General features: G+C 68.8%; 43 protein-coding genes, 2 pseudogenes and 1 riboswitch (1 of these 46 running past the window's edge). Of the genes and pseudogenes, 21 read left to right on the top strand and 24 right to left on the bottom strand.

All coding sequences use genetic code 11. The features are described from left to right. Positions 1-585 precede the first annotated feature (585 nt). Positions 586-1,152, bottom strand: a complete 567-nt coding sequence (locus KIP79_RS26265; protein ID WP_214107592.1) for a hypothetical protein — start codon at positions 1,150-1,152, stop codon at positions 586-588. 214 nt (positions 1,153-1,366) lie between these two features. Here KIP79_RS26265 and KIP79_RS26260 point away from each other — a divergent pair. Continuing rightward, positions 1,367-2,205: pseudogene (locus KIP79_RS26260) on the top strand (transposase family protein). Between the two features lie 365 nt (positions 2,206-2,570). Here KIP79_RS26260 and KIP79_RS26255 read toward each other — a convergent pair. Both KIP79_RS26255 and KIP79_RS26250 read right to left on the bottom strand, forming a co-directional pair. Continuing rightward, the gene (locus KIP79_RS26255; protein ID WP_214107591.1) at positions 2,571-3,530 is read right to left on the bottom strand and encodes a hypothetical protein; all 960 of its coding nucleotides are present in this window, start codon (positions 3,528-3,530) and stop codon (positions 2,571-2,573) included. A gap of 32 nt (positions 3,531-3,562) precedes the next feature. Beyond that, a complete protein-coding gene (locus KIP79_RS26250) occupies positions 3,563-4,651 on the bottom strand; it encodes a polymorphic toxin-type HINT domain-containing protein (protein ID WP_214107590.1) in 1,089 nt (362 codons plus the stop codon). Positions 4,652-4,667: 16 nt separating this feature from the next. Between KIP79_RS26250 and KIP79_RS26245 the strand changes: the two genes are divergently transcribed. Next, a complete protein-coding gene (locus tag KIP79_RS26245; protein ID WP_214107589.1) occupies positions 4,668-4,874 on the top strand; it encodes a hypothetical protein in 207 nt (68 codons plus the stop codon). Positions 4,875-5,062: 188 nt separating this feature from the next. On the opposite strand, the pseudogene KIP79_RS50170 reads toward KIP79_RS26245, so the two are convergent. Continuing rightward, positions 5,063-5,143, bottom strand: a pseudogene (locus KIP79_RS50170) (hypothetical protein); the annotation flags it as partial. A gap of 53 nt (positions 5,144-5,196) precedes the next feature. On the opposite strand from KIP79_RS50170, the gene KIP79_RS26235 reads away from it, so the two are divergent. Beyond that, positions 5,197-5,616, top strand: a complete 420-nt coding sequence (locus KIP79_RS26235) for a hypothetical protein (protein ID WP_214107588.1) — start codon at positions 5,197-5,199, stop codon at positions 5,614-5,616. A gap of 4 nt (positions 5,617-5,620) precedes the next feature. Here the strand turns inward: KIP79_RS26235 and KIP79_RS26230 are convergent, their stop codons facing one another. Further along, on the bottom strand, positions 5,621-6,475 hold the full coding sequence (locus tag KIP79_RS26230) for a DUF72 domain-containing protein (protein ID WP_250213844.1): 855 nt from the start codon (positions 6,473-6,475) through the stop codon (positions 5,621-5,623). A 73-nt stretch (positions 6,476-6,548) separates the two neighbouring features. On the opposite strand from KIP79_RS26230, the gene KIP79_RS26225 reads away from it, so the two are divergent. Beyond that, entirely contained in the window at positions 6,549-7,064 is a 516-nt protein-coding gene (locus KIP79_RS26225; protein ID WP_214107587.1) for a DUF6624 domain-containing protein, read from the top strand. 74 nt (positions 7,065-7,138) lie between these two features. Here the strand turns inward: KIP79_RS26225 and KIP79_RS26220 are convergent, their stop codons facing one another. The 4 genes from KIP79_RS26220 to KIP79_RS26205 all read right to left on the bottom strand — a co-directional run bounded on the left by KIP79_RS26220 (position 7,139) and on the right by KIP79_RS26205 (position 9,993). Beyond that, positions 7,139-7,621, bottom strand: coding sequence for a hypothetical protein (locus KIP79_RS26220; protein WP_214107586.1), 483 nt, complete (start codon positions 7,619-7,621; stop codon positions 7,139-7,141). A gap of 184 nt (positions 7,622-7,805) precedes the next feature. Beyond that, complete coding sequence (locus KIP79_RS26215; RefSeq protein ID WP_214107585.1) at positions 7,806-9,254, bottom strand: ATP-binding protein; 1,449 nt, start codon at positions 9,252-9,254, stop codon at positions 7,806-7,808. Between the two features lie 38 nt (positions 9,255-9,292). Then, positions 9,293-9,511, bottom strand: coding sequence for a hypothetical protein (locus KIP79_RS26210; RefSeq protein WP_214107584.1), 219 nt, complete (start codon positions 9,509-9,511; stop codon positions 9,293-9,295). Further along, on the bottom strand, positions 9,508-9,993 hold the full coding sequence (locus KIP79_RS26205; RefSeq protein ID WP_214107583.1) for a hypothetical protein: 486 nt from the start codon (positions 9,991-9,993) through the stop codon (positions 9,508-9,510). Before KIP79_RS26205 ends, KIP79_RS26210 begins: the two co-directional genes overlap by 4 nt. A 211-nt stretch (positions 9,994-10,204) precedes the next feature. Between KIP79_RS26205 and KIP79_RS26200 the strand changes: the two genes are divergently transcribed. Next, a complete protein-coding gene (locus tag KIP79_RS26200) occupies positions 10,205-10,822 on the top strand; it encodes a hypothetical protein (RefSeq protein ID WP_214107582.1) in 618 nt (205 codons plus the stop codon). A gap of 39 nt (positions 10,823-10,861) precedes the next feature. Here KIP79_RS26200 and KIP79_RS26195 read toward each other — a convergent pair whose 3' ends face one another. Continuing rightward, on the bottom strand, positions 10,862-11,908 hold the full coding sequence (locus KIP79_RS26195) for a hypothetical protein (protein WP_214107581.1): 1,047 nt from the start codon (positions 11,906-11,908) through the stop codon (positions 10,862-10,864). Next, the gene (locus KIP79_RS26190) at positions 11,905-12,420 is read right to left on the bottom strand and encodes an RNA polymerase sigma factor (protein ID WP_214107580.1); all 516 of its coding nucleotides are present in this window, start codon (positions 12,418-12,420) and stop codon (positions 11,905-11,907) included. Before KIP79_RS26190 ends, KIP79_RS26195 begins: the two co-directional genes overlap by 4 nt. 169 nt (positions 12,421-12,589) lie before the next feature. Continuing rightward, positions 12,590-12,697: riboswitch (guanidine-I (ykkC/yxkD leader) on the top strand. Between the two features lie 52 nt (positions 12,698-12,749). Here KIP79_RS26190 and KIP79_RS26185 point away from each other — a divergent pair. The 5 genes from KIP79_RS26185 (at position 12,750) to KIP79_RS26165 (ending at position 16,989) form a co-directional block, all read left to right on the top strand. Then, the gene (locus KIP79_RS26185; protein ID WP_214107579.1) at positions 12,750-13,871 is read left to right on the top strand and encodes an agmatinase family protein; all 1,122 of its coding nucleotides are present in this window, start codon (positions 12,750-12,752) and stop codon (positions 13,869-13,871) included. Continuing rightward, positions 13,871-14,872: an ABC transporter substrate-binding protein gene (locus tag KIP79_RS26180; protein WP_214107578.1), complete on the top strand. Its 1,002-nt coding sequence runs from the start codon at positions 13,871-13,873 to the stop codon at positions 14,870-14,872. Before KIP79_RS26185 ends, KIP79_RS26180 begins: the two co-directional genes overlap by 1 nt. Then, positions 14,869-15,693 carry an ABC transporter permease gene (locus KIP79_RS26175; RefSeq protein WP_214107577.1) on the top strand — a complete coding sequence of 275 codons (825 nt, stop codon included), beginning with the start codon at positions 14,869-14,871 and terminating at the stop codon, positions 15,691-15,693. Before KIP79_RS26180 ends, KIP79_RS26175 begins: the two co-directional genes overlap by 4 nt. Further along, on the top strand, positions 15,690-16,460 hold the full coding sequence (locus KIP79_RS26170) for an ABC transporter ATP-binding protein (RefSeq protein WP_214107576.1): 771 nt from the start codon (positions 15,690-15,692) through the stop codon (positions 16,458-16,460). The genes KIP79_RS26175 and KIP79_RS26170 overlap by 4 nt, the downstream gene beginning before the upstream one ends. A gap of 100 nt (positions 16,461-16,560) precedes the next feature. Continuing rightward, a complete protein-coding gene (locus tag KIP79_RS26165) occupies positions 16,561-16,989 on the top strand; it encodes an OsmC family protein (RefSeq protein WP_214107575.1) in 429 nt (142 codons plus the stop codon). Between the two features lie 102 nt (positions 16,990-17,091). Here the strand turns inward: KIP79_RS26165 and KIP79_RS26160 are convergent, their stop codons facing one another. After that, positions 17,092-17,991 (bottom strand): serine hydrolase, encoded by a 900-nt coding sequence (locus KIP79_RS26160; protein WP_214107574.1) that lies wholly within the window; start codon positions 17,989-17,991, stop codon positions 17,092-17,094. Next, complete coding sequence (locus KIP79_RS26155) at positions 17,988-18,869, bottom strand: LysR family transcriptional regulator (RefSeq protein WP_214107573.1); 882 nt, start codon at positions 18,867-18,869, stop codon at positions 17,988-17,990. The genes KIP79_RS26160 and KIP79_RS26155 overlap by 4 nt, the downstream gene beginning before the upstream one ends. 115 nt (positions 18,870-18,984) lie before the next feature. Here KIP79_RS26155 and bla point away from each other — a divergent pair, with 115 nt between their 5' ends. Together bla and KIP79_RS26145 are read left to right on the top strand one after the other, a co-directional pair. Further along, entirely contained in the window at positions 18,985-19,893 is a 909-nt protein-coding gene (gene bla, locus KIP79_RS26150; RefSeq protein WP_214107572.1) for a class A beta-lactamase, read from the top strand. Next, entirely contained in the window at positions 19,893-22,025 is a 2,133-nt protein-coding gene (locus KIP79_RS26145; protein WP_214107571.1) for a transglycosylase domain-containing protein, read from the top strand. The genes bla and KIP79_RS26145 overlap by 1 nt, the downstream gene beginning before the upstream one ends. Before the next feature lie 3 nt (positions 22,026-22,028). Here the strand turns inward: KIP79_RS26145 and KIP79_RS26140 are convergent, their stop codons facing one another. Further along, complete coding sequence (locus tag KIP79_RS26140; RefSeq protein WP_214107570.1) at positions 22,029-23,117, bottom strand: ATP-dependent DNA ligase; 1,089 nt, start codon at positions 23,115-23,117, stop codon at positions 22,029-22,031. Continuing rightward, complete coding sequence (locus KIP79_RS26135; protein ID WP_214107569.1) at positions 23,117-23,839, bottom strand: pyrimidine reductase family protein; 723 nt, start codon at positions 23,837-23,839, stop codon at positions 23,117-23,119. Before KIP79_RS26135 ends, KIP79_RS26140 begins: the two co-directional genes overlap by 1 nt. A gap of 133 nt (positions 23,840-23,972) precedes the next feature. Between KIP79_RS26135 and KIP79_RS26130 the strand changes: the two genes are divergently transcribed. Beyond that, a complete protein-coding gene (locus KIP79_RS26130; RefSeq protein WP_214107568.1) occupies positions 23,973-24,377 on the top strand; it encodes a hypothetical protein in 405 nt (134 codons plus the stop codon). A 1-nt stretch (position 24,378) separates the two neighbouring features. Here the strand turns inward: KIP79_RS26130 and glgX are convergent, their stop codons facing one another. After that, positions 24,379-26,493 (bottom strand): glycogen debranching protein GlgX, encoded by a 2,115-nt coding sequence (gene glgX, locus KIP79_RS26125; protein ID WP_214107567.1) that lies wholly within the window; start codon positions 26,491-26,493, stop codon positions 24,379-24,381. Between the two features lie 101 nt (positions 26,494-26,594). Here glgX and KIP79_RS26120 point away from each other — a divergent pair, with 101 nt between their 5' ends. After that, entirely contained in the window at positions 26,595-27,125 is a 531-nt protein-coding gene (locus tag KIP79_RS26120) for a DUF333 domain-containing protein (RefSeq protein WP_214107566.1), read from the top strand. On the opposite strand, the gene KIP79_RS26115 is transcribed toward KIP79_RS26120, so the two are convergent. Beyond that, the gene (locus tag KIP79_RS26115; RefSeq protein WP_214107565.1) at positions 27,122-27,586 is read right to left on the bottom strand and encodes a GntR family transcriptional regulator; all 465 of its coding nucleotides are present in this window, start codon (positions 27,584-27,586) and stop codon (positions 27,122-27,124) included. The genes KIP79_RS26120 and KIP79_RS26115 overlap by 4 nt on opposite strands. Positions 27,587-27,588: 2 nt before the next feature. Continuing rightward, positions 27,589-28,584, bottom strand: coding sequence for a non-homologous end-joining DNA ligase (gene ligD / locus KIP79_RS26110; RefSeq protein WP_214107564.1), 996 nt, complete (start codon positions 28,582-28,584; stop codon positions 27,589-27,591). A gap of 103 nt (positions 28,585-28,687) precedes the next feature. Between ligD and msrB the strand changes: the two genes are divergently transcribed. After that, on the top strand, positions 28,688-29,089 hold the full coding sequence (gene msrB, locus KIP79_RS26105; RefSeq protein ID WP_214107563.1) for a peptide-methionine (R)-S-oxide reductase MsrB: 402 nt from the start codon (positions 28,688-28,690) through the stop codon (positions 29,087-29,089). Between the two features lie 92 nt (positions 29,090-29,181). On the opposite strand, the gene KIP79_RS26100 is transcribed toward msrB, so the two are convergent. The 3 genes from KIP79_RS26100 to hemG form a co-directional block, all read right to left on the bottom strand. Then, positions 29,182-29,751 (bottom strand): hypothetical protein, encoded by a 570-nt coding sequence (locus KIP79_RS26100; RefSeq protein WP_214107562.1) that lies wholly within the window; start codon positions 29,749-29,751, stop codon positions 29,182-29,184. A gap of 146 nt (positions 29,752-29,897) precedes the next feature. Beyond that, on the bottom strand, positions 29,898-30,596 hold the full coding sequence (gene hemQ, locus KIP79_RS26095) for a hydrogen peroxide-dependent heme synthase (protein WP_214107561.1): 699 nt from the start codon (positions 30,594-30,596) through the stop codon (positions 29,898-29,900). Next, a complete protein-coding gene (gene hemG / locus KIP79_RS26090; RefSeq protein ID WP_214107560.1) occupies positions 30,565-32,004 on the bottom strand; it encodes a protoporphyrinogen oxidase in 1,440 nt (479 codons plus the stop codon). Before hemG ends, hemQ begins: the two co-directional genes overlap by 32 nt. An 87-nt stretch (positions 32,005-32,091) precedes the next feature. On the opposite strand from hemG, the gene KIP79_RS26085 reads away from it, so the two are divergent. Then, on the top strand, positions 32,092-33,099 hold the full coding sequence (locus KIP79_RS26085) for a DUF4349 domain-containing protein (protein WP_214107559.1): 1,008 nt from the start codon (positions 32,092-32,094) through the stop codon (positions 33,097-33,099). Here the strand turns inward: KIP79_RS26085 and hemE are convergent. Beyond that, a complete protein-coding gene (gene hemE, locus KIP79_RS26080; RefSeq protein ID WP_214107558.1) occupies positions 33,093-34,121 on the bottom strand; it encodes a uroporphyrinogen decarboxylase in 1,029 nt (342 codons plus the stop codon). The two genes, KIP79_RS26085 and hemE, sit on opposite strands and share 7 nt — an antisense overlap. Positions 34,122-34,496: 375 nt before the next feature. Between hemE and KIP79_RS26075 the strand changes: the two genes are divergently transcribed. Together KIP79_RS26075 and KIP79_RS26070 are read left to right on the top strand one after the other, a co-directional pair. Continuing rightward, positions 34,497-35,081 (top strand): DUF3000 domain-containing protein, encoded by a 585-nt coding sequence (locus tag KIP79_RS26075; protein WP_214107557.1) that lies wholly within the window; start codon positions 34,497-34,499, stop codon positions 35,079-35,081. A 119-nt stretch (positions 35,082-35,200) separates the two neighbouring features. Continuing rightward, positions 35,201-36,427, top strand: coding sequence for a ribonuclease D (locus KIP79_RS26070; RefSeq protein WP_214107556.1), 1,227 nt, complete (start codon positions 35,201-35,203; stop codon positions 36,425-36,427). Positions 36,428-36,430: 3 nt separating this feature from the next. On the opposite strand, the gene KIP79_RS26065 is transcribed toward KIP79_RS26070, so the two are convergent. Then, complete coding sequence (locus tag KIP79_RS26065; RefSeq protein ID WP_214107555.1) at positions 36,431-37,987, bottom strand: alpha-amylase family glycosyl hydrolase; 1,557 nt, start codon at positions 37,985-37,987, stop codon at positions 36,431-36,433. Positions 37,988-38,111: 124 nt separating this feature from the next. Here KIP79_RS26065 and KIP79_RS26060 point away from each other — a divergent pair, with 124 nt between their 5' ends. From KIP79_RS26060 to KIP79_RS26050, 3 genes are read left to right on the top strand one after another with little or no spacing between them, the layout of a single operon-like run. After that, complete coding sequence (locus tag KIP79_RS26060; RefSeq protein WP_214107554.1) at positions 38,112-39,251, top strand: Gfo/Idh/MocA family protein; 1,140 nt, start codon at positions 38,112-38,114, stop codon at positions 39,249-39,251. A 14-nt stretch (positions 39,252-39,265) separates the two neighbouring features. Continuing rightward, the gene (locus KIP79_RS26055; protein WP_250213859.1) at positions 39,266-40,420 is read left to right on the top strand and encodes a dihydrodipicolinate synthase family protein; all 1,155 of its coding nucleotides are present in this window, start codon (positions 39,266-39,268) and stop codon (positions 40,418-40,420) included. Then, positions 40,417-41,259: a sugar phosphate isomerase/epimerase family protein gene (locus KIP79_RS26050; RefSeq protein WP_214107553.1), complete on the top strand. Its 843-nt coding sequence runs from the start codon at positions 40,417-40,419 to the stop codon at positions 41,257-41,259. The genes KIP79_RS26055 and KIP79_RS26050 overlap by 4 nt, the downstream gene beginning before the upstream one ends. 46 nt (positions 41,260-41,305) lie before the next feature. Here the strand turns inward: KIP79_RS26050 and fusA are convergent, their stop codons facing one another. Next, positions 41,306-42,658, bottom strand: partial view of an elongation factor G gene (gene fusA / locus KIP79_RS26045; RefSeq protein ID WP_214107552.1) — the 3' portion only. 681 nt of this gene lie beyond the right edge of the window; the window shows 1,353 of its 2,034 coding nt (coding positions 682-2,034); the start codon falls outside the window, past its right edge — the gene reads right to left on this strand; it ends in the stop codon at positions 41,306-41,308.

Here is a 42,658-nt window from a genome sequence, read left to right as displayed (position 1 = left end):
CGGAATCGGGCGAGAAGTCCGTGCTCCCGACTCTGATTCATTGGAGCGTCACCGCTGATCTGGCCTACCCCGGGCACGCTGATCAGCGATGATGGAGCGACGGGCACGGTTTCCCCCGAGGATCGAAGGCGTCAGACACCGCTGATCTTCAGGAACCGTGCCCTTCCTCGTTGGGCGCTTGGCCAGTCGTTACCCCGCTCTTCACTCCGTACGCAGCCCGCGCCCCAGGCTCAGCGGTACCGGAGAAACCAAACCCGGACGAAACCTCGATACGCCGGGGCCCTGACATCAGCCCCAGTAACTAACTCAGTTAAGAAGCCCCCGGCTACAAGCCCTGTTTTCTCACCATAGTGGCCCTGATCTAGTTCACCTATCAGGTAAAGCGTTTTCCAATCCGTTCTCCCCACTCGGCAAACTTGCCTGCAGGCACGCGAAATTCCAACACCGCCATGTTCGACGGACATGCCGCCGAACTCCGCAAGGAACCTCTTGGCCGCTCCATGCATTACGAAACCGGCCCCCTCCAGGCGACTACGCCAGGCCGCCGGCCAGAAAGGCGCGATGGGTCCGACTTTTCGTTAGGGCTCAGGGGAACACCGAATTCAGCGCTTCTACTCGATTTCGCCCTATCGTGCGGGAACGATCCCTGATGAGATCTACATCGATGCGCCCGGCAGAGTTTGCTAGGATTTCAATATCAGCCAACTGGGCCATGGTCTCAGCAGCATAGTGACGAGAATCACTTACGGCCACGTCATCAACAAAGCTAGCAGAATTCAGTGTCCTGCTGGAACAGTAGATGATGTGGGCAGAGTCGCCAGACGTCAAGTAGGCATAGGAGTAATACATTGCACTAATGGCATCATACGCAAATGCCTGAACACCAGACGGCTCCTCTCCTCCTTGCAGTTCCGGAAATGCCAGTACTCTTTCTCGGCGCGCCGATCTTTCAGCTGAAGAGAGACTCACCCCTCGCCACAAATCCTCAAGAAGATTGAGGAAGGTGTCTTCATCCCCAGCATTCCTGTCATCTAGGGTCCGTGCGAGGAAGAACATACCTGCAGTCCGCTCCACACAACTGGCTGCGAAGATGCTCGACAGGCCCTCTCCAGCCTCCCGGAGGAAACTGGAAAGCGCTTCTTCGACTGTCACCACTCAAAAGTCCTAATCTTCGTTCCGTTCTCCCGCGAATAGACCTGACCAGTGAGGTGATCTCGAAGAATTCGATCCGGACAGAAGGCGTTTCAGTGGCCTAAACAACACCGGCAAGGTAGACACGCGGACGGAACGACCGGGCGTGGGAATGAGTGTGGGGCCCTCGGTAGAACGGTTCTCACCACAAGAAGTCCCTGCCGGAAGGCCCCACGTGATCCCCTATCGTGCCACGCTCGACGTCCCACGTGAACTCGCCCGCCACCTAGCCCGGCTGCTGCACGCCGAACGCCACCGCCGGCACACCCCCAAGGCAGCAGAGCCCTCACCTGCTTCCACCAGGCCATATTCACATTGCGATAGTTCCGTGACGGCGGAGACATCACCGCCCTCGGCCGAGACCACGGCATCTCCCGCGCCACCGCCTACCGCTACCTCCACGAAGCCGTCGACGTACTCGCCGATCAAGCCCCCGGCCTCCACCAAGCCCTGAACCGCGCCCGCGCCGACCACCTGCCCCACCTGATCCTGGACGGCAAACTCATCCCCTCCGACCGATGCGCCGAGCAGACGATCAGCGTCAAGGGAAAGAGCATCGACCTGTGGTACTCCGGGAAAGCCCACGCCCACGGCGGAAACATCCAGGCACTGTTCGCCCCCGACGGATTCCCCCTGTGGATCTCCCACGTCGCGCCGGGATCCGTTCACGACCTGACGGCAGCCCGCCAGGAGGTTCTCGGGGCCCTCTACCACCTCGCCGCCCACGACGGCATCCCCACACTCGCCGACGGCGCCTACGAAGGCGCAGGCCACGGCGTTCACACCCCGATCCCGCAACCCGAGGACGGCCGTGACCTGTCCCCGGACAACCGCACCCACAACCGGCTTCTACACGGCCTGCGCTGCCTCGGCGAACGCGGCTTCGCCCTGCTCACCCAGCGCTGGCGCACCCTCCAGCACATCACCGCCAGCCCCAGCAGAATCGGCGACATCGCCAAAGCGGCACTCGCCCTCACCCACTTCGAACACGGCTATTCCACGGGAATACGCTGAGATCACCTCAATGCACTGGAATCTCTCACCGCGAGTCCCGGTCTCGGCGATTTCACTATAGATCGGCAGCCCCAGTTCAATCTCTCGCCGCACGTCGGACGCCCAGCCCGGATCTGGCAGATCGACGGCTCCACCTGCGATCTGGAAGAGAATATAGAGAATGTCCACTCTCGGCGTCGGGCTCGCCGTGAGCAAGGCACTTCATCGAAGCTGCCATCGGACTTGAATCTGCGAAGATCACCAACCCGAGCGTTCGGCCCGGGAGCCGACTCTACCTCCTGTTCGCCAAAGATCCACCCGGAGAAGGCCAGCATCTCAGCAGGACAATTGCGAACAGGGACCTGTGTTGGGAAACCAGGAGAGCGTCAAGGGCTTCTCTGGGGCGCAGCGGCGTCCAGGAACTGTCTCCTGACATCCGCTTTTACACAAGCCGAATGGACTGCGCTGGCACACTCAATCGCCGTCTGGGCCATAGCGACCAACATATCCGGACTCTCGTCTCGCAAACGACCGATGTCCGTCCACCAAGCTCGATCTTCCTGCTTGGCTAGTTCACTTCCCTCCGGCAATCCATAGTAGGTATCACATAGATAAAGCACGTCCAGGATTTCTTCCGCGCATCTGGCAATAGCATCGGTTGCCTGGGTCTCGATGGCACGGCCGAGCAGTTCGCCCACCGAAGAAACGAGCAATCCCAAATCGCTCTTGATCGGCGGAGCAGCGATTCTTCGCTTCACCCACGGCTTAGATATATCTGCAATGCCAGACGAAAGGATTGAAATGTCTCGAAACACGTCTTCTTCAAATACTCCTCCTTCAAGGCCCGACACCATTCTGCGAAATCGACTTGGCCTGCCAGCCACAATAGCCATAAGTGGCTCGGCGCGAGCCAGGGACGCGGCTAGCCACAGCAACCGCCTGGCAGACGGCAGAAGGTCAAGAAGTTCACGCCGCTGCGTCCCGAAATAGGGATAGTGCGCCCGTAGGCTGGATCCAATCATCCACAGCCTGGCAACCGACTCATCTAGGGACCGCCAGATAGTTGAGGCCGCGCCGAGACGCATCGGCTCCGGTATGGAACTGTCATACTCACAGACCATTGTCAGGTTACCTGGTGAGGTGACCTCAAATCTTGTGGCCAATATAGGTCCGACAGGGGCCACAGCCAGGCGTTCCAGCCCGCGCTTCAGCTCCTCGGTCGAAATTTCTTCGAGAGTCTTGATCTCCCAGCGGGCTCTTTCGCGCCCTACTCCGAGAACTTCACCAGATGGCCAGGACACGATATTGATCCGTAGGAATTTTTCATCCATCCAATCAAAGGCCATCCCTACTCCTGCCCGCTCCGCATTCCTGCTCCCTACAACGAGAAGTGGGTCAAGACTCGCAAGAAGGGAAGTGCCCCAGGTCTGAATATAGTCTCTGCAGGCATTCCTTCACCAGTGACTCTGCTGGTGATGTGCCCCTCCGATACCAGTCGGTTGTAGGTACACTTACACATTTGAGTGATCACAACCGACGCACCATCCCGCGACCCACCGTTCCTGGTCACTCCCCACTGGGCCGCTACGCTGAGGTTGGTGTCAGCAGGGCCCGCGACGCTATAGGTAAAGAAGTTACCAGGCTGTCCGACACTACCGCCACTAGATGCCTCTTTGGCAGCAGGGGAGCTCAAGCCCTTTGCCGCAATGTTTTGCGCATGCTTCGTAGTTGTCCCATGAGCGAAGTCAAGCTGCTCGCCACAATTATGAACGAGAATTTCCTGACTACCTGCGAGAACGTAGTACGTATGGAAGTCGGCGATAGTGAGGTTGTGGACTGTCTGATGAGGGCTGGTCCAACGGGTGATGGCGGCGATCTGGACGTGTGTTCCAGCACTGGTCTGGAGCCAAGTTCCGGGCTGGAGTTGCTCTGCCGGGATCCAATCGCCCAGGTCGGAAACCCAGATGGGATGGCCCTCGGTGGCGGTAACGGAGTCTGTGAGGGCTGGCCCGTTACCGCGTACCCCGTTGAGGATGAGGAAAGCTGACGCATCTCTGGTCTTGTTGTAGGCACCAAGGAACCCACTGTGCTGGTCAGAGCTTGCGGCCTTGGTGAAGCGGACGAGGTTCTTGGTGCCATTGCCGTTGATGACGGCAGTGACGGACTTCGCAGCGGTCTTCCCATTTTCGGGGTCGGTGGCCAGGACCGTGTCGCCGATCTGGACATGTTCGATGGGTTTGGTGGTGCCATCGGCCATCAGGACGCGGGTGCCAGGGATAAAGCTGTTGGGACAGCCGGTGCTGGGTCTGGTTTTGCCGATGGCTCGGCCGATGAGGCCGGCGGTTTTGTTGACCAGGACGCCGCCGACGACGCTGGTGACCGCGCCGACGGTCATGGCGCCGAGGGCGTCCAGGAGGTTTTGTTGTTCGGCGGGGGTGTCCATGGCGTAGCCGACGTAGCCGGCCACGGCGCCGCCTAAGGCCATGCAGCCCAAGCTGCCGGCTCCGGCGGTTAAGGCCAGGCAGCCCGCGGTGACGGCGACTCCGGCGACGGTGGAGACGATGGTGCTGGCGTTGTCTTCGATCCAGCCGCCGATGGCGCCCCAGAAGCTGTCGTCTTCTTTCTCTTCTTCCTTGGGCTTGGGTGGGGTGATCTTGCGGTTCTGCTCGTCCTTGCGGCGCTTTTCCTGACGGTCGTTGTAGGCCTTGTTGTCGGCTTTGCGCTTGGCGCGGACCTTCTTGTTGGTGATCTTCTTGCCGCTGCCGTCGTAGTCCTCGCTCAGGGTGCGGTTGGCGGCGGCGTTTCCGGCGTCGATGCCCAGGCCGGTGACGTCCGACAGGCCGATGGGGTTGTTGCCGGCGTAGGAGAAGGGGTTGGCCCATTGGGGTTTGCGGTAGTCCAGCAGGGGGTCGGTGGAGATGAACTTGGCGATGGTGGGGTCGTAGTAACGGGCGCCGATGTGGGTCAGACCGGTGGACTCGTCCTCGATCTTGCCAGCGCATCGGCGACTTCGTGGGCGGGAACGGGCTGGCCTGGAACCAGGGCGTCGGCAAGACCGGGTATGTGTTCGGGTATCCGCACCACGGGCACCTGGACGGCGACAAGCCGTACAGCGGGTGGACCATGAAGTGGTGCTACGGCACCATCGGCCAGTTCGCTCCCTACCAGGGCGCCGACGCGCATGTCGGCTGGGGGCCCCCGATCAACAACCAGGTCTGCTCGTTCACCCCAGGTGCTGACGGGTCGCCATTCCTGTGGGGATACAACACCACTGGCGACGATCCGATGTCCCGCGTAGGCAACCTCAACTCGGTCATCAGCCGGGTCCGCGACACCGACGGCAACAACCGGTACGACACCTGGACCGGGCCCTACTTCGACGGCTACACCAAGCAGCTCTACGACCTGGCCAACGCCCGCTGGAGTCCATGACCGGTCAGAACAGGGTCAGCGGCTCCACCGGCATGGGCTCGGGCAACGGCTCGACGTCTGGGACCCGGGCCCGTACGTCGTCGTGGAAGCGGCGGGCGAGCGGCAGTACCTCCGCGTTGTCGGGGGTGTGGATGAACACGGTCGGCGAGCGGCCTTCCCGTAGCCAGCCGGCGACCTGTTCCACCCAGGGCTGCCAGCCGTCGGCCGTACGTTCTGCGTCGTCCCGGCCGATGTAGCGGACGATCGGGTGGTCGGTGAGGGCGGTCATCCGGCGTGGCATTCGCGGCTTTCTGCCCCATGCCTCGCGTTCGGCGTCGGTGGCGGGCGGCTTTTCGAAGAGGACCGTCGTGTCGAAAGGCACCCACTCGGCCCGGACACCCGCCAGTACCTTCTCCAGGTAGCTCTCAGCGCGCGCGTCCTCGAAGAACGCCCGGTGTCGTACCTCCACGGCGTACTGGTATGTCCTCGGCAGCCGACGTAGGAACGCGGCCAGGCCGCCCAGATCGTTCGGGCCGAACGTGCCCGGCAGTTGCACCCACAGCGTGTCCGCCCGAGCCCCCAGCGGTTCGATCGCCTCCAGGAACGCCCGCAGCTCCTCATCCGCCCCGGTCAGCCGCCGCTCATGTGTGACGATCTTGGGCAACTTCGCCAGGAACCGGAAGCCCGGGCTGAGCTGACGCGCCCATGACTCGACGGTGCTCCTGGACGGCGTCGCGTAGAACGTGGTGTTCCCCTCCACCGCGTTGCACCACCCCGCATACGCGCGCAGCCGCTCCCTGGGACCCAGCGGGTGCGGCAGATACCGCCCTTGCCATGGCGCATGCGTCCACATCGCGCATCCCACATGAAGAAGCCGCATGGCCAAGACGCTATCCCAGGCCCGGAATGCGATACGCCAGATGCGCGGTCCGTCACGCCGTACGGTTGCCGGCATGACCGACGATGAACTGGTTGCCGAACTGCTGAGGCGGATGAAAGTAGATCAGGAAATCCGTCAGCCGATCGAGAACCCGCCCAGTCGGGAGCACATGAGCCGCTGGGTGGAGATCGACCGGGACAACACGGCGTGGCTCCTGTCGGTGGTACGCGACCGTGGCTGGCCGCTCCTGTCGCAGGTCGGAGAGCGGGGAGAACTGGCGGCCTGGTTGCTCGCCCAGCATGCCGACGCCTCGCCCGAGGTCCAGCGCGAATTCCACGCGCTTCTTACGGAGGCGGTCGCCAACGGGGAGGCGAAGCCCTCCCATCTCGCCTACCTTGAGGATCGGGTCCGCGTGAATTCCGGGCGTCCCCAGCTCTACGGAACCCAGTTCATCGAGGATGGCGATGGCTTGAGGCCAAGGCCGATAGAGGACCCGGATCAATTGGATGAGCGACGTGCCGCCGTAGGTCTGGAGCCGTTCGAGGAGTACGCCGCGCGAATGCGGCAGTTAGCGGAAGGCGATACCTGACGCCATGCGATGGCGCGCTTTACCCACCCGCGTGGGGCGGTGCGCCACCCGTCCATGCCCTCACGATCAACAGATCAGCCCGCCTCGACCACCTTCTTAACGCTCAACTGCCGACGCACCTGCGGTGTGAACGGCAGCAAGGTGAGCGCGATGCCCACGCCCCCGTAGAGCGCATGGAGCCAGGACTGCCCAGGCATGTAGATCAGTTCGAGGCCGATCCAGATGACCTGCCCAATTCCCAGGAGGAATGTCGCGGCCCAGGACCAGTGGTGCCCCGTCCAGCGCTCCACGGGGCGAAGCATGCTCCATCGCAGGCGGGCGAACATGCCGCATGCGGTGACCAGCGACCCCAGGCCGAACCCGATCCCTAACACCAAGCCGGGGATCAGCCAACTGTCGATGAGTGGGAACAGATCGAGCCAGTCGGACGGGAACAGGTCATCGGCCCACGGACCGAGCAGCAGGATGCCCCCTGCCACCGCACTGAGCCCGAGAAATCCGAGTACCGCGATTGTGGTGATCATCGCCGGAGGGCGGCGCTCCATCATGGTCGTCATACACCGAGCATCAGCCGAATCGAGAGTCACCTGCCAGGGAAGGAGGACCGCCCTCCGAGTGCCGTTCGTCCCGCCCTTCGGCGTCTTTCAGTTCTTCAGGCACCGGGACGCACACCGGCGGGTGCGGCCAGGTCGCTCGTGAGACCGGAAGCAAGGGTGCCGATATATGTCCGGTCTTGTCTGGCTACTGCTGCCAGGCGGCGACGACGTCTGCGGGGGTCCATACGAGATCTACGTGTTTGGGATTGATGTCGGGGTGCAGACCGTTGAGGGTGGCGGCGACCAGGCCGGTGATGCCTGGCTCGAAGCCGGGGACCTTGGCTGCCGAGCGGTGGGACGTGGCCAGGTCATGAGGGTCGAAGGGCGTGTTGAGCCATTTGATCGAGCCTGTGAAGTGGATGCGGTTTGCGATGGGGGCGCGGTCGGCGCCGATCAGGTCGACTTCGGGGTCGAACTGGCGGTTCCACCAGCTGCCTACGGTTTCCACTTCGGGCCAGGGCAGGTTTTCCGTCAGGGCGGCGAGTTCGAGGGACTGGCGGATGAGTGGTTCCACCGCACGGCCCCGCCATGCGGTCCAGCGCCGTTCGATCAGGCGGAACCCGGCGTCCGGACGTCCTCGTTGAACCTGTTCGTAGACCGGGCGGAGGATACCCAGGTACAGGCGAAGGTTGCTGTCAGCGACATGGTAGAGCGCGGGCTTTCCTGGTCGGGTGGACAGCGGCTCGGCAAGGGCCAGGATGTGCTTTTCCTCGGTCAGGCGCCGGAGTAGCGGGGACAGGGTGCCCGACGGCAGGGCGCCCTCCCGGCTGCCCGCTTTGGCGGCGATGGTGGCGTGGGTACGGTCCCCCGCCCCCACCGCCTGCAGCACCCGGCGTGCGGTGTCCGGGTTGGGGAACTCTGCCAGAAGCGCCGCCTCCGGCACACCGAAGACCGGGGCGGCCGGGTCGGCGGATTCCTGGCGAAGGAAGTCCAGGGCGGGCATGGCGTGCGGCCAGCTACGCAGGATGCCGGGCAGGCCCCCGGAGACCAGGTGGGCGTCGATGGCGTCGGCCGGGCCGAGACCCAGCGCCGCGCCGACGTCAGCCGGATTGAGCGGGCCCAGGATCAAGTTGTCGGCCCTGCCGTAGAAGGGCCGGTCGTAGGCGGTCAGGCGCTCCATCATGTGCAGGTCGCTGCCAAGAAGCAGGAGCAGGACCGGCCGGGGCGACAGCAGGCGGTCCCAGGCCGTCTGCAGGGCGCCGTCGAACAAGCTGTCCTGCTCGGAGAGCCAGGGCAGTTCGTCCAGCACGACGACGCAAGGGGTGGAAGGCAGGACCGAAGCCAGGACCCGGAACGCGTCCGGCCAGTTTCCGCTGTCGAGCACCGGAACCATTTCGGGGTCGGACGGCAGCGCCGACTCGCGCAGGTCGGTGAGGAACGAGGCTACCGCCTCAACCGGTGAAGCACCTTTGGTCGCCGTTGAGAACAGGTAGGGAACGCCTACGCGGTCGCAGAATTCCTGGACCAAACGTGACTTCCCGACCTGCCGTCGGCCGCGCAACGCCAGGGCGACTCCGGAGCCAGTGGTTTCCACCCGCTTCAGGCGCTTGTCCAGCAGCGTCAGTTCGCTCGTCCTGCCGATGAAGTCTGCCATCCCGCCTTCTATGTAGATTCAATCTACGTAGATTGATCCTACATAACTTGCCGACGCGGAGACTGCCAGCGGTTGATCAGCCAGGCGGAGACTTCGGGGTTGTCCTGGAGGTCCTCCCAGGGGATCGCGGTGAGGGCGAGGGTGGCGTGGCGGGGGTCGGAGGGGGCGAGGAGGAGGGCGCCGTCGGCGGTGAGGGTGGGGAGGGTGAAGCCGTACGGGATGAGGAGGAAGCCGTCGGGGTGGGTGATGGCGGTCATGGGCAGGGCTCTCTGTTGGCGCAGGTTTTGTGGTGGTTCCAGACGGAGCGGGCGACGGCGTCGTCGCAGGAGAGCAGGCGGAGCAGGCGGTGGGCGCGGCCGGTGGCGACCAGGGCGTACGACTCCGCCCACCATTCCTCGGAGGAGTGGTAGTGGTCCTGGCGGAGGACGGGGACGCAGCGGCTCATGATGCGCCGCCACTCGGGGTGGGTGGCGCGGGTGTCCAGGCGGTAGAGCAGGTGGCCGACCAGGTGGTGGGCGAGCGAGGCGGACACGTGCGGGCCGGTGCCGACGAGCATGCGGACCCCTCCGGCGGAGGCGGTGCCCCCGGGGAGGTGGAGCAGGCCGGCCAGGCCGGGGGCGGCGCCGGAGCCGAGCCAGATGCCCTCCAGGTGGGTGGTCAGGCGGGTGGCGATGTGGGCGGGCAACTCGCGTAAGGCGTTCAGGGCATGGGTGAGCTCGGGGGTGGGGTCGAGTTCCATGCGTACGACGGAATCGAGTGTTAACAATTGGGACTCCATCTGTCCTCCTAAAGCGACCTTGCTCCCTAAAAGTCGGCACCCGGCGGGCGTATTACAGGGTGACGGCAAGGATTATCGCTCTACCCCTAAAGGCCATCGGCTATCGTGATCGCCGTTCCCGGGCCAAAACGGCGCGCGAATCGCATTTATCACCCTCCGAGGAGAAATTTCAGTGAAAATGGTGCTTTGTGCACTGTTGGCCGCCTGCCCTCCGGTAGCTCCGATCATTTCGGCCACTCCCCCGGTCACTTCGGCTACCCCGGCGGCTACTCCGGCCACCCCGTCGGTCAGCTGGATTACTCCGGTCCCTCCGGTCAGCCCGTCGCCGACCGCCACCCCCTGGGACCAGTGCGCCACCGATCTCCGCCAGGGCATCGAGGAGCAGCTCACCCGCCGCCCCGACGGTGCGGTGGAACCCCCCAACACCGTCGTCTACCAGGGCGGCGGCGGTCAGATCGTCGAGGTCGTCGAGGTGCACCCCGAGTCCTGCGGCGTGCTGCGCGCCTTCCTGCCCACCCGCTGCGACGAACTCGGCTGGCTCTGCGTCTGGGCCCGCCCGGGCAGGGACAGCCACCTCTGGGGCACCACCATCCAGAACAAATGGCTAAATGTCCAAGCATCTCCGGCATATCCGTATAAATCCATCTGGAACAACCGCGAGAGGGGATTCTGCGTCAAGAAGACCCTCACCGCGACCCCACGCTGCTTCGCCCCCGGCTACGCCGACGATGACATCACAAAGGACGAAAAAATCGGCGCCTGGCGATATGTCCATCTAAAGGTGGCATAGCGACAAGACAGCCCTGCGCAGACGCAACCGAGCAGGGCTCTAAAGTCGACGTCGGTACCCGGTGACCCAGCCCTGCGCGAGGACGTACCGGTACTCGAAAACGCACGGTACGGACACGTTCAGGGATGACCGGGCGGTCAGCATCGCCTCCACCGAGATGAGCCGCCCGGTCCCCCGATCCACCAGCAACACCCACTGCTCCGGCCGCGGGTCCCGGGTACGGAAAGCCCAGGCCGTACCGGACCGCCCGGTACGGCCCACCATCGACCCGAGCGACCACACGTCCGGACGGCCGGCGAACAGCCGCCAGATCCGCGCCTGCTGCGCCGAGGTGAGCGTGTCGTCCATCGCCAGGTCCAGATAGGCACGAGCCAGCCGATAGGTCTCCGACCCCACCTCCGGCCCGGCCGCCAGCAACGCCCTCCGCAACCCCTGAGCGGAACGCGGCAGCGTCTGCCCCCGCAGTGCCCGCGTCAGGACCGCCGAGTACTCCCGCACCGCCCCGGGCCGCCCACCCCCGTCCAGCGGGTACTCCCGCCGCAGCATCCGCCCGATCGGCCCGATCGGCGTCCACCGCTCCACCAGGTACGGCCGCACCCGGGACACCTGCCCGGCCGGCCCTGCCTCGGTCGCCATGCGCCACTCCAGCGAGCGCAGGTACCCGTAGCGGTCACCGACGGCCGGTTCCCGCGTGGCCCCGTCGGCGGCCTGGGCCAGCAGGCTCAGCGCCGGACCGGCCGTCGGATAGTCCGGCCCCTCGGACGGCGTGGCGCTGGCCACCGTGGCCTGCGCCCGGGTGGCGCAGATGGGCACCTGGGTGCTACCGCCGCCCGGCGCCGGCAGGGTGAAGGTCGAGGCCAGCCGGTAGTTGACCGCCGGTGGCGGCACGGGATCGTCGGCGGTGACGTTGATCAGCACCGCCACCAGCCCGATCAGCAGCGCCACGGTCACCGGCACCAGTTCCCCGGTGCGGCGCCGCCGGCCGTACATGATCGCGTACATCCGGGCGAGGTCCGGTGGGGCGGTGGCGAGGTCGGCGGCGGGGTCGTGGCGGCGCATCAGGGCGCGGAAGTCCTCGGGGGTCACGGCAGCCCCCCGTAGCCGAGGCGGAGAAGGTGGTGTTCCAGGCGGACCCGGGCCCGGTGCACCCGGACGGCCATGGCGTTCGGCGTGCATCCGGCGATCACGGCGGCCTCCTCGATGGTGAGTTCCTCCCAGTAGCGCAGTTGCAGGGCCTCCCGGTCGGCGGCGGACAGGCAGGCCCGGGCCGCCTCGAAGATCCCGTCCAGGTCGGGCGGAGCCGACCCGTTGCCCGGCGGCGTGGCCTGCGCCTCCAGCCGCCGGAGGAACTCGGCGAAGCGGCGGTGCCAGCGGCGCCGGTTGGCCACCTCGCCGCGGGCCTGGCAGTAGAGCCAGGGCAGCGCGGACTCTCCGGCGGGCACCTCGTCGAGCCGGCGCCAGGCGATCTCGAAGGTCTTCTGCACCACGTCCTCCGCCATCCCTTGATCCACCTGCCGTCGCGCGTACGCCAGGAGGGTTCCGTAGTAGGCGCTGTAGAGGCGGGTGAACCGCGCGTCGTGGTCGTGCTCGTCCGTCACCGCCAGCCCCTCGCCGGTAACCGTCCCTCGGGATTAAGTCCGCGTGTGCCGCCACGATTACACAAAGGATCAGGACACCTACCTAGAGTTATGCAATCGATGTGCTTACTCACCGGAAACACGGAGGTAACACCACGGAGGTGTCATGAATGGGACTCATCCCGAAAGGGTGGGGCGCACCTAGGGTTCCGCTCGGACCAAAGCGTTCCGAGGCTGGTCCGAGAGGTGCAGGCGGCCGGACGCGGTCGTTCCACGGCGGGAGAAAAGCCCGGGAGACAGTCATAAACGGCTGCCTCTGTCGATGAGGCCTTTCCCGATGAGGAGTGCCCGTGGGACACATCCACAACAATTACGGCCCCGAAGCGCGTTACGCCGTGGAACGCGAGGCGCAACTGCCTACCACCATGCACGAGCGGGAGATCGCCCGGGGCCTGGAGTACGGCCTGCCCGGCGCCGATTCGATCAAGGACCGGACCATCCCCACCTTCTCCCGGGGCGAACTGCCGCACTTCGCCGGCATCAACACCTTCCTCAAAGCGCCATATGTCGAAGATGTCAGGCTTTGTGGGCAGTATGACGTGGCGATCCTGGGAGCTCCGTTCGACGGGGGCACCACCTACCGCTCCGGCACCCGGTTCGGCCCGCAGGGCATCCGGAGGATCTCCGCCCTGTACGGCCCGTACAGCTTCGAGCTCGGGGTGGACCTGCGGGAGTCGATCACCATCTGCGACCTGGGCGACATCTTCACCATCCCCGGGAACATCGAGAAGACCTTCGACCAGATCAGCAAGGGCGTGTCGCACGTGTACGGCACCGGCGCCTTTCCGGTGGTGCTCGGCGGCGACCACTCGATCGGCTACCCCACGGTCCGCGGCATCGCCGAACACCATTCAGGAAATGTCGGGATCATTCATTTCGATCGGCATGTCGACACCCAGGAGACCGACCTGGACGAACGCATGCACACCACGCCGTGGTTCCACGCCACCGACATTCCCAACGTGCCCGCCAAGAACCTGGTCCAGATCGGCATCGGCGGCTGGCAGGCCCCCCGCCCGGGCGTCAAGGTGGGCCGGGAGCGCGGCACCACCATCATGACGGTCACCGACTGCGTGGAGATGGGCATCGAGGCCGCCGCCGAGCGGGCCCTGGAGGTGGCCTGGGACGGCGCCGAGGCCGTCTGGCTCTCCTTCGACGTGGACTGCCTGGACGCCGCGTTCGTGCCGGGCACCGGCTGGCCCGAGCCCGGCGGGTTCCTCCCCCGCGAGGTGCTCAAGTTCATCCAGCTGATCGCCGACGCCCGGCCGCTGGCCGGCATCGAGGTGGTGGAGTGCGCCCCGCCGTACGACAACGCCGACATCACCTCCCTTATCGCCACCCGCGTGATCTGCGACACCCTCGGGTGCCTGGTCCGCTCGGGTCACCTCCCCACAAAGAAGGGAGCGGCGTGATGCTCCGTCGCTTACTGCCCATCCTGGCCGCCTTCTCCCTGTTCGGTACGGCCTGCGCCGCCGAACCCGCGGCCGACCCCGGCACCGGAGCCGCCGCCACGGCCGCCGGGCCGGAGAAGATCACCATCGGCTTCAGCGCCTGGCCGGGCTGGTTCCCCTGGCAGGTGGCCGCCGAACAGAAGCTGTTCGAGAAGAACGGCGTGCAGGTGGAGCTGAAGTACTTCGACAGCTACACCGACTCGCTGAACGCGCTGGCCACCGGCACCATCGACGCCAACAGCCAGACGCTCAACGACACGCTGGCCTCGGTGGCGGGCGGGGCCCAGCAGAGCATCGTGCTGGTCAACGACAACTCCACCGGAAACGACCAGATCATCGCGGCACCGGAGATCAAGACCCCGGCCGACCTCAAGGGCAAGACGGTCGCGGCCGAGCAGGGCACCGTGGACCACTACCTGCTGCTGCTCGCGCTGCAGAAGGCCGGGCTGACCGAGGCCGACATCACCTTCACCCCGATGCTCACCGACGCCGCCGCGGCCGCGTTCGTGGCCGGCCAGGTGGACGCGGTGGGCGCGTTCGCGCCGTTCACCTCGACCGCGCTCAAACGGGAGGGCAGCACCGCCATCGCCACCTCGGCCGACTTCCCCGGCGCCATCCCCGACCACCTGGTGGTCACCAAGGATCTGCTCGGCCGGAACGAGAAGGGCGTGCAGGCGCTGGTGGAGACCTGGTTCGACACGCTGGAGTGGATCGGCGCCAACCGGCCGGCGGCGCTGGAGATCATGGCCAAGCGGGCCGGGGTGTCGGTGGCCGACTACGAGACCTACGACCAGGGCACCACCATCTTCACGCTGGAGCAGAACCGGCAGGCGTTCGCCGCCGACCTGCCCAACCAGGCCAAACTGATCTCCGACTTCCTGGTGTCCACCAAGCTGGTGGACGCGGCGCCGCCGCTGGACGGCCTGTTCGAACCGAAGTTCGTGCAGGCAGTCCAGCCATGACCGACCTGATGACCAGACCGGAGATTCCCGCCGTGACGCCGCGGCGGGTCAAGCTGCTCAAGACGGAGGTGTCCCGGCGGACCGCCTGGATCCTGCGGGCGGCCTCAGTGCTGGTGCCGCTGGCCGCCTGGTGGGCGCTGAGCGTCAGCGGGCTGGTGGAGGACACCTTCCTGCCGTCGCCGCCGGAGGTCTGGACGGCCGGTCTGGAGATGGCCGAGAGCGGCGACCTGCCCGCGGACGTGCTGGCCAGCCTGGGGCGGATCGGCGCGGGCTTCGGCCTGGCGGTGCTCATCGCGGTGCCGCTCGGCTTCGCGATGGGCACCCTGGGCTGGGCGCAGCCGCTGCTGGAGCCGGTGATCGGCATCCTGCGCTACCTGCCGGCCTCGGCCTTCATCCCGTTGCTGATCATCTGGGTGGGGATCGGGGAGGCGTCCAAGATCGCTCTGCTGGTGCTGGGCGTGGTGTTCTTCAACACGCTGATGACCGCTGACGCGGTGCGGCAGGTGCCGACCCGGCTGCTGGAGGTCTCGGCCATCCTCGGGGCCGGGCGGGGCCGGGTGGCGGCGCGGGTGGTGTTCCCGTACGCGCTGCCCGGGATCCTGGACGCGATGCGGGTGAACGCCGCGGCCGCGTGGAACTTCGTGGTGGTCGCGGAGCTGATCGCGGCCACCTCGGGTCTTGGGTACCGGATCACCCGGGCGCAGCGGTTCCTGCAGACCGACCGGATCTTCGCCATCCTCATCGTGATCGGACTGATCGGGCTGACCATCGACATCACGCTCCGGCTGCTGCGGGCGCGGGTGGGGCGGTGGGCGACGTGACCGGGCTTCGGCTGGAGGGGGTGGCCCGCGAGTACGTGCCGGGGCAGCCGGTGCTGGACGGGATCGACCTGGACATCCCGCCCGGGGAGTTCGTCACCGTGGTCGGGGCCAGCGGGTCCGGCAAGTCGACGCTGCTCTGCCTGATCGCGGGGCTGGCGCGGCCGACCCGGGGGCGGGTGCTGCTGGACGGGCAGGAGGTGCTCGGGCCGGGGCCTGACCGGGGCATGGCGTTCCAGACGGCCTCGCTCTATCCGTGGCGGAGTGTGGCGCGCAACGTCGCCTTCGGGCTGGAGGCGTTGGGGGTGCCCAAGGCCGTACGGGCCGAGCGGGTGGCGTGGTTGCTGGAGGAGGTCGGGCTCAGCCGGTACGCCTCGGTGTTGCCGGGGCGGCTGTCCGGTGGGCAGCAGCAGCGGGTGTCCATCGCCAGGGCGCTGGCCTGCCAGCCTCGGGTGCTGCTGCTGGACGAGCCGTTCGGGGCGCTGGATGTGCAGACCAAGGAGGACATGCAGCTGTTCATCCGGCAGATCTGGCAGGACGTGGGGACCACGGTGGTAATGGTCACCCACGATGTGGAGGAAGCGGTCTTTCTCGGGCAGCGGGTGCTGGTGTTGTCCAGCGATCCCGGGCGGATCAGTCAGGACATCACGGTGGATCTGCCTGAACCGCGCACCCTGGAGGTACGGCGGAGTGCGGAGTTCCTGGCACTGCGGGCCCGGGTGGAGGATCTGGTACGCGCTGAACACCGGGCCCATCAGGCGCGGGTGTGAAATCTCCGGGTCCGAAACGGGGACGCCGGTTCGCCATGCGGGTCGGCGGCGGCGCTAGGGTCGCCAATGAACAGTCTCAGAACTGAAAGGGATATCGACAATGGCGACCACGCGTACCGCGACCACTCAGTGGAAGGGCGCTCTGCTCGACGGCTCCGGGACGGTATCGCTTGACACCTCCGGCGTTGGCACCTTCGACGTGACGTGGGCCTCGCGGTCCCAGGAGGCGAACGGCAAGACCAGCCCCGAGGAACTGATCGCCGCCGCTCACTCGTCCTGCTTCTCGATGGCGCTCTCGCACGGCCTGGCCGGGGCGGGCACGCCGCCGCAGTCCGTCGAGACCAAGGCCGACGTGACCTTCCAGCCGGGCGAGGGCATCACCGGCATCGTCATCTCGGTCCGCGCCCACGTCCCCGGCATCTCCGCCGAGGACTTCCAGGCCGCCGCCGAAACCGCCAAGGCCAACTGCCCGGTCAGCAAGGCCCTGACCGGCACCACCATCACCCTCAACGCCGAACTCCTCAGCTAGTCACCCTCGGGACCGGCCCTCACCTCTGAGGGCCGGTCCAACCCGTGGTACTCCCACGTAACGCTCGAACATCGTCCATCGCGAGGGCGGCAAGGTCGAAGCTCACAGGTGCCGTAGTTGGTCGCGCAGGGTGCGGGCGACATGGCCCATGAGGGCCTCCGCGCCCGGCTGGCTGACGGCCGCGACGCGGGACTCGGTGAGGACGGCGACGCCGAAGGTCTGGCCGTCGGCGTGTTCGACCACGCCGACCTCGTGGCGGAGGTTGAGCAGCGTGCCGGTCTTGGAGGACCAGCGGGAGGCGTCGGAGGTGAAGTCGGGGGCCAGACGGTGGCGGATGAGGTTCTCGCCCATCAGGGTTCTTACGCGTTCGGCGACGGACGCGTCGATCGTGGAGGGGGTCCACAGCGCCTGCAGGAGGTCGAGGAAGGCGCGTGCGGTTCCCGTGTTGGCGCGGGTCACGTCGAGTTGGGAGATGCGGTGCCCTCGGCCGGCCGTACCGGCTTCGATGGCGAGGAAGTGGGCGAGGTGGCCGTCGCCGGGGTCGAGGCGGTCGGCGGGGGTTCTGACCAGTTCCTCCATGGTGTGGCGGACGGCGATGCCCTGGATGGCGAGTTCGTGCAGGATCGCGGAGATCCGGGCCGGCGGGGTGAGGGCGAACAGCGCGTCCGTGGCGGTGTTGTCGCTGATGGCCATGGCGAGGTAGAGCAGGTCGTCGATGGCGATCCTGGCCGGGTGGCGGAACCGGCTGAGTCCGGTCTGTCCGGTGCCGGGCTTGCCGGGTTGCAGGAGGATCTGGGTGGCGCCGTCGAGTTCGCCCCGGCGGACGCGTTCGAGGGTCGCGATCGCGAGCGGAATCTTGACCAGGGAGGCGACCGCGTATTCGATCTCCGGGTCGATGCCGATCTCCTCGCCCGATCGCAGGTCCCGGACCAGGAACGAGCCACGCAGCCCGGCCTCGTCGAGCATCTCGCGGAGGTCGCGGAGCACTTTCCGCACGCTCATCCTTTCTCCCCGGCACCCAGGCAGCGGCCGATCGCGTCCCCCAGCCGGGCCCGGACGCGTTCGGCATCGTCCCCGACGGCCGCGGTGACCACGTATCCGCGGACCGGCCTGATCTCGCCGAGGGCACGCCAGTGTAGTCCCAGCTCGGCGGCCTGCGTCGGCGAGCACAGCAGGAGGTCCTCCGTGCACAGCACGTCGGCGGCGGCCGCGACGAGCGTGGTCGCGACGCTGACCTGGCCGGGCTGGAGGCCGACGGCGTCCCTGGTGCGGAACATGCGGTCGCGGATGTGCGGGACGTCGTCCTCGGGCTGGATCCAGACGCGGCGGCGCGGTGAGGCCGGTGCGGCGCGGCCCGCCCGGAGGCTTTCCAGGTAGAGGGTCCGCACCGGAAGGTCGGCGGTCCCGGCGACTCCGAGCGGCGTCGACCAGGTCGCGTCGGTGCCGGGCACGGCGACCAGCGCGGCCCTGACCTCGCGGGTGCGGACGAGTTCGGCCCGTTCGGCGGGAGCGGCGGTCAGGAGGTCGAGGGGGACGCCGCCGCGGCGGCCGGCCGCGGCGAGGTGCGCCAGGTCGCGTGTGGCGCAGAAGCCGGGAACGGCGAGGCGGAGCGGGTTGAGCCTGGCCTGCCCGGCCTCGTGTTCCATGTCGTCGGCGAGCCGGACCAGGCGTCTGGCCGACGGGAGCAGGTCGCGCCCGAACTGGGTGAGGACCGCGCCGCGCGAGGAGCGGTCGAACAGCCGCTCGCCGAGGTGGTTCTCCAGAGCGGCGATGCGGCGGCTGGCGACCGGTTGCGGCACTCGGGTGGCCGCCGCGCCTTCGGTGAAGCTGCCTCGCTCGCTGACGTTGACGAAAACTCTCCAGGCGCTGAGCAGGTCCATGACCAGAAACTATGCTATTTCCGCATAAATCCATTCGGATCTGTCTTTGACGGTATCGACAGGGGCGGGCAAGACTGCCGGGCGTACAAGATCCGTGATGGAAGGGTTCGGGGCCATGTCCATTCGGCGTCTCCGGCGTTCGGTGATCACCGCGTTGCTCGTCGTCATCCTGCTCCCGCTGACCGGCACCGCCGCGTCCAGCCGTACCGACCCGGCAGTGGATGGGGCGCGCCGCGAATTACGTGCGCTGGAGGTGTCCTTCAAGGGCCGGATCGGCGCGTACGCCTACGACACCGGCACGGGGAAAACGATCGGCTACCGGTCGGGGGAACGGTTCCCGCTGCTGTCCACCTTCAAGGCGGTCGTCGTCGCCGCCGTCCTGCACCAGGCCCGCACCACCAGCCCCGGTCTGCTGAACAAGGTCATCCGCTGGAAGGCTGCCGACCTGGCGCCGCACTCCCCCGTCACCGGCAAGCACGTGCGGAAGGGCCTGACCGTGGCCCGCCTGTGCCAGGCGGCGATCACCCAGAGCGACAACACCGCCGCCAACCTGCTGCTCAAGCAGATCGGCGGCCCCGCCGGGCTGACCAGGTACTTCCGTACGCTGGGCGACCAGGTCTCCCGGCTGGACCGGGGCGAGCCCGGCCTCAACCAGTGGCACCCCAAGGAGCGGCGCGACACCACGACGCCCGCCGCCATCGGCCGTGACCTGCTGGCGCTCACCACGGGAAACGCGCTCGACGCCAGGGATCGCGCCCAGCTCAACACCTGGCTGATCGCGAACAGGACCGGTGACGCGCGCATCCGCGCCGGACTGCCCAAGTCGTGGACGATCGGCGACAAGACCGGCTCGGTCTCGGTGTACGGCGCCGGGAACGACATCGCGGTCATCTGGCCCGGCAAGTCGGCCGCGCCGATCATCATGTCGATCTACACCAACCGCAAGTCCAGGTACGCCCCGATCGACGAGAAGGTCATCGCGAAAACCGCCACCATCCTCGCCCGCGGGCTGGGCAGGCTCTGATGGCGGCGCGGAGTGTGGTGCGCCTCGTGGGGGCGGCCATGGCCGCCGGGGTGCTGGCCGCGGCGATCGTGTCGCCCGCCGTCGGGGGCGCGGGCAAGGCGATCATGGTGGCGTCCGGCGGACTCGACCTCGGCCCCGCCGAGCTCGTGGAACCCCCGCTGGCGGAGCGGACCAAGGTGCTCGATGCCCGGGGCAGGCAGATCGCCCAGTTCTATGACCAGTACCGGGAGGTCGTCACGCTCGACCGGATCGCGGACATCATGCAGGTCGCGATCATCTCGATCGAGGATTCCCGTTTCTACGAGCATGGCGCGATCGACCCGGAGGGAACCCTGCGCGCGCTCGCCGCCAACCTGCGGTCGGGCGGGGTCAGCCAGGGCGGTTCCACCCTCACCCAGCAGTACGTGAAACAGGTGCTTCTCAACGCCGCCACCACCAAGGAGGAGCAGGAGAAGGCGCTGGAGGCGAGCTACAGCCGCAAGCTCATCGAACTGCGGTACGCGCTGGCGGTCGAGCGGAAGTACAGCAAAGACCAGATCTTGGAGAAGTACCTGAACATCGCCTATTTCGGCGCCGGGGCGAACGGGGTGGAGGCGGCGGCCAAGCGGTTCTTCGGGATCCCGGCCTCGCGGCTGAACCTGCCCCAGGCGGCGACGCTGGCGGCAGCCGTGCAACTGCCGACCGCGACCGACCCGGACAGAGGCAAGGAGAGCCGGGCACGGCTGCTGGAACGGCGGAACGTCGTACTGAATCGGATGGCCGAACTCGGCAAGATCACCAAAGCGCAGGCGGACAAGGCGAAAGCCACCAAACTCGGCTACAAAGGCGTTCCGCAGCCGGGAGGGTGCGCGACCAGCCCTTATCCCTATTTCTGCCTGTACGTGTACCACGACTTCCTGAACAACCCGGCGTACGGCAAAACCCGGGAGCAGCGGGAGCTCTTCCTCAAACGCGGCGGGCTGACGATCAAGACCACATTGGATCCCCGGATGCAGGCCGCGGCCGAACGGGGCATCCGCAAGTGGGTCAATCCGAGCGACAACCCGGTCGCGGCGCAGGCGCTCGTCCAACCCGGCACCGGGATGATCCGGGCCATGGCCGCCAGCCGGAAGTACGGCACCTCCACCCGCAAAAAGGAAATGTCGTACAACATCGTGGCCGATCACCTGCATGGTGGTCTGGGGGGCTTCCAGGCGGGGTCGACCTTCAAGACCTTCACGCTGATCACCGCGCTGAAACAGGGCATGAAGGCCGACGACGGCTTCGCCGTCGGCGGTTCCTACCGCGCCCCCGACTACACCACCTTCAAGAACTGCGCCGGAGGCAACGTCGGCGACCCCACCCATCCCGTCACCAACGACGAAGGCGCTCCCGGTTTCCGGACCCTGCGTACCGGGACCTGGGGGTCGGTCAACACCTTCTTCATGGAGCTGGAACGCGAGGTCGGGTTGTGCGAGACCGTGAAAACCGCCCGTGACCTGGGCATCAAACGCGCCGATGGCAAGGAGTTGGAGGAGTACGAGACCTTCACCCTCGGCATCAACGAGATGGACCCGGTGACCGTCGCCACCGCGTACGCGGCGATCGCGGCACGCGGCGAATACTGTGCGCCCATGGCCATCACCGGCATCACCGACCGCAATGGCAAAACCACCACCAATCGCCCGCGCTGCCGCCAAGCGTTCGAGCCGGCGATCGCCGACGCCACCGCCGACATCCTCTCCGGCGTGTTCACCCAGGGCACGATGAGCGGTGTCGGCGGGATCGGCCGCCCCGCCGCCGGGAAGACCGGCACCAACGACGACCAGTCAAGCGCCTGGTTCGCCGGGTTCACGCCCAACCTGGCCGGAGCCGTCAGCATCGGCGACCCCCGCGGAGCGATCGCCCACAAGCTCAACAACGTCACCATCGGCGGCCACTACTACGGCGCGGTCTTCGGCGCCACCCTCCCCGGCCCCATCTGGCGCGACACCATGATCGCCGCCTTGGCGCAGGTGCCGGTGGCCGGCTTCACCCCGATGGACGTGACACGCTTCGGCGGCTGCGGCCGATACTGCGCACCCCGGGCGGCACCGGAGAAGGAGAACCAGACCGACGACATCGAAGACCCGACTGCCATGGGACCGCCCTGACGTCTATCTGGCGAGGATGTCGTTCAGGTTGTAGGCGATGGGCTTCTCCAGCTGGTCATAGGTGCAGGATTGCGGAGTGCGGTCGGGGCGCCAGCGGCGGAACTGGGCGGTGTGGCGGAAGCGGTCGCCTTCCATGTGGTCGTAGGCGACCTCGATGACGAGTTCGGGGCGGAGGGGGATGAAGGAGAGGTCCTTCTTGGCGTTCCAGCGGGAGACGGCGCCGGGGAGGCGCTGGCCTTCGGGGCCGCCGCCGGGGCCGTTGACCGCCCAGGCGGCCCATTCGCCCCAGGGGTGGTCGGACAGGTCGGATATGCGGTAAGGGGCGAGCTCGTCCACGAGTTCCTGGCGGCGCTTCATGGGGAAGGAGGCCGCGACTCCGACGTGGTGGAGTTTGCCGTCGGCCGAGTAGAGACCGAGGAGGAGTGAGCCCACGATCGGGCCGGTCTTGTGCTCGCGGTAGCCGGCGATCACGCAGTCGGCGGTGCGCTCGTGCTTGACCTTGAACATGGTGCGCTTGTCCGGCTCGTACGGGAGGGTTCCGGGTTTGACGATGATGCCGTCCAGCCCGGCGCCCTCGAACATCTCGAACCACTCGTCGGCCCGCTCCTGGATCTGGGTGATCGGCGTGAGCCGTACCGAATCGCCGGCTTTGGCGGTGGCCTGTTCGAGGCGGGCGCGGCGTTCGGCGAAGGGTGCCCCCATCAGGTTCTCGTCGTCGATGGCCAGCAGGTCGAAGGCGATGAAGGAGGCGGGAGTCTGCTCGGCGAGCAGGTTGACCCGGGAGGCGGCGGGGTGGATGCGCTGCTGCAGGGCGTCGAAGTCGAGGGTCTGCCCGCGCATGATCACGATCTCGCCGTCCACCACGCAGCGTTCGGGTAGTTCCCGGCGGATCGCCTCGATCAGCTCAGGGAAGTAGCGGGTGAACGGCCGCTCGTTCCGGCTGCCCAGATAGACCTCGTCGCCGTCGCGGAAGACGATGCAGCGGAAGCCGTCCCACTTGGGTTCGTAGTAGAGCGAGCCAGTCTGCGACGGCATGCCCTTGACGGCCTTGGCCAGCATCGGTGCGATGGGCGGCTCAATCGGAAAGGTCATTACGCGCTCTCCCGGACATATCTGCAGAATAGGTAGCCATCCTCTTGCAAGACCTGCGCCAAGGCCAGCCTGCGCTGGGTGGCCGTCCCGTTGAGGATGCGGGCCGCGTCACCCCCGATCAGCTGCGGCCCGATGGTCAGGCAGAGTTCGTCGATCAGGTCGGCGGCGGCCAGCTGGGCGTTGAGCCGGGGCCCGCCCTCACAGAGGATGCGCCCCAGCCCGCGGGCCCGCAGTTCCAGCACGACCCGCCCCAGATCGACCTGGTCCTCCCCCGCCACCACCACGTCGGCGTGCCGCGCCGCCTCGTCCCGCCGTTCCTTGGGCGCCTGCTCGGTGGTGAACACGATGGTCCGCGTGTACGGCTCCGCGGCGGTGAAGAGCGGCCCGCCCAGATCCAGATCGAGCCGCCGGGTCACCACCGCGATCGGCGGCGCCGGAGGGCGACCGGCCCGCAGGTCCCGCCAGGACTCCCGCGCCTCCACCGGCCCGTATCCCTCCACCCGCACGGTCGAGGCCCCCGCCAGGATCACATCGGACATTCCCCGCAGAATCGCGAAGATTCGCCGATCCCCCTTCCCGGAAAGCCCTGCGGAAACCCCCTTGAACCAGGCGCCCCCGTCCACGCTGGACACCATGTTCACCCGCAGCCAGACCGCCTCGGGGTAGGCGTACGCCGCCACCAGATCGGGGTCCGCCACCTCATGGGGATGTATCTGCCGCACGCATCCACCCTGTCACAGCCCTCTGACAATCCGGCACCCAGGCAAGATCAGTAACGGTTTGATTTCGCTACGTGTCCAAACGGGCAGGCCGATGTTTCTATCGAGAGAGCCGACCGATCGGAAGGGGCCGTTTGTGCCGATTGTCGCTCTGGGTGTGTGGCTGCTCGCCGCCGGCGTGGGGGTCTACCTGTTCTTTCTCTGGTTCGGCGGGACCGACGGCACGCTCAGGCAGTCCGTCAAGGTGACGCGGTATCCGGTCACCGTGACCTTCAGCCATCCCGTGCTGGCGGTGACGGGGCTGGCGCTCTGGGCGGGGTATCTGATCACCGGCTACGCCGGGTACGCCTGGGGCGCGCTGCTGGCACTGACCGTGGTGTCGCTGCTCGGATTCGCGATGGTGACCCGATGGCTGGGCGGGGGACGGCACGCCAGGGGCGGCGGGAAGGGCTTCCCGAAGGTGGCGGTGCTGCTGCACGGGCTGATGGGGGTGACCACGTTCGTGCTGGTGGTGCTGACCACCAGCGGGCTCGGGAGATAGCTCAGACCGCCCGGAGGATGCGCATCGACCGCCCGGCGACCGGCAGGTGCGCGCCGTAGGTCCAGGCCGTGTCGGGGAAGGGATCCTCCCGGACCTCCTCCTCGGCCGTGTCCAGCACCGGATGCCAGCTGATCCCGAACTCGGCGCCGGGCAGGGTGAAGGTGAGCGCCTCGTGGTGGGCGTTGATCAACAGGAGGAAGGACTCGTCGCTGATCTTCTCCCCGCGCGGCCCGGGCTCGCTGATCGCCTTCCCGTTCACGTACACGCCGAGCGACTTGGCGTACCCGGCGTGCCAGTCGGCGAGGTCCATCTCCCGCCCGGCCGGGGTGAGCCAGACGATGTCCCGCATGCCGCCCGGTTCCCGGCGTCCGGAGAAGAACCGGCGGCGGCGGAAGACCGGGTGCTCGCGGCGGAGGGCGGCCATGCTCCGGACGAATTCCAGCAGCCTGCTCTCGGTCCTGGCCAGCGACCAGTCCACCCAGGAGAGCTCGTTGTCCTGGCAGTAGGCGTTGTTGTTGCCGTGCTGGGTACGCCCGAACTCGTCCCCCGCGGTCAGCATCGGCACGCCCTGGGAGAGGAACAGCGTGGCCAGGAAGTTCCGCCGCTGCCGCCGCCGCAGCCGGACGATCTCCGGATCCTCCACCGGCCCCTCGGCCCCGCAGTTCCAGGACCGGTTGTCGTCCGAGCCGTCCCGGTTGTGCTCGCCGTTGGCCTCGTTGTGCTTGTGGTCGTAGGACACCAGGTCGTTCAGCGTGAACCCGTCGTGGCAGGTGACGAAGTTGATGGAGGCGATCGGGCGGCGGCCCCCGGTGGCGTACAGGTCGCTGGAGCCGGTGAGCCGGGAGGCGAACTCGGGCATGGTGGCGGCGGCGCCCCGCCAGTAGTCGCGCACGGTGTCGCGGTACTTGCCGTTCCACTCCGTCCACAGCGGCGGGAAGTTGCCCACCTGGTAGCCGCCGGGACCGACGTCCCAGGGCTCGGCGATCAGCTTCACCTGGGAGATCACCGGATCCTGCTGGATCAGGTCGAAGAACGCGCTCAGCCGGTCCACGTCGTGCAGCTCCCGGGCCAGCGCGGCGGCCAGATCGAAGCGGAAGCCGTCCACGTGCATCTCCAGCACCCAGTACCGGAGCGAGTCCATGATCAGCTGGAGCGCGTGCGGGGAGCGCACGTTGAGCGAGTTGCCGCAGCCGGTGTAGTCGAGGTGGTAGCGCCGGTCGGCGTCCAGCAGCCGGTAGTAGGCGGCGTTGTCGATGCCGCGGAAGCCGAGGGTGGGCCCCATGTGGTCGCCCTCGGCGGTGTGGTTGTAGACCACGTCCAGGATGACCTCGATGCCGGCCTCGTGCAGCGCCCGCACCATGGTCTTGAACTCGGTGACCTGCTCGCCGCGCTGCCCGGCGCTGGCGTAGCCGTTGTGTGGCGCCAGGTACGCGATGGTGTTGTATCCCCAGTAGTTGGTCAGCCCCCGGGCCACCAGGAAGTGCTCCGGCACGAACTGGTGCACCGGCATCAGCTCGACCGCGGTCACCCCGATGGACAGCAGGTGCTCGATCACCGCCGGGTGGGCCAGCCCCAGGTAGGTCCCGCGCTCCCGCTCCGGCACCTGCGGGTGGCGCATGGTGAGCCCGCGCACGTGCGCCTCGTAGATCACGGTCTCGTGGTAGGGCGTGCGCGGCGGCCGGTCGTTCCCCCACTCGAAGTACGGGTTGATCACGACGTTCTTCGGCATGTACGGCGCCGAGTCGTCGCTGTTCAACCGCCCGGGATCGGCCAGATAGTAGGAGAACAGCGCCTCGTTCCAGCGCACCTCGCCCTCGATGGCCTTGGCGTACGGGTCGAGCAGGAGCTTGGCCGGGTTGCACCGGTGGCCGCGCCGGGGGTCGTAGGGGCCGTGCACGCGGTAGCCGTACCGCTGGCCGGGCATGACGCCCGGGAGGTAGCCGTGCCAGACGAAGGCATCCATCTCCGGCAGGTCCACCCGGGACTCCCGGCCGTCGTCATCGTAGAGACACAGCTCTACCCGGTCGGCCACTTCGGTGAACACCGAGAATCCGGTGCCCACACCATCCCAGGTGGCGCCGAGCGGGTACGGCTCTCCAGGCCATATTTCGCGCATGTAATCCCATTGTCCTATGACGAGGCCCCTTCCGCACCCCACGAATTTTCGGGTCGATAGTCTGTTTTGACCGGCCGAAAATCGGAGCATCGGGGGAGCTCATGAGGCGCCTGAGAACTCTCATCCTGTCGGCGGCCACTCTGTTGTCCGTCACGCACCTTTTCGGACCGCCCACAGCTCATGCCGCCACGGTCTCTCCCGCGGCCGACTGGTGCCGCAAACAAGGCGGAATCGTACACGACTACCAGCCGCGCAACCCCGAGGCCCCCATGACGGTCAAGCCGATGTGCGTGTTCACCGCCCGGGACGGCTCCCGCGTCCTGATCGGCACCGAGACCCTGTCCGCCGCGCACGCCACCCTGGCCGCCGTGGCCTACGTCAACCGGCCGCCGATGCCGGCCACCAGGGGCGGCGGCTCGCCCGCCACCGCGTACTGCGAGGGCCTGGGCGGCAAGGTCGACCAGTACGGCTGGACCACCGCGGCCGAGCCGTCCGCCCCGCCGGTCGGGCTCTGCGTGTTCTCCGACGACTCCGCCATCGACGAGTGGGGGCTGGCCCAGCACGCCGACAAGACCACCCACGGCCTCGACCTGACCGGGAAGTTCCGCTACCGGACGAACGGCACCGACTAGCGGCCCGGGGCGGCCGGGGGGAGGCTGGGGCCTCTGCGCTGGACGACGAACTCGAACGCGTCCGGGACGTAGTGCTCCCAGGTGAGCATCACGGGGTCGTCGGGGGCCAGGCCCAGCCGGTCGGCCTCGTGCGGGGTGACCGCCGCCCGGCGCACCTGGGCGGCCACGGTGCCGGGGACCATGCCCTGGTCGCGGATGAGCTCGCTGGTGCTCTTGTTGACGTTGAGCGCGCTGCGCAAGGGGGGCGTGGACCGCACGAAGGTGCCGTATCCGTGGCGTTTGATCAGCAGCCCGTCCAGCTGGAGCTGCTGGACCGCCTCCCGTAGCGAGGTCCGGCTCACCCCCATGGACCTGGCCAGATCCACCTCGGCGGGGAGCTGGCTGCCGGCCGGAAGCGAACCGTCGAGGATGCGGCCTCGAAGATCTTCCTGCACCTGCCGGACCAGACTGCTCCGCCCCACCTTCACGATTCGCGGGCCTTGCTGGGCTGCACCCGCTTGGGCTCGCCGGGCATCTTCGGGTAGTTCGGCGGGTACGGCATGTCGCCCCGATCGTCCTCCTCGTACATCTGGAGCAGTCGATCCAGCTCGTACGCCTGGTCGTCGATGGCCTGGTGCACGTCGCCGAGCTTGGCGAACCGGGGCGGCATGGTGCGGATGTCGAAGTCGCGGGGGTCGCAGTCGGCCAGTTCCTCCCAGGTGACCGGGGCGGAGACCGGCGCGTGCGCCTGGGCCCGGACCGAGTAGGCGCTGACCACCGTGCGGTCCCTGGCGTTCTGGTTGAAGTCGATGAAGACGCGCTCGCCGCGCTCCTCCTTCCACCAGGCGGTGGTGGCCAGGTCGGGAACCCGGCGCTCCACCTCGCGGGCGAAGGCGATCGCCGCGTACCGGACCTCGGTGAAGGTCCACCGGGGCTGGAGGCGGACCGCGATGTGGATGCCCCGGTTGCCGGAGGTCTTCGGGAAGCCGGTCAGGCCCGCGTCGGCCAGGACCTCACGGGCCGTGAAGGCCACCCGCCTGGCCTCGTCGAAGCCGGTTCCCGGCTGCGGGTCGATGTCGATGCGGAGCTCGTCGGGGTGCTCGACGTCGGCGCGGCGCACGTGCCAGGGGTGGAAGTCGATGGTCCCCAGGTTGGCGCACCAGGCGATGCCGGCCACGTCGGTGGGGCAGAAGGCGTCGGCCGTGCGGCCGCTGGGGAAGCGGACCGTCACGGTATCGATCCAGTCGGGGTGTTTGGGCATGCGCTTCTGGTAGATCGCCTCGGTCTCGATCCCGTCCGGATGGCGCTTGATGTGCGTCGGGCGTTCGAACAGCGCCCGCAGCACGCCGTCGCCCACGCTCACGTAGTACTCCACCAGCTCGCGCTTGGTCGCGCCGATGCCCGGGAAGTAGATCTTGTCCGGATTGCTGACCTTGACGGTCCGCCCCGCGACCTCGAGTTCGATGTACGGCGATGCCATAGCTCGGACCCTACCCATGCCCGGTGACATTCTGGCCGGAAGTTTCCGCGCCCCGATCGGGTTGACCTTGGAGAGAAACCAACCGACGCGAAGGCTGGTGAGCATGGGCAAGGTGGTCAAGACCGAGGCCGAGTGGCGGGTGCAGCTGAATCCGGAGGAGTTCCGGGTGCTCAGGCAGGCCGGCACCGAACGGCCGTTCACCGGGGAGTACGTCGACACCAAGACGGTCGGCGTGTACTCCTGCCGGGCCTGCGGCGCCGAACTCTTCCGGTCGGAGACCAAGTTCGAGTCGCACTGCGGCTGGCCGTCCTTCTACGCGCCATCGGACTCCGACGCGGTCACCCTGATCGAGGACCGGAGCCTGGGCATGGTCCGGGTGGAGGTGCGCTGCGCGACCTGCGACTCCCACCTGGGACACGTCTTCCACGGCGAGGGCTACCCGACGCCGACCGATGACCGGTACTGCATCAACTCGGTGAGCCTCAGCCTCAAGCCCGCATACTAATGAGAAAGTCGTGATCTGGACGGCCGCAGCGGGCGAGTTCCCTGGTCGGAGGCCATGCGGCTGGCTATGGGACGGGTTTCTCGTTAGTAACGCTACGTCGTTCCGGGCCTGGGGTGGGTGACTCGGCAGTCGCGATCGTCCGGGCCGAGGATGTTGGCGAGCACGGGGTTCCCGTTCTCGCCGAACTCGGCCTGGACGAACACCACGGGGTTGGCTTCGCCGATGGCGTCCAGGTAGAGCAGGCCCCGCTCGCAGAGCCGGAGCGCGGTGCGGGAGTTCGCCGCGCTCTCCGGCAGATCTGTATAAATCCGCAAATAGCGGCCGGTGGTCCGGATGTCGGTCACCCGGCCGTTCGTCTTGTCGGGCCACCGGCGGTTGAAGTAGGCGACCGCGACCTCGTCGGTGTACTTCGAAGGGCCTTCCGCCGTCACATCGCCGTCGTCGCTCGTCTCGGGCTTTTCACCGGCGCTGGCGATCTGGAGTTCCCCGTCCGGTGCCGGGCTACCCGAGATCGGGGCGGGGACCGTACCGGACGGCACGGGATCCGGCCGGAGCAGGGGAACCACGACCACGGCCGCGCCCGCCACCAGGCAGGCCAGCCCCACGCCGATCCCCGCCACCCGCGAGCGCGGGCGCCGCCGCCGCCCTCTGGAACGTGCCATCCCGCCGCCATCCAGCCTCGTCAAGACCTGGGATTTCGCCCGAGTATGACAAGTCACGCCCGATCATCACGGCCATTCATGCGGAACGGGTATCGATGCCCGGAACGCCCCCCTCGGACCGAGGGGGGTTCTGGACCGGGGGGCCGTTACGGCAGGGCGGCGACCAGTTCGGTGACCGGCTTGCGGGTGCCGGTGTAGAACGGGATCTCGATGCGGGTGTGCCGCCGGGCCTCGGCGCCGCGCAGATGGCGCATCAGGTCGACGATGCGGTGGAGCTCGTCGGCCTCGAAGGCGAGCATCCACTCGAAGTCGTTGAGCGCGAAGCAGGCCACGGTGTTGGAGCGCACGTCGGGGTAGTCGCGGGCCATCTTGCCGTGCTCGGCCAGCATGGCGCGGCGCTCGGCCTCGGGCAGCAGGTACCAGTCGAGCGAGCGCACGAACGGGTAGACGCAGACGAAGCCCTTCGGCTCCTCCTCGGCGAGGAAGGCCGGGACGTGCGACTTGTTGAACTCGGCCGGCCGGTGCAGGGCCATCGCCGACCAGACCGGCTCGCTGAGGCGGCCCAGGCCGGTGCGGCGGAACCGTCCGTACACCTCCTGGAGGTCCTCGGCCGAGGGGGCGTGCCACCAGAACATGTAGTCGGCGTCGGCCCGGAACCCGGCCACGTCGTAGGCCCCCCGGGTGACCACGTCCTTCTCCGCCGCCTGGGCCAGTAGGTCGCCCACCTCGGCGGCCACTCCGTCGCGGTTGCCCGGCAGGGGCTCGCGCAGCCGGAAGACCGACCACATGGTGTAGCGGATCACGTTGTTGAGGTCACGCGCCTTGGGTCGCGGGCTGGTCGTCATGACTCCATTTTCGCTCCGGGTCCAGGTGGTCCAGAATCCGGGATGCTGCTGACTTCGCGCTGCCGACGCAGGCGGGGATGCCCAGGCCGTCGTAGGCCGCCCCGCAGACCGCCAGGCCGGGCTGCCCGGCCACCGCCGCCCTGATCCGGGCCACCCGCTCGGTGTGCCCGACGTTGTACTGCGGCAGCCCGCCGCCCCAGCGGGTGACCCGGGTGTCGATCGGCCGCCCCCGGACGCCCGCGACCTCGGCCAGCTCGGCCACCCCGAGCTCGACCAGGTCGGCGTCCTCGCGCTGGAGCACGTACTCCTCGCCGATCCGCCCGAGCGAGCAGCGGGCCAGCAGCAGGCCGTGTTCGGCCAGGTGGGGCCACTTGCTGGAGCTGAAGGTGACGGCCTTGACCGGACGGCCCTCGACCGGGGGCACCAGGTAGCCGCTGCCCTCGGGCAGGCCGGGGACGGCCTCGCGGGGGTAGGCCAGGGTGACGATGGCCATGCTGGCGTACTCGACGGCGGCCAGTTCGCGTGCGGCGGCCGGGACCTCCTTGCCGAGCAGCTTGGCCGCGGCGGGCCCCGGCACCGCCAGCACCACCGCGTCCGCCTGCACCACGGCCGCGTCCCTGGTAGGGCCGGTGACCAGCCGCCAGCCCGTGGCGGTACGGCTCAGCTCGCGGACCATCACGCCGGTGCGCACCCGCGCCCCGGAGGCTTCCGCGATCGCGGCGGGGAGGCTGCCCATGCCGTCCCTGAGCGTGGTGAAGACCGGTCCCGCGTTCTTCGGCGTGGCGGCGACCAGATCCCTGGCCACCTTGAGCAGGCTGCCCTCGGTCCGGGCGGCGGCGGCGACGGCCGGCATGGTGGCGGTCAGCGAGAGCCGGTCGGCCCGCCCCGCGTACACACCACCGAGCAGCGGCTCGACCAGGCGGTCCACCACCTCCTCGCCCATCCTGGCCCGCACGTACGCGGCGACGGAGACGTCCTCGTGCACGAGGGTGGGCGGGAGCACCTGGTCCATCGGCACCCGGGCCAGCCCTCCGGGTGAGAGCACGCCGGACTTGGCCAGCGCGGTGAGGTCGCCCGGGATGCCCAGCACCTGGCCGCCCGGCATCGGCCGCAGCGCGCCACGGGACAGCACGGCGGCCCGGGTGGTGGCGGGGTCCGCCAGTTCCTCGTCGAGACCGAGCCCGCGCACCAGTTCCAGGCCCTCGGGGCGGCGGGCCAGCATGCTCTCCGCGCCCGCGTCGATGCGGACCCCGGCCACCTCCGAGGCGTGCAGCTTGCCGCCGATCCGGGACGCGCCGTCCAGCACGGTGATCCGGAGCCGGTCTCCCCCTGCCTGACGCAGGAACCAGGCGGCGGCCAGCCCCGCGACTCCTGCCCCCACCACAACGACGTGCCGGTCCTTCTCCATGCGGCATAACCGTACCCCCGCCGGGCCGTAACAGCATCGTGACGGCGTGCGTAAAACCAGCGGGGTCGGGAGACCGTCTTCAAGGACATGATGACAAACCGCCGTATTCAGGCCCGACGCCTGCTTGTCCCGCTTGCCGTCGTCGCGTTCCTGGTGGCCGGTTGCGGCGCCGCCATGGACACCGGGAGCACCAGCTCCGCACCCGCCGCCGACATGTCAGGCGGCGGCGCCGCCGAACGAGCCGCCATGCCCGCCGCGGCCCCCACCATGCAGGCGGAGGGCGAGTCCGGGAACACCGCCGGCCAGGACTCCGTGAACCCCAAGCCGCTGCAGATCGAGACCACCGAGCGCGCCATCATCTACACCGCGGAGATGACGGTCCGCGCCACCGACGTGACCAAGGCCGCCGACTCCGCCAAACGCATCGTGCTCGGCGCCGGCGGCTACGTGGCCGAGGAGAAGAGCACCGCCTTCTCCGGCGAGAACAACGCCGTGATCACCTTCAAGGTGCCCCCGGCCCGCTATCCGGACGTGATCAACCAGTTCGGGACCGAACTGGGCAAGCGGGAGAACCTCCACCAGGGCGCCCAGGACGTGACCGGCGAGGTGGCCGACGTGGCCGCCCGGGTCAAGTCGGCCGAGTCGGCGCTGGACCAGTTCCGGCTGCTGCTCAGCAAGGCCGAGAAGATCGGTGAGATCCTGGAGATCGAGCGCGAGATCCAGAACAGGACCGCCGAGCTGGAGTCGCTCCAGGCCCGGCAGAAGGCGCTCACCGAGCAGACCGGCATGGCCACCGTCACCCTCAGTCTGGTCGCCCCCGACGTGGTCCTGCCGGAGCCGGAGAACGAGCCCGGCGGCTTCCTGAAGGGCCTGTCCACCGGCTGGAAGGCGCTGGTGGACACGGTCAAGGTCGGCCTGACCGCGCTGGGCGTGCTACTACCGTGGCTGATCCCTGGGGCGGTGCTCTGGTTCGCCATCCGCTGGCTGATCCGCCAGTCCCGCCGCAACAGGCCCACCCCGCAGCCGATCGCCGTGACGCCGCCCAGGGACCCGGTGCCGCCCAAGGACCCGGTGAAGACCGACAGCACTCAGTAGGACTGTACGAACTCGGTGAGCCGGGCCAGCTGGTCGGGGTCGGTGCCGGGGAGGACGCCGTGGCCGAGGTTGAACACGTGGCCCTCGGCCACCCGGCCCCGCTCCAGCACCTTGGCGGCCCGCTCCTGGACGACCTCCCAGGGCGCCAGCAGTACGGCGGGATCGAGGTTGCCCTGCAACGCCTTCCCGGCGCCCACCCGCAGGGCGGCCTCGTCCAGCGGCACCCGCCAGTCCACCCCGACCACGTCGGCCCCGGCCTCGCCCAGCAGGCCGAGCAGTTCCCCGGTGCCCACCCCGAAGTGGATCCGGGGCACGTCCAGGTCGGCCAGACCGGCGAAGATCCGGCTCGTGTACGGCAGCACGAAGGTCCGGTAGTCGTCCGGCTCCACCGCGCCCACCCAGGAGTCGAACAACTGGAGCGCGGCGGCGCCGGCCTCCGCCTGGATCCGCAGGAAGCCCAGGGTGATGGTGGTCAGCCGGTCCATCAGCGCGTGCCAGAGCTCCGGCGCGCCGTACATCATGGCCTTGGTGTGATCGTGGTTCTTGGAGGGACCGCCCTCGATCAGGTACGAGGCGAGCGTGAAGGGCGCCCCGGCGAAGCCGATCAGCGGCACCCGGTCCAGCTCCTTGACCAGCGAGGCGACCGCCTCCGACACGTACGGCACGTCGTCGGGCTCCAGCGGGCGGAGCGTGGCGACCCCGGCGGCGTCCCTGATCGGGTCGGCCACCACGGGGCCGACGCCGGGCTTGATGTCGAGGTCGACGCCGATGGCCCGGAGCGGGACCACGATGTCGCTGAAGAAGATGGCGGCGTCCACCCCATACCGCAGGACCGGCTGCATGGTGATCTCGACCACCAGGTCGGGGGTGGCGCACGCGTCCAGCATCGCGGTGCCCGCGCGCACCTTGCGGTACTCGGGCAGCGACCGGCCCGCCTGACGCATGTACCAGACCGGCGTACGCGGGACGGGCCTGCGGCGGCACGCGAGCAGGAACGGGGAGTCGGCAAGCTGGGAATTCACCTGTCAAGCGTGCCATGCCGGGCGGCCGGTCGGCGCGGCAACCCGGTATTGAGCAATCCGGAAGGTCCCGCCACGCCCCTCATTCGGTCATGGATGGCAAAAATGGTCGTCAATCGGTGCTCAGGCATCGATTCCATTACCACTTTCGAGACACGCCGAGCGCGATGCGGGGAAATGTCGGCGAGACATGCCAACGTCGGACCAGTCCCGGCTGCCGACGAAAGGGCGTTGACTTCGATGTGGAGTTCCCCCGAAAACCGCGCTAAGCGCGGCGCCGAGCGGTTCCTGGCCATGGCGGCGGCTTGATCACCAACCATGACCACCACGACCACCCCCCTGCTGCGCGCACTTCCTCATCCGGCCTACGCTTCGGTCATGACCCTCGGTGACCCGCCGGCCCCGCCGGCCGCCTTCCGGCGTGCGCTGGCGACGCTGCGCCCGGCCGAGGTCCGCCCCGAGATCGAGCTGGAGGACATCCCGGCCCCGCAGCGCCTGGCGCCCTACTCCGGCGCGGTCGGCGCCTCCGTCTACCGGGACGACGACGAGCTGGCCGTCGGCCGCCTGATCATGCTCTTCGACCCGAACGGCCAGCGCGGCTGGGAGGGCCAGTTCCGGCTGGTGGCCTACGTACGGGCCGACATGGAGCCGGAGATCACCTCCGACCCGCTGCTCGGCCCGGTGGCCTGGAGCTGGCTCACCGAGGCGCTGGAGGCGCACGGGGCCGCGTTCGCCGCCGCGGGCGGCACGGTGACCCGGGCGGTTTCGGAGGGTTTCGGCAACAAGGACAACGATCCCGTCACGACCGAGCTGGAACTGCGTGCGTCCTGGTCGCCACTGGACGAAGATCTGTCCGCCCACGTGGCCGCGTGGTGCGATCTGATGTGCCTGGCGGCGGGGATCCCTCCGCTGCCGCCCGATGTCGCGGCGCTCAAACCCCCACGCGGTCGCGGCATGACATAGCGTGAGACAACGACCAACCCGGAGCACACCGTGCCGGACCGTTCCAAACTCCCATCACGGAGAGACCTGATAGACCTGACCAATCTGACTGACCTTCGCGACGCCCACGTGGATGCTCAGTGACCGATGAGAAAGACATCCAGCCGCTGCTGGAACCGCGTGAGGGCATTCCGGCGGTAGTGGAGGACGCGGCGGCGCTGACCGCCGTCGTCGAGGCGTTCGCGGCAGGCTCCGGCCCCGTCGCGGTGGACGCCGAGCGCGCCTCGGGTTACCGGTACAGCGGCCGCGCCTACCTGGTGCAGCTGCGCCGGGCGGGAGCCGGCAGCGCGCTCGTCGATCCGATCCAGTGCCCCGACCTGAGCGGCCTGGACGCCGCGCTTGAGGGGGCCGAGGTGGTGCTGCACGCGGCCACCCAGGACCTGCCCTGCCTGGCCGAGCTGGGGTTCCGGCCGCAGTTGCTGTTCGACACCGAGCTGGCCGGTCGGCTGCTCGGCTACGAGCGGGTGGGACTCGGCACCATGGTTGAGGTAGTGCTCGGGCTCGGCCTGGTGAAGGGCCACTCGGCGGCGGACTGGTCGACCCGTCCGCTCCCCGAGGACTGGCTGCGCTACGCGGTGCTCGACGTGGAGGTGCTGATCGAGCTGCGCGACGTGCTCCACGCCGAGCTGGTCGCCCAGGGCAAGCTGGACTGGGCGATGGAGGAGTTCGCCGCCATCCTGGCCGCGCCCGCCGCGCCGCTGCGCAGCGACCCGTGGCGGCGGACCAGCGGCATCCACAAGGTGCGCACGCTCCGCGGCCTGGCCGTGGTCCGCGAGCTCTGGACGCTGCGCGACGAGATCGCCAGGGAGGCCGACCTGGCGCCGGGGCGGGTGCTGCCGGACCTGGCGATCGTGCAGGCCGCGCTGGACCTGCCGCGCACCACCAAGGCGCTCACCGAGATCCCCCAGTTCACCGGGCGCAGCGCGCGGCGGCACCTGCGCGAGTGGCTGGCCGCCGTCACCCGGGCCCGGACCATGCCGGACGCCCAGCTGCCCCAGCCGATGGGCCCCGGCGACGGGCCGCCCCCGGCCAACCGGTGGGCCGACCGGGATCCCGTCGCCGCCAAACGCCTGCACGCCGCCCGTACGGTGGTGGCCGCGCTGGCCGACGAGCACCGCATGCCGACGGAGAACCTGCTCCAGCCGGACGCGGTGCGCCGGTTGACCTGGGAGCCGCCCGCACCGCTGGACGACGCCGTCATCGCGGCGCGGCTGCGCGAGCTGGGGGCCAGGGAGTGGCAGGTCGGGCTGACCGCGCTGCCACTCGCCAAGGCGCTGCAACGGCTGGAGCTCAAGGGCGAGCTGTGAGGCTCACGGGTTGAGTCGCAGCCAGACGGCGGTGTCCTGCGGCAGGGTGCCGCCGGTGACCGGGCCGCTGGCCAGGATGATCTCCTCGTGGTCGGGGAGGGCGACCGGGTCGCCGCCGAAGTTGACCACGCAGGCGAAGCCGGCGCCCCGGGTGAAGGCCAGGGCGGTGGGCTCGGGCTCCAGCCAGTGGAACTCGCCCTTGGGCCGGTGGGCGATCGCCTTCCGGTAGAGGGAGAGCGTGGAGTCCGGGTCGTCCAGCTGGGCCTCCACCGTGAGCGGGGCCCAGTTGGGGGGCTGGGGCAGCCAGGTGTCGGGGTTGTCGCCGAAGCCGTACGGGGCCCGCGTGCCGGACCAGGGCATCGGGACACGGCAGCCGTCGCGGCCGAGGCGGGCGCCGCCGGTGCGGCGGAAGACCGGGTCGTCGCGGTCGGCGTCCTGGATGTCCAGGTACTCCGGCAGGGCGAGCTCCTCGCCCTGGTAGACGTAGGCGGAGCCGGGCAGCGCGAGCAGCAGCAGGGCGGCGGCGCGGGCGCGGCGGGTGCCGAGGGCCAGGTCCACCTCGGCGTCGGAGCGGGCCTCGGGGGAGCCGCCGTACCGGCTGACCGGGCGCATCACGTCGTGGTTGCTGATCACCCAGGGGGCGACCACGTCGGAGCCGTCGGCCAGTGCGATGGAGGCGGTGATGGTGTGGTGCAGGGCGGGGGCGTTCCAGGCGGTGCGGAAGAGGAAGAAGTTGAACGCCTGCGGCATGCCGCCGGGGATGAAGTACGGCTCCAGGTGGGTGATCTCGTCACCCCAGAACTCCCCCACCGCGGTACGCCTGCCGGGGAACACGTCCTCCGGGTAGGAGTCCAGGATGGCCCGCCAGCCGGCGTAGTGCTCGATCAGCTCGGGCCGGTGGAACCAGGGTGAGGGCCGGTCGGAGGGGGACGGGTCGGGCACGTCGGGCAGGTCCGGGTCCTTGAACAGGCCGTGCGCGACGTCCACCCGGAGTCCGGCCACGCCCCGGTCCAGCCAGAACCGGAGCACCTTCTCGAACAGGGCGGGCACCGCCGGGTTGGACCAGTTCCAGTCGGGCTGGGAGGAGTCGAACAGGTGCAGGTACCACTGGCCGTCCGGGGTCTGCGTCCAGGCGGGGCCGCCGAAGACGGACTGCCAGTTGTTGGGGGCGTCCCGGAAGATGAACAGGTCGCGCTCGGGACTGCCGGGCCCGGCGGCCAGCGCGGCCTGGAAGGCCGGGTGGGCGCTGGAGCAGTGGTTGGGCACGATGTCGACGATCACCCGGATGCCCAGCTCGGCCGCCGCCGCGACGAAGGCGTCGAAGTCGGCCAGGGTACCGAACCTGGGGTCCACGTCGCAGTAGTCGGCCACGTCGTAGCCGCCGTCGGCGAGCGGGGACGGGTAGAAGGGCGAGAACCAGACCGCGTCCACGCCGAGTTCGGCGAGGTACGGCAGCCGGGCCAGCGCGCCGGCGAAGTCGCCCGTGCCGTCGCCGTTGCCGTCGGCGAAGCTACGGGGGTAGATCTGGTAGACGACGGCGTCACGCCACCATTGGGTCACGGGTTCTCCCTGTTCGTACGTACTTCGCCAAGTTAATCAGCCAACCTGCTCGGAAAGCGCTTGCCGACCCAGTCACGGACTCCTACCCTAGGAGCGGAAAGCGCTTTCCACTCAAGGAGATGTGATGGGCGACCGTGTGCTCAGCGTCGTGTTGAACGGCGTCACCGGACGGATGGGGTACCGGCAGCATCTGGTGCGATCCGTGCTGGCCATCAACGCGCAGGGCGGGGTGGACCTGCCCACCGGGCAACGGGTCCGGCTGCGGCCGATCCTGGTCGGGCGCAACGCCGCCAAGCTGGCCGAGATCGCCGAACGGCACGGCATCCCCGACCACACCACCGACCTGGACGCCGCGCTGGCCGACGCCGAGATCTACTTCGACGCCCAGGTCACCCCCGCCCGGGTGGATGCCACCCTGAAGGCCATCGCGGCCGGCAAGCATGTCTACACCGAGAAGCCGACCGCCGAGACGGTGGCGGACGCGATCCGGCTGGCGCGGGCCGCCGAGGAGACGCGGGTGTGCAACGGCGTGGTGCAGGACAAGCTCTTCCTGCCGGGGCTGCTGAAGTTGAAGCGGCTCATCGACGGCGGGTTCTTCGGGCAGATCCTGTCGGTACGCGGTGAGTTCGGCTACTGGGTCTTCGAAGGCGACTGGCAGGCCGCGCAGCGCCCGTCCTGGAACTACCGGGCCGAGGACGGGGGCGGGATCGTGCTGGACATGTTCCCGCACTGGGCGTATGTCCTGGAGAACCTGTTCGGGCGGGTGGTTTCGGTGTACGCGCAGGTCAGCACGCATGTTCCGGAGCGGTGGAACGAGCGGGGGCAGCGGTACAAGGCGACCGCCGACGACGCGGCGTACGGGATCTTCGAGCTGGAAGGGGGGGTGGTGGCACAGATCAACTCCTCCTGGGCGGTGCGGGTGCATCGGGATGAGTTGGTGGAGTTCCAGGTGGACGGGACCCATGGGAGCGCGGTGGCCGGGCTGCGAGGGTGCCGGGTGCAGCATCGCAGCGTGACCCCCAAGCCGGTCTGGAATCCCGATATTCCAGCCGACACCCGGTTCCGCGATGGTTGGTCGGAAATTCCGGATAACGGGGAGTTCGACAACGGGTTCAAGATCCAGTGGGAGATGTTCGTGCGGCATGTGCTGGCGGGCACCCCGTTCCCGTACACGCTGCGGGCCGGGGCTCGCGGGGTGCAACTCGCCGAGCTCGGGCTGCGCTCGCACGCGGAGGGGCGGCGGCTGGCGGTGACCGACCTGTGAGCGCGGTCGTGGAACTGCCGGGCCTGGGGCGGTACCCGCTCCGCTCACCCGTCGTCTGGGAGCAGCCGGAGGGTCCCCCCGCCGGGCGGGTGGCGTACGCTGCGGCGCATGTGGTGGCCGATCCGCTGCGGGACAACACGCCCGGGGCGCCGGCCGCGCTGGACTGGGCGGCCACGCTGGGGTTCCGGCGGCACCTCTGGTCGTACGGGCTGCGGGTGGCCGAGGCCATGGACACCGCGCAGCGGAACAACGGGCTGGACTGGGCTGCCACCCGGGAGCTGATCCGGCGGACCGCCGAGCTGGCGCGGGACTTCGGGGATCCGGCGGAGCTGGTGGCCTGTGGGGCGGGGACCGATCATCTGCCGGAGGCGCGCACCCTCCCGGCCATCGAGGCCGCCTACCGGGAGCAGATCGCCACCGTCCAGGAGGCCGGGGCCGGGGTGATCATCATGGCCAGCCGGCAGCTGGCGGCGGTCGCGCGTACCCCCTCGGACTATCACGCGGTCTACGGCAAGCTGCTGGCCGAGGTGGACCGTCCGGTGATCCTGCACTGGCTGGGTGAGATGTTCGATCCTCAGCTGGCGGGTTACTGGGGGGCGCGTGACGTGGCGGCGGCCACCGCGTCCTTTCTGGAGTTGATCCACGCCAACGCCGCCCGGATCGACGGGGTCAAGGTCTCCCTGCTGGACGAGGACCACGAGATCCGGCTACGGGCGGCGCTGCCGCCGGGGGTGCGGGTCTACACGGGTGACGACTTCAACTATCCGTCGCTGATCGCCTCAGGCTCACACGCGCTTCTCGGCATTTTCGACGCCATCGCCCCAGCCGCCGCAGCCGCCCTCCACGCCCTCGACCAAGCCGAAACAGAAACCGTCGGCAGCGGGCGTGCGGCCGACCTCGCGAAATATCACGAAATATTCGGACCAACCGTTGCGCTGTCTCGGAAGATCTTCGAAGCGCCCACCTACCACTACAAGACCGGAATCGTCTTCCTGGCCTGGCTCAACGGCCACCAGCCCGCGTTCACCATGGTCAACGGCGCCCAGTCGGCCCGGTCGCTGCCCCACCTGGCCGAGGTGTTCCGGCTGGCCGACCAGGCCGGGCTGCTGACCGACCCGGACCTCGCCGCGTACCGCATGCGCGCCCTCCTCGCGGTGCACGGCCGGTGAACCGCCTCTCCCTCAACCAGTGGACGACCCGGCGCTGGACGGTCGCCGAGGCGGTCGCCGGCTGCGTCCGGCACGGCGTCGGCGCCATCGGCCTCTGGCGGCAGGACGTCGCCCAACAGGGCCTGGACGAGACGGTGAAACTGGTCCAGAACGCCGGCCTGCGGGTCTCCTCACTCTGCCGCGGCGGCTTCCTGACCGGCCCCGACCCCCTCGCCGACAACCGCCGCGCGATCGACGAGGCCGCGGCGCTCCAGGCCGCCTGTCTCGTCATGGTGGTGGGCGGCCTCCCGGGCGTGATCCCCGGCGAACCCCTCGGCACCTTCTCCCGCGACCTGCCCGCCGCCCGCGCCCGGGTGGCCGACGCGCTCGCCACACTGGCCCCCTACGCCGCCGACCGTGGCGTACGGCTGGCGCTGGAACCCCTCCACCCGATGTACTGTGCCGACCGGGCGGTGCTCTCCACCCTGGCCCAGGCGCTCGACCTCGCGGAGCCGTACCCGCCCGAGGTGGTCGGCGTCGTCGTGGACACCTTCCACCTGTGGTGGGATCCCGACGTGCTCCCGCAGATCGCCCGCGCCGGAACCCGGATCGCGAGCTACCAGGTCTGCGACTTCCTCGTCCCCCTCCCCGCCGACGTCCTGCTCGGCCGGGGCATGATGGGCGACGGCGTGATCGACTTCACCCCGCTCACCCGGGCGGTGGCCGAGACCGGGTACGCCGGCGACATCGAGGTCGAGATCTTCAACGCCGACCTCTGGGCCGCCGACCCGGAGACCGTCCTGACCACCACCCGCGACCGCTACGCCCGGCTGATCGCCCCCGACCTCGGGCCTGCCTGAGGTCCGGGGATGGCCCCGTCCGCGTGCGGACGGGGCCATGGCTGGGCTAGCGGGACTTCCCCGCCGCGGCAGTGCCCACCGGGGCGTAACCGGCGGACCTGGTCGTGAAGGTCCCCTGGCCGTGGGTACGGCTGCGCAGGCGGGTCGCGTAGCCGAACGTCTCGGCCAGCGGCACGATCGCGGTGACGACCGCCGTGCCCGCCCGCGCGGTCGAGCCGGTGACGCGGCCGCGCCGTGCCGCCAGATCGCCCAGCACCCCGCCGACGTCGGCCTCCGGCACGGTCACCGTGACCTCGGCCACCGGTTCGAGCAGCGCCATCGTCGCGGCCCGCAGGGCCTCCCTGAGGCCGAGCCTGCCCGCCGTACGGAAGGCGAGCTCGGAGGAGTCCTTCGGGTGGGTGGCCCCGTCGAGCAGCGTGACGCGCAGGCCGGTCACCGGGTGGCCGCCGAGCGGGCCCTCGGCCAGGGCGTCCCTGGCGCCTGCCTCCACTGCCCGGACGTACTCCTTCGGCACCCGGCCGCCCACGACGGCCGAGTGGAACTCGAAGCCCTCGGTGGACTCCAGCGGCGCCACATCGAGCACGACATGGGCGAACTGACCGGCGCCGCCGTCCTGTTTGACGTGGCGGTACACCAGCCCGGACACGCCCTGGACCACCGTCTCCCGGTAGGCCACCCGTGGCCGGCCCACGTTGACGTCGAGGCGCGCGGTCCGGCGGATCTTCTCCACGGCAACCTCCAGGTGCAGTTCGCCCATCCCCGACAGCAGCGTCTGACCGGTCTCGGCGGTCCGGACCACCAGCGAAGGATCCTCCTCGGTCAGCCGCGCCAGCGCCGCCGCCAGCCGGTCGGTGTCGGTGCTCCGCCTGGCTTCGACGGCCACGGAAACGAGCGGGTCGGTCGTACCCGGCGGTTCGAGGACCAACGGAGCCCCGGGCGCGCACAGCGTGGTACCGGCACGCACCGCCTTCAGCCCGACCACCGCGACGATGTCCCCGGCCACCGCCCGGTCCGCCTCGGTGTGGCGATCGGCTTGGACCCGCAGGATCCGTCCGATCCGCTCCGTACGTCCCGTACCGGTGTCCAGCACCGTGTCTCCCTTCTCGATCGTTCCCGAATACACGCGCAGGTGAGCGAGGCGTCCGGTGGCGTTCGAGGACACCTTGAACACCAGCGCCGCCAGCGGAGCCCCGGGATCGGGGGCGCGCTCCTGCCCATGGGTGCCGCGTACCGCAGGGACATCCTGAGGTCCGGGCAGGTAGGACACGACGGCGTCGAGCAGCGGCTCGATTCCGCGATTGCGGTAGGCCGATCCGCACAGCACCACCACGCCCTCGCCGGTGAGGGTCAGGTCGCGGAGCGCGGCGGCGAGAGTCGGGGCGGAGATCGTCGACTCCGC

This window comes from Acrocarpospora catenulata, assembly GCF_018476525.1.
GTDB classification, from domain to species: domain Bacteria; phylum Actinomycetota; class Actinomycetes; order Streptosporangiales; family Streptosporangiaceae; genus Acrocarpospora; species Acrocarpospora catenulata.
The sequence above is the reverse complement of the archived record's forward strand: the minus strand, read 5'-3'. Positions and strand labels throughout refer to the sequence as shown.

Coding starts and splice junctions, on each gene's coding strand:
- ligD (WP_214107564.1), bottom strand. CDS start 28,584: ATGGCATCGCCGTACATCGAACTCGAGGTCGCGGGGCGGACCGTCAAG.
- KIP79_RS26205 (WP_214107583.1), bottom strand. CDS start 9,993: ATGGAACTCGACCCCACCCCCGAGCTCACCCATGCCCTGAACGCCTTA.
- KIP79_RS26160 (WP_214107574.1), bottom strand. CDS start 17,991: ATGAGCGTGCGGAAAGTGCTCCGCGACCTCCGCGAGATGCTCGACGAG.
- KIP79_RS26155 (WP_214107573.1), bottom strand. CDS start 18,869: ATGGACCTGCTCAGCGCCTGGAGAGTTTTCGTCAACGTCAGCGAGCGA.
- KIP79_RS26225 (WP_214107587.1), top strand. CDS start 6,549: ATGACCGACGATGAACTGGTTGCCGAACTGCTGAGGCGGATGAAAGTA.
- KIP79_RS26120 (WP_214107566.1), top strand. CDS start 26,595: ATGAGGCGCCTGAGAACTCTCATCCTGTCGGCGGCCACTCTGTTGTCC.
- KIP79_RS26145 (WP_214107571.1), top strand. CDS start 19,893: ATGGCGGCGCGGAGTGTGGTGCGCCTCGTGGGGGCGGCCATGGCCGCC.
- KIP79_RS26220 (WP_214107586.1), bottom strand. CDS start 7,621: ATGACGACCATGATGGAGCGCCGCCCTCCGGCGATGATCACCACAATC.
- KIP79_RS26175 (WP_214107577.1), top strand. CDS start 14,869: ATGACCGACCTGATGACCAGACCGGAGATTCCCGCCGTGACGCCGCGG.
- KIP79_RS26180 (WP_214107578.1), top strand. CDS start 13,871: ATGCTCCGTCGCTTACTGCCCATCCTGGCCGCCTTCTCCCTGTTCGGT.
- KIP79_RS26100 (WP_214107562.1), bottom strand. CDS start 29,751: ATGGCACGTTCCAGAGGGCGGCGGCGGCGCCCGCGCTCGCGGGTGGCG.
- KIP79_RS26245 (WP_214107589.1), top strand. CDS start 4,668: ATGCAGCCCAAGCTGCCGGCTCCGGCGGTTAAGGCCAGGCAGCCCGCG.
- hemG (WP_214107560.1), bottom strand. CDS start 32,004: ATGGAGAAGGACCGGCACGTCGTTGTGGTGGGGGCAGGAGTCGCGGGG.
- bla (WP_214107572.1), top strand. CDS start 18,985: ATGTCCATTCGGCGTCTCCGGCGTTCGGTGATCACCGCGTTGCTCGTC.
- KIP79_RS26165 (WP_214107575.1), top strand. CDS start 16,561: ATGGCGACCACGCGTACCGCGACCACTCAGTGGAAGGGCGCTCTGCTC.
- KIP79_RS26215 (WP_214107585.1), bottom strand. CDS start 9,254: ATGGCAGACTTCATCGGCAGGACGAGCGAACTGACGCTGCTGGACAAG.
- KIP79_RS26140 (WP_214107570.1), bottom strand. CDS start 23,117: ATGACCTTTCCGATTGAGCCGCCCATCGCACCGATGCTGGCCAAGGCC.
- KIP79_RS26060 (WP_214107554.1), top strand. CDS start 38,112: ATGGGCGACCGTGTGCTCAGCGTCGTGTTGAACGGCGTCACCGGACGG.
- msrB (WP_214107563.1), top strand. CDS start 28,688: ATGGGCAAGGTGGTCAAGACCGAGGCCGAGTGGCGGGTGCAGCTGAAT.
- KIP79_RS26075 (WP_214107557.1), top strand. CDS start 34,497: ATGACCCTCGGTGACCCGCCGGCCCCGCCGGCCGCCTTCCGGCGTGCG.
- KIP79_RS26085 (WP_214107559.1), top strand. CDS start 32,092: ATGATGACAAACCGCCGTATTCAGGCCCGACGCCTGCTTGTCCCGCTT.
- KIP79_RS26210 (WP_214107584.1), bottom strand. CDS start 9,511: ATGACCGCCATCACCCACCCCGACGGCTTCCTCCTCATCCCGTACGGC.
- hemQ (WP_214107561.1), bottom strand. CDS start 30,596: ATGACGACCAGCCCGCGACCCAAGGCGCGTGACCTCAACAACGTGATC.
- glgX (WP_214107567.1), bottom strand. CDS start 26,493: ATGCGCGAAATATGGCCTGGAGAGCCGTACCCGCTCGGCGCCACCTGG.
- KIP79_RS26230 (WP_250213844.1), bottom strand. CDS start 6,475: ATGCGGCTTCTTCATGTGGGATGCGCGATGTGGACGCATGCGCCATGG.
- KIP79_RS26255 (WP_214107591.1), bottom strand. CDS start 3,530: ATGGCCTTTGATTGGATGGATGAAAAATTCCTACGGATCAATATCGTG.